A 57,671-nucleotide genomic window follows, 5' to 3' on the forward strand; every position below is an offset into this window, starting at 1 on the left:
GGTAACCGCAGCTGTTGACCACATTGCTGGCCTGTCCACTCCTTGTGCTGACACCAAGTCTATCGCTCAGGTAGGTACTATCTCCGCTAACAGCGACGAGAGCGTTGGTACCATCATCGCTGAAGCCATGGAAAAAGTTGGCAAAGAAGGCGTTATCACTGTTGAAGAAGGTTCTGGCCTGGAAAACGAGCTGGACGTAGTAGAAGGTATGCAGTTCGATCGCGGCTACCTGTCTCCTTACTTCATCACCAACCAAGAGAACATGACTGCCGAGCTGGACAGCCCGTTCATCCTGCTGGTAGACAAGAAAATCTCCAACATCCGCGACCTGCTGCCCCTGCTGGAGCAAGTAGCTAAAGCTTCCAAGCCGCTGCTGATTATCGCTGAAGACGTAGAAGGCGAAGCGCTGGCAACTCTGGTTGTAAACAGCATGCGCGGCATTGTTAAAGTTGCTGCTGTTAAAGCACCTGGTTTCGGCGACCGTCGTAAAGCCATGCTACAGGACATCGCTATCCTGACTGGCGGCACCGTGATTTCTGAAGAAGTTGGCCTGGAGCTGGAAGGTACCACTCTGGAGCACCTGGGTACTGCTAAGCGCGTAACCCTGTCCAAAGAAAACACTGTAATCGTTGACGGCGCTGGCAATGTTAAAGACATCGAAGCTCGCGTTAGCCAGATCCGTGCACAGATCGAAGAGTCCTCTTCCGACTACGACAAAGAGAAGCTGCAAGAGCGCGTAGCCAAGCTGGCTGGCGGTGTTGCGGTAATCAAAGTAGGCGCCGCTACTGAAGTGGAAATGAAAGAGAAGAAAGCCCGCGTTGAAGACGCGCTGCACGCTACCCGCGCCGCAGTAGAGGAAGGCGTAGTACCTGGCGGTGGTACCGCTCTGGTTCGCGCTACCCAGGTTATTTCTGTAACTGGCGACAACGAAGACCAGAACCACGGCATCGCAGCAGCCCTGCGCGCTATGGAAATGCCTCTGCGTCAAATCGTTTCCAACGCTGGCGACGAAGCTTCCGTAGTTGTTGACAAGATCAAGCAAGGCGAAGGCAACTTCGGTTACAACGCTGCTACTGGTGAGTACGGCGATATGCTGGAAATGGGTATCCTGGACCCAGCTAAAGTAACCCGCTCTGCTCTGCAAGCGGCAGCCTCTATCGCTGGCCTGATGATCACCACCGAAGCCATGGTTGCAGAGATTCCGGAAGACAAGCCGGCTGCTCCTGACATGAGCGGTATGGGTGGCATGGGCGGTATGGGCGGCATGATGTAAGCCGGCCTTAAAGCCTATCTAAAAAGCCCCGCAATTGCGGGGCTTTTTTTTGCCTTGTGGGAAGTGGGTTACTGGGGACTGACTATGTGATTAAAGCTTGCAGTTTGAGAGGTGTCCACAGGCTCTTAAATCGATATGTATAAATTGGGTAAGTATAAAACAGCTTCTCAGGGCTTCGCTGCAACACGCTCTGAGTTAGACGAGTTGTCAGTTTTTTAGAGAAACTTAATTGGATTACTAAAACTCAATTATAAAATAGCACCCTAATATTTCGTCAATTTATCTCCGAATTCTTAGAGGTGCCTTGTAGGGATTTCGGCGTGCTTAAAGATATATTATGCAGGTGTTGTGTAAGGTTGAGGGAAGAAGTTATCACAACTAATCATATCAGCTTTACTTGCGCTCTTATAAATCTCGTAGCCAACTGCTATATCTAATATTCCCATTCCAAATGGTGAGTATATTCTTGGCTTCCTATAGTCAATTTCTACCGAATGGTCTATTAAGTCTACAATATCTCCAGAAATAAAAAGCCTATTCCCTATTAATTGTTCAGCTAAATGTAATGAAGTGTTTGCCTTAACTGCATGATCTGTATTGTCTGTGAAGTTTTGACTTTTGCATATTATGCTAGGACTTATGTCGCGTAATGACATATGCAAAATTGTTGGATTCATTGAAAAAAGCTCCATATCATCTACATACGGGTTAATAGCTGAGGTAGTAAATACAATCATATCTGATTCAACTATCGTAGATATATCTGTGCTCACTGTGGTCTTATGATTTGAAAATTTCTTTTCAAAATGTTTTGCTCTACCCTTTGATAAGTCTACTATGTTTAGCTTTTCAATTTTCCAGTCTAAGGAGTGAAACAAGGATACAATTGTCTTAGCTATGAGGCCGGCTCCCACAATGGATAGATTCTTTATATGGCCTTTTGTTGGATGAAGATAGGTGGCGCCTAAAATTGCGGATGCAGCCGTACGAGATGCTGAGATTAGTGAGCCTTCCAGGCAGGCAATGGGGTATCCTGTATTGCCACAGTTAAGAGTAATAGTGGCAGATGCCCTGTCTAACTCGTTGTTGACGTTTTCTGGGTAACTTGCAATCCACTTAATTCCTGAAACTTTATCCTCATCTTGAATGGAGGCTGGCAAGGCAATAATTCTATTTTCCGGTGAAGAGGGAAACTTTAAAAAGTAGCTGTCAGGGCAAATAGTATTACCATTTTTGAATGATTTATATGTTCTTTTTACAGTTTCTATAATTTCTTGGTTGTGAGTGCCTAGCCATTTTTGAATGGTGTCTGCACCTAATATTTTAAAACTTCTTGTCATCATGGTATTTCTCTTTTTAGGATGCCGCTTTAACTTTTTCTAGCCAAAAATCATCGGATATATAAAAATTAGATTTTACCCATTGAGGGTTATACAGCGTATTGATATATCGCTCACCGAAGTCAGGAGATATAGCGACAATATTTGCATCGTTAGGAATTTTATCTTTACAGCTCTCTATTCCGGCTAAAACGGTGCCAGAAGACCCACCGAGTAAAATGCCTTTTCTAGCCATTCTGTGGCACATCTCTATTGTGTTTTTTTCAGGAACTCTAACTAATTTATCATATATTGATCTTTCGCTAATTGGAGGCTCCACACTTGTACCTAGGCCAGGAATATACCGTTTCCCAGGGCTGCCCCCAAATGTAACAGAACCTTCGGAGTCTATTGCTATAATCTTCACATTTGGTATATATTCAGATATGTATTGACTAACCCCCCTAAAGTTCCGGTGGTTCCCGCTCCAATAAACAAATAATCCAAATTGGGAAAGTGCGTTGCTATGCTACGCGCTGTATTTAAATAATGGGCTTCAATGTTATCAGTATTTTGATATTGATTTACCCATACAAGAGAGTTGTCCTCATTGCACATTTCTTGAATTTTATCAATTCTTGATTTCAAATAACCGCCGTTAGAATCTTTTTTAGTGACTTTTATTATTTCTCCTCCATAAGCTTTAATTAGATTCTCAGAAGTTGGTAAAATGTTCGGGTCAGCAACACATATAAAAGGGTAACCTCTTATTGCGCAAACAATGCTAAGTGCAATTCCTAGATTGCCTGATGAGCTTTCTATAATGGTTGAGTTTGTGCTCAGCTTCCCTTCTAGTTTAAGGCGTGTCATCATTTTTAAAGCAGGTTTGATTTTTATAGATCCGCCTAGTGAAAATCCCTCTAATTTTAGGTAAAGATTTGCATGTTGAATAATATCTGAGTTTTTTAGAAAAATATCATCAAAGACTAATTCTGAGGCGCTGTTATATATCATAAAACTTCCTTTTTACATAATTACACAAAAATTTAGTTCCCTCTCAAGCGCTGTGTTTATATTTTTCTTATAATTTAGCTGCTAAAATCATACATGATTTCTCTTTGGTTCTACTGCTGTGATATGGCAGTGGTATATATTGTTTGGGTTAATAAGTTTAGGTTTTTCTCGTTGTTTTATGGCTTCACATAAATGGGCTTTACTTTGGGGTGGCTAAATAAGTCCTCATTATCTTATTGATTTATGTAATTTTTAACGTTTCATAGTGGGCTTGTATGTTATGCAATATAAATTAGTGTTGATTGCAGATGCATCAATATTGGCGCTTGTATGAGGATGTGTAATTTATCTCGATATTGGTCCTTTTGGAGCGAAGCTTTCAAGGTTCTTCGTAGCTATTTCTGTCTTATGGTTCTCTATGGATATAATTTAACATTTAAGGGGTGCGGTAAATTGCCTATTGCCTAGACATAATTCTGTTAGTTTTCTCAGTTCTGGTTAGGTTGACCTGTGCGGATAAATCACAGGATAGAATAAGATTTTAATCTTTCTTTCAGCTCCCCCTGTTGTTTATAAACTATTTGCCGCTCCCAATGAGTGTTTATATAACGTTTATTGGGTGATTTCTCTAGTGGGGGCTTCTCGCATTAATTGACTGTTTGAGCATCTTCGTCGCTTAGTTAACAATAAAGCTTTACGCTGATAGTTTTAAATACCGACCTATCTAGTAGGTTGGGTATAATCTTTAATCTACTGCTGCCGACAAATAATGTGAGGGGCAGCCTTTTTTAGAGCCTAAATCTTATACATCTTCTGACTCCTTAAGCGCAAATAACTTTATGCTTTTTTTGCAAAAGTAATTTTTGTCAGTTGTACTATCTAATAATTTTGCTGAGCACCTTATGAGTTAAATTTGTTAAATAAAAAATTTATCGAGCTCCGACAATCAGCTCTCATGTAAGTGAATGAGTGATTGCAATTAAAGTCCTTCAACTATATCTCTAATAACGTTCTTTTGAGTTCTCTTCATTACAGGAGGTCTATATGGTAGATCGAAATCAATTATTCAGGATATCCTATATGGCTGGTAGTCGTCTCTAAAAAGCCATGTATATGCCTACGCCGATTAAAAGATAACCTGGTACACTTTGAGTGAAGCTGCTTTGACTTGTGGATACCTTAACTAAAGAGCTAAGAAAGCAATAGAGAAAATTAAAGAATGTTGCTCCTGCACAAAACAGTGCACCTAGTATCAGAATGCTTATTTCACTGTCTGGTGACTCCGGTATGAACTGGGGTATAAATGCGAGAAAAAAATACCTACTTTGGGGTTTAATACACTCGTTAAAAGACCTTGTGTTAAATATTTCCATTTCTCCGTAGAGGCGACCGGATTTTTTCGAGCAATCCCCTTTTTTGAGTTAAAGGCATCAAGCACTATACTTCCGCCCAACCAAATAAGGTATATGCACCCCAAATATTTAAGAGCGTTAAACAATAAAGGGGTGCTTGCAATAATAGCTGAAACACCTATGTAAGTTATAATCACATGGAAAAGATAACCCAAGGCAAGTCCAACAATACTAAGGGTTGCAGCTATCCAACCTCGATACTTATAATTACTAATAACAAAAACTACATCTGGTCCTGGAATAGCATTTATTATAATGGAAGTTGATATAAAAAGAAGATAATTAATTTCACTCATTACTTATCTCCAGTTCATTGTGCTTTAGCTTTAAGAATCTTTCATTAGAGCGGATAGCTGTTTCTTGAGAATAGTGTTTTGAATAAAATTCTTTCCCAATATTGTCCTGCTTGTACGCATCATTTATACAAAATGAATTATCCTCAAGAGCATACTCAATTAGCAATTTAAATGCGAGAAGGTAACTTTCAGCTTTTATATGGCTTATTGAGGAGTGCGACCAGACCCTATTTAATTTTTTAGTTTTTATTATGTTTCCGGTATCTACACCGCTATCAATGTAGTGGATAGTAGCGCCGGCAGTATTTTCGACTCCTTCGATACTAGATTCAAGGATATACTGCTCAATTGCGTGCATTCCTTTTGCAAAAGGCAGAATAGCAGTATGTGCATTGACTACTCTGCCTGAAAAAATATCTATCCACCAAGGAGATAGGATGCAATCCAAAAATATTCCAGCTCTTTTATCTGAAGTGTCTTTCTCTAATTTTACTCTTAAGTTATCCGAGTTTAAGTCTTGGGATTCTATTATGTGGTTCCCACTTAAGCAGTGTAACTGCGGGATATCGTAAAGTTTTAATAGTTCTCTTTCCGCAGAACTAACACCCTTATAAGCTTTGTTTATAGCTTCAATTTGAGAACTTTTGCAGCTGAAATTTGATCTTTTGTGTGCGTGATCTAAATCTCTTTTTGATAATCCATTTTTATTTCTAATTATAAAAATAAATTTGTCGTATTTACCTGACTTTTCTAGGTTTTCAACCGCTGAGTTGACTAAAAAAGATGTGTGAAATAAAGCTTCTGTAACGATATAGAAATTACTCATTTATTCCCTAAACGATATACATTGTCTACCCTGACATGCGGGAAGAAGTTATATGCGAAATCATTCTTTGTCAAGGGTTAACTGAATAAAAATAACTATAAATGCAAGATTTTCACTTAAAATTGTATGATTAATTGATTTTTTTCGCTGCGGGTTGTTCGCGTGACTATTTTTCGCTCATTACTGTGGATTTCAGACTTAGTACTTTCTGAGTTGTCATAACAACGGACATGCTCGGTATAGAGGAGTGATCCTGCGGACGCTCTCTTAAGCTATCAACTATGCAGAAGAGGTGCCCTATGACACGATAAAGTAAATCAACCAAAACAACTCGAAATCAATACTGGGAGGAGTATAGAAAAGATAAACTAGCACTATGTTGTGGCCAATGCCGGTGTACGCGTTGCCGCTAAATAGCTAAGGCTGCATTCTTCCCAGATTTATGGGTAGTGAAGTGAGGCTAAGTTATATTAGTGTCAAGAAGCTGCCGAAAAAGAGTTAGCTGCAGAGAATGCCGGTCTTAAGCGCCAGTTAGCTGAGCAATCGTAAGAACCGGCAATGTTTAAAAAGGCCGCAGTGTACTTTGCAAAGAGCCTGGAATTAGGTACGCCTTTATACAAAAGTACGGGTAAGCGTTCATATTGAGACGATAGCCAAGGTGTTGGATGTATCTCGTAGCGGGTTTTATGATTGGGTGTGAAGACCGGCTACTCACTCTAAGTGTCAGTAATACCGAATGCAGCGTGATGACTTGGTACAGTAGAGCTTTATAGTCAAAAAGAGTAGCCGAGCGACTCACCTGGCAGGGGGGCAGGGGAATAAATATAATCAAAAAACAGTTGCTATCAGTTTGCGTCGACAGGGGCTATAAGTCAAAGCAGCCAAGAGATTTAAGGCCGCAACCTGCTCAAAACATTATCTACCAGTGGCTCCAGGTTTGTTCGAGTAAAACTTCGATGTTGGTGCGTCAAATCTGAAGTGGGGTGGGGACATCACATAAATACAAATGATCTACTGAGACGTTTCTTCCCGAAAGGTATAAAAATTGGCAAGATACCCAAAAGCCGTATTGATGATGTAGTGTTCCGAATAAACATTCGTCCAAGAAAAGTTCTAAATTACTTGAGCCACTAGGATTTCTAGCGGGCAGGGGGGACACTTATGTTGGCATCTAGGTTTTATTTTTTTTCAGAATAACCAGTTTACACCGAGTTGTAAACGCTTCTGCCGCAGCTTTTTAGTGGGCTTGAGTTGAGACAAAAGAGCCAAGTGGGGAAATATGGATATCTACGAAATGGTAGAGTCAGGAGATCTGACAGTACCTGAGTGTGCGAAAACTCTGGGATTTGAGTTAATAAGCTATTCACGTGAAAAAATGGAGATCAAAGCCCGATTTTTTGCCAGTGAGTCATTCTTAAATCCTGCGGGAACAATACAGGGTGGGTTTCTATGTGCAATGCTCGACGACGTAATGGGTCCTGCATTGGTATTTTCACTGAATATTGGTCAGTTTGCTCCGACACTAGAGCTAAAGACTCAATTTGTTCGGCCAGCTAAAGTGGGACCAGTTGAGGGTGTGGGCAGAGTTGTATCTAGAGGTGGAACTGTCTGCTTTCTGGAAGGAGAGCTTCTTCAAGAGGGGAAGCTTATTGCTAGGGCAACCGCTACCGCTTTAATAAAGGGACACAATTTATAAATCCTTGATGAAGGATGTGATGTTTTCTGAGGTAAGAATGAGTTTTGAACATAGCATATATAGCTCCCCGGAAAGTGAGCTTTGCCCGGAGGGGAAGAAGCGGGTTAAGTTGGGGAGCGTTCTTTCTATATTGGGCGCTGTTCTTCAAACCCCGATTATTGTCTTCTTTCATTTGGGGATGTTGAGTTTTTGGGAAACTTTTCAGATCGCCCAATCACTTGATACATCCCCTGAAGTAATGGCAGGCATGATGAGTCAATCCCTCTCTAATTTTGCTATAGGAGGCCTATTGTCTGGTCCAGGCTTGTTGATTTCCTGTACTGCTTTGTTTTTATCGTCTTTTCGAGCTAAGTGGTTGTTCTGGTATTCTTTAATACTATCACTGATTTGGATTAGCTTTTTTCCGTTTGGGACACTATTTGGTTTGATATATCTGTTTATAATTTTGATTAAACGAAAATCGTAAATGCAGATCTGATCCAATTTTTCCTGATTTGTAAAGTGAGGTGAAATAAATGCTAGACACTATTTGGGATTAATTTCAGCAGCGAGAAATCGATGATGCGAGATATCGAGCTCAAAATGCAAAGCAGATGGCCGCTAACCTGGAACTGGAAGTCGGTGATATTCAGGGACGTATAGATACATTAGTGTTGGCGAATCAGGTAATGTGGGAGCTTCTATCGGAAAAGTTAGGGGTAACCGAGGCCGAACTTATTGAAAAAATGGGGCAGATTGATCTGCGAGATGGTAAGCGCGATGGAAAAATATCCACTGGTAACCTGAAAGAGTGCCCTTCTTGTGGCCATAAGGTGAGAAAACAAAGGGCCAACTGCTATTGGTGTGGAAAAGATTTGCTAGTATCTAGCCACTTTGGTGGTTGATAGAGGCGAGAAGGTTTTTAGATTAGAGTTTTTTAAGTTCTTTACTGAACTACAAACCTAGCTTTCTGGTTTTTTTAAAAGCAGGACTTACGGATGTCGGCTATGGATGGGTTTCGAAAAAAGATTTTGTGGGGCTGCATGGGTTTTCTTGTGATTACAGGTATTGCTCTTGGTGGTTCTCCACTTTTCTTATCCTTGTTTCCAAACTCAGTAGCAGATAGGGAATATTTTTTATATATAGATCTTGATGATATTAGAGAAGATAGCATGATCTCCCTAGATTGGTCGTGGTATCGTTTAATTATTGTTAAGCCAAGAGATGAAGTTCTAGAGCAACTTGATGTTTTAGTTGAACCTGAAAAATATGGAAAGCAGCCACCTAAAGCTCAGGAGCGACTAGATCATGAAATAAAAGTGTTTATGCTTCAAGTGAACTCTGAGGATGGTGTACCTAGGCTAGCCGAGCGTGATTACTATCGCTCGATAATCCCATGTTCTGAATTTACGTATTTGTCAGAGGGTGTTTCTATTGAGGGGCAGGACTTAGCTGGGGCGCTACAGTGTGTTGAGAGTGAGTGGGAGGGTTGGGAGAAGTATATGATCTTTGACCTCAATGGTAGGAGTCAATCCTGGTACATTGCTGACTTAGATGTTCCCAGCTACTTCATCGAAGACAATACCTTAGTTATTGGTAAGAGGAAGTAGTGATAAAACCTCTTTCTTTTAAATAATCTGACTCTAAGACCGACGCTCTACTAATCAATAATGTCACGATTGGATAGTCACTTGGCATCATCGGATTCTTAGTTGGCGCCTTCTGATCATATACTGATTTCAAGATTAACGCTTGGGAGACAGATAGATGGAAACGGCACTTATTACTGGGGCCTCTGGTGGCATAGGCCTTGAGCTGGCCAGGATACATGCATCTAAGGGTGGCAACTTGGTTCTGGTTGCCCGGTCTGAAGGGAAGCTTTCAGCACTCAAACAGCAGCTGGAGAAGGAGTTTGGTATCCAGGCAATGGTTATTGCCGAGGACCTTTCTGACCCCATGTCCGCGCAGAGAATTTTTGAACGAACCCAAAGTGAGGGTGTGGAGATTGGCACTCTAATTAACAATGCGGGTTTTGGTGGTCATGGTCTTTTCCATCAGAGGGATTTGGAAGCTGAGCAGGGTATGATGCAGGTGAATATGGTTTCCCTTACCAATCTCACCCACCTGTATTTAAAGGGGATGGTTGGCAGCAATAGTGGACATATTCTTAATGTTTCATCTACAGCCTCTTTTATTCCCGGCCCTTTACAGGCGGTTTACTACGCAACTAAAGCCTATGTAACTTCATTTAGCCAGGCACTGGCGGAAGAGTTGAAAGGCACAGGTGTAACAGTAACGGCTTTGTGCCCCGGTGCTGTTGCAACAGGGTTTGTGGCCGCTGGTGATCTTCAGGGTGTCGATATTTGGAAAAATGCCCGTTCGGCTGAGTCTGTTGCCAGATGTGGCTATCAGGCAATGGAGCGGGGAGATCTGGTTGCTTTTAATGAGGCACGGCTCAAGTTGTTTCTGAATTGGATAATGCCTTTACTGCCCCGTAAAATGGTACTGAAGTTTTCCCGTCAGACGATGGAAAAGTCTTAATTGCAGGCAGGTCCGGTAATGATCAAACGTGCAGCGAAATTCCTGGTACCTCCCAGCTGGAAGTTGATATTACACGATATGAATATCGATACAGCGCTGGCTCTTGCCTATGCCGGGTTACCTGCGGATTTGTTACAGCGGGAGACTGTGACACTCACTCCGGTGGAATATTTCCGTTTTTGGTGTGGTATTGATCGGGCCTCTAAGGATCGGCCACTACCACTTTTACTGGCGGAGCACCTTTCGGCTGAGTCGTTTGACCCTCCCATATTTGCGAGCCTGTGCAGTGCAAATCTGAATCAAGCTCTACTGCGGATACAGCAATACAAACCACTGATCGGTCCCATGGAATTGCACTTGGATATTACTGATGAGTACACCAAGCTCAATTTAGAGTGCTATGGAAGTGATGGAAATATTCCTGAAGCTTTGGGCCTGAGCGAATTAATTTTCTATATCCGCCTGGCTCGGTTGGGAACCCGGGAGGAAATTCAACCATTGGAATTGGCACTACCGCAGCTGCCTGAAGATCAAACGCCTTATCGGAAGTTTTTTGGTTGTTCAATTAAGCAGTCAGACCGGGTGAGAATTTGTTTCTCAGCGCAAGATGCACAAAAGCCATTTCTGACCGCCAATGCCCCTATGTGGGATTTCTTTGAAGGTAAATTGAGTCAACAGCTCAAGGATCTGGATAGCGAAGCCACAATGGGAGAGCGGGTAGGTTCAGTATTGATGGAGTTACTACCGGCCGGTAAGAGTTCTGTCGAAGCAGTGTCTGAACGCTTGGCTATCAGTAAAAGGACTTTACAGCGGAAACTGGGGGAGGAAAATCAATCCTTCCAGACAGTATTGCAGGGAGTTAGATCAAGTTTGGCTGATCACTACCTCGCGAAATCCAGCCTTCATCTGGGGGAGATTTCTTTTATGCTAGGATTTAAAGAGCCCAATTCATTTATTCGGGCCTACCGGGGCTGGAAAGGAATGACACCATTGCAATACCGGGACTCTATTCACTGAATAGATCCCTTAGTTTAAAACCAATGTTTGCATATCACTGTAAATTTTTGTGACCAGTTTGGACTTAGAGGTTTAGTTTTAACATTTAAACAGCGATTAATTGGCTGGTCGGTCAGCAATAATTATTCCGTTGTCCGGATTCACTTCCAGGGCCCTCAATTCTCCTCCGTAGACCGCCTGGATTTTCCATCTTCCGCCCACAAATTCGATATGCGTGATGGGGTTGAACCCTAGACCATGCAGTTTCGCTTTAATAGTGGATAAGTCCAAGGCAATGACCGAAGGTTCTGCTCCGTAAAGGTCGGGGCTGTCGTAGATGGGGGCGGGTTTATTGGGATCGAGGCCGGGGGGATTGGGTTAGTGAGATTGCCAACCAAAGCTATGGCGGTAAGAAAAATCATCTACGGCTCCATACTGCTAACAAGCCATAGTATTAGTTTGGACTAGGGATTATCGCAGTGCCAGCGGGCTGTAGTGATTTCGATCTTACCTGAGCGCGATTATAGCAGTGAATGGCCCGGCAACAGATATTGCCGGACCTAGGGAGCCTAGCGTGTAAGCTTTAGCATAAAATCGATAACACGGGTTGAGAGTTTGCCATAGGGAGGCCGCAGTAATTTTAATAGATCGATTGGGCCCTGATAGAAGATGGGACGAAGTTTAGAGAAGGTCAAAAATCCCTCGTAGCCATGGTAGTGGCCCATACCGCTTTCACCAACGCCGCCAAATGGAATATCGTGCTGGCCAACGTGCAGTACACAATTATTTACCGACACGCCCCCAGACATTACTTTGTTGATATATAAATCTTGTAAGGTTTTGTCGTGAGTGTAAGGGTAAATCGCCAGGGGTCTGGGGCGAGCATTAATATAATCAATAACTTCCTCTGGCTTGGAGTAAGTGATAATCGGCAATAGAGGGCCAAAAATCTCACGCTGCATTGCCAGCATCTCGCCGTCTACGTTGGTCAGGATATGCGGAGGGAATTTTCGCAGTTTATTGTCCCTATCCAATTTGACAGCACTTAAATCTATGGCATTAGCACCCTTAGCCTTGGCATCATCCAGGGTTGCCCAGATTCGCTGGTAAGATGTGTCGTCGATAATAGAAGTGTAATCCTGGCCATCCAAGTCGGGGTAGCGCTTCTGAACATAATGTTTTGCGTGTTCGATAAACTCTTCGAGATGCTCCTCCGGCAAGAAAAGATAATCCACGTTGACACAGATCTGCCCGGCGTTTACCAGCTTCCAGTAAATTAGTTGCTCGGCGGCTTTCTTAACCGGGTAATCCGGGCCAACAATTGCCGGTGATTTACCACCAAGTTCCAATGTGACTGGAGTTAGGTTTTCTGCGGCGGAGCGCATTACTGCACGACCGGTATTACTGGAGCCGGTAAAGATTAAGTGATCGAATTTAAGGCTGGAAAATACCGGGCCTATTTCATCGGCATCGGGAATAAAAACCAGCTTTTCTTCCGGGAAGTATTGTTCACAGACTTTACTGAGTAATTCTGCAAGGTGCTTGGAGTTGGTGGACATCTTGACCATCGCCTGATTGCCTGCGGCGAAAATATTGGTCAGTGGTGAAAAGCTTAAGTTTATTGGGAAGTTCCACGGCACTATGACGCCAATTACCCCCAGAGGTTGTGGGACCACACGATTTTTAGAGAGGGGATAGGATTTAAAATCTGTATGGCGCCCCCTGGGTTTCATCCACTTCTTTAGGCGCTTGATAGTCTCTTTAATGCCGGAGAGCGCTGGGTAGATATCGTAGAGCAGTATCTCTTCCCTGGCTCGATTGCCGTAGTCGTTACTGATCGCCTGGATAATGGATTCCTGCTGTTCACGCAGGAGCTGGGCAAGGGTTCTAAGATCCTGCACACGTTGCTGATAGCTGGGAGCCGGGTTGGCCAGGTAGGCACTGCGCTGTTTGTCCAGATAATTTTGCAGTACCGCTTTGTCTGCATCCTGCCGGGTCAGGGTTTGTGTTGTCATTTTATTATCCTGTGGCGTTGATCTCAGAAAGACTAAACGAAATTGAATCGGAGTGATTGACCAATCCGGTAAATTCCTTTGATGATCGGAGAACAAATTTTATCCGGGGTATGGCCAAGTTTGTTTTGCCATCGCAATTTATGGCGCGGATTACATCGCAATGTTCAAGCAGAATAGGTTAGGGCCGGCTTTGGCGGCCGGCCCTGGCAGGATAGTTCGGAATGAGGACAGTAACCCTTAATCGTTGTCCGGTTTTTCCGACAAAACTTCCGCAGAGTTGGGGTCTACGTGCAAGTCGTACTTCTGGTCACCCTTATAGGCTTCAATCTTCCACTTGCCCTTGTCCAGATCGACCTCAACTATTGGGGTGTAGCCCTGCTGTTCCAATTTGGTCAATACGGTGGAAAGGGCCATAGCTCCGGGTGGGGGCTTTTCTTTGGCGAGTGCATAGGGTAGTGCTGTTGCGGCGATAAAGGCCAGCAACAACTTGCTGATAGGCTGCATGGTGCTATTACCTCGCTGTCTATTTGCTAAATCGCAGTATCCTATGAATCAAATCTTCCCTTAACCGAGCGATCGGTATTTCCAAACTGTAAAATAAAAACTGATGCGTCTGCGTTTGGTCTCCAGGCACTTATAAAGGGGTTTGTGGACTGCCCTCGGTAAGATGCTTCTGGATAGCCTCGCACCACTCCATGCCTCCGGGTTTGAGACCGTTGGTATTGGCTCCGCTGAGCCGGGTGATGGCTGTGAACCACTCCTCACTACCGGTAGTCGGCATACCGGATGGGTATAGTTTCGCCATATCGCCATTTTGCTGGGCAAGCACTTGCTGTTGAACCCAGGCAAACCATTCCGGGGTGCATATAGCTGCAGCTTTCTTTTCCGCTTCCGCTCCATTGCCCGGTGGGGCAATGGGCTCCTTCATGGCGCTGGTAGCCGACTCATCTGCAGGAGGGGCTGCAGGTGACTTGGAGTCCTTCGGGCCCCCACAGCTGCAGAGGACAAAGATCAGTGCTATTAAAGGGCCAAAGCGGTACATGGGACCTCTATGGGTGGCGGTATCAAGCCTAAGCATAGGAGGAAATTGACGACTTTGCCTTATCGCCTTAGGTCATATGTATTTTTATTGACATTGCCATTAAATCAAATGAGAATGTTTCTCGTTTAATCCAAGGGTGATCTACGATAATGTCTACCAGAGCTCTATTTCAAAAAGTGCTGGCTGTAGCCGGCTTGTTGGGTGCTGTGGGTGCCAGTGCGGCCGAGCAGGTAAATATCTACTCCTACCGACAGCCTTTCCTTATAGAGCCGATCTTAAAGGAGTTCACCGAAAAAACCGGTATTGAGGCCAAAGTGGTCTACGCCAGCAAAGGCTTGAACGAGCGTTTGCAAAGGGAAGGGCGCAATAGCCCCGCTGACCTGGTCCTGACTTCCAATACCAGCAGCCTGATGGATCTGCTTAATAAGCAGCTGACCCAACCGGTAAGCAGTGAAATCCTGGAAGACAATATCCCATCACAATTTCGCGATAAGGCTGGCAACTGGTTCGGCCTGACCACCCGGGCGCGTTTGATCTACGCCTCCAAAGACCGCGTTAAGCCCGGTGAAATTACTCGCTACGAAGAGTTGGTAGACCCTAAGTGGAAGGGCCGAATCTGTACTCGTAGCGGCAAGCATCCCTATACCCTGTCCCTGATCGCCTCCATGATCGCCCATCACGGTGAAGCAGAAACCAAAGAGTGGCTGCAAGGTGTGAAAGCGAATCTGGCGCGCAAGCCCCAGGGTAATGACCGCGCTCAGGTTAAAGCTATTAGCGAAGGTGTCTGCGACCTTTCCCTGGGTAACAGCTACTACTTCGGTAAAATGATTACCAATAAGGAGCAGCCGGAGCAGGTTGATTGGGCCAAGTCTGTAAACCTGGTCTTCCCTAACCAGAAAGATCGCGGTACCCATATGTTTATTTCCGGTGCGGCGCTGACCAAGCACGCCCCCAACCGTGAAAATGCCGTTAAGCTGCTGGAATTCCTCAGCGGCGCCGATGCTCAATACTCTTACGCTGAGAAAAACTTTGAGTTCCCGGTACGCCCTGGCACTGCCCGCTCTGAGTTGATTAAGGAGTATATGGGTGAGTTTAAGGAAGACGATCTGAGTCTCACGGAGATCGGTTCCTACGTTCCAGCGGCTTCCCGTATGGTTGATGAAGTACGCTTTGACTTTTAGAATGGTTAACTGAATGGGAATTGCTGCAGAATAAACTGGCAGCACTATCTCAGCCTTATTCGAACGGCCCTGTCGAGAGACCAGGGCCGTTCTTTTATAATGAGCTTTTGATTCCTTAATCCATGCTAAACCGAGCCAACTTATCAGCTTCCCGCTGGCTGCTACTGGTAGCTACTATTTCCCTACTGGTAGCTCTGCCAGTGCTATCCATTTTTTGGTTGGCATTTTTCCCTGAAGAAAATATTTGGCCGCACCTGGTGGACACGGTGTTGTTTCACTATGTGTCCTCCACATTGATTCTGGCTGGCGGTGTCGGTTTGGTAACACTGATAACAGGCGTGGGCAGTGCCTGGCTGGTGAGCATGTGCCAGTTCCCCGGGCGTCGTTTGTTTGAGTGGGGGCTGTTATTGCCGTTTGCTGTTCCCGCCTATGTGATTGCCTACGTTTACACGGACTTGCTGGAATATGCGGGCCCTGTGCAAAAGTCCCTGCGCGCCTGGTTTGGTTGGCAGACAGCCAGGGATTACTGGTTCCCGGAGATCCGCAGCATGGGTGGGGCGATTGCCATGCTGTCACTGGTGCTCTTCCCCTATGTCTATATGCTCGCGCGAGCGGCCTTTATCGAGCAGTGCGGCAGTATACGTGCCGCGAGCCGGTCATTGGGCTGTACGCCTTGGCAGAGCTTCTTGCGCGTTTCCCTGCCAATGGCACGCCCGGCAATTGCGGTGGGTTTATCACTGGTGTTGATGGAAACCCTGAATGATTTCGGAACTGTGGACTTCTTTGCTGTGCGCACCTTGAGTGTCGGGATTTACGATACCTGGTTGAGCCACGGTAATTTAGGAGGCGCGGCACAAATTGCCTGTAGCACTCTGATTTTTGTTGTTCTGTTAATTACGCTGGAGCGAATGGGGCGGGCGAGACAGAAGCACTTTGTACAATCGCCAAATTCCCAGCGTGAACGCTATATATTGCGCGGCTGGCGATCCGGTGTAGCCCTGTTGTTCTGCGGGTTACTGTTGGTGGCTGGTTTTATTATTCCCCTGCTGGTTCTGGGAAGTTATGCATTCAGTAATTTCTCCAGTTACTGGAGCGAAGATTTTATACAGATCGCCAGCAATAGCTTGTTACTGTCAATCGCAGCGGCACTGGTCTCTGTACTGCTGGGCCTGCTGTTGGCTTACGGTAAGCGACTGCAACCCAAAAGATCCGTACGAGTCTTGGTCGGCTTTTCCAAGCTGGGTTATGCAATGCCTGGGGCAGTACTGGCGATTGGTGTCCTGATTCCCCTGGCCGCTTTTGATAATGCGGTGGATGGTTTTTTACGTGAACACTTTGATATCTCCATAGGGCTGCTGTTAAGCGGCAGTATTTTCGCCATTATTTTTGCCTACACGGTGCGCTTCCTGGCAGTGTCCACAGGGGCCATAGAATCCAGCCTGGAGAAAGTAACCCCTTCAATGGATCGCGCTGCCCGCTCACTGGGACGCAATAGCTGGCAAACCCTGTGGGCTGTACATCTACCTTTGGTGCGTACAGGTCTACTAACGGGTGGCTTGGTGGTCTTTGTGGATTGTATGAAAGAACTGCCGGCGACTTTGTTACTGCGCCCCTTTGGCTTTGACACCCTGGCGACTTATGTTTACCAGTTTGCTTCCGATGAGATGCTGGAACGCTCGGCCCTGGGGGCTTTATTGATTGTCCTGGTGGGATTGATACCGGTGATTTTACTAAGCCGTTCCATTGGTTGGCGCAGAGGTGAGGAGCGCACAGCCGTGGCGGACTCAGAAGCGCCCGCCCTGTCCTGATAGCTTTTATTGGGCCTGGTCAAACACCAGAGCAGAGGAAAGGTGCAGGGGAAGTTTATCTCCGGGAGCCGCTTGAACATCTGCATTCAAAGCGGCCTCGACAGTTTCCCCTGCGGCTAGCTGAAAGCGATAGCTCACCTGGTTGCCGAGAAAATTCTTTTCCACAACCTGAGCCATCACAGCACCGGGATGTTCGCCTGCGGCAATATCCTCACTGCGCACAAACAGTTCGAGCTGATCTCCACTTTCGTATGCAGCTGTCGGCACCTTCACTTCCCCCAGAGGGGTACTGATCAGGCCATTGCCCACAACAGTACCGGAAATGATATTCCCTTCACTGACAATCCTTGCTACTGCCAAATTTCTAGGTGTTTGATAAGTGTCCTGTGGGCTGTCCCACTGCTGTAATTGGCCTTGGCTGAGCACTCCCAGCTTATCTCCGGCAATAAAGGCCTCGTGGCGGTCGTGGGTAACAATAATCGCTGGGATCTTCTCTTCGCGCAGTATATGGCGGACTTCGGCGGCGAGACTGCGGCGCAGCTCGGTGTCCAGGTTGGAGAAGGGTTCATCCAGGAGTAACAGCTTGGGGCGCGGTGCCAGTGCCCGAGCCAGAGCGACACGCTGCTGCTGACCGCCAGAGAGCTGATGTGGGTACTGTTGCCCGAAGCCTTCCAGACGCACTAACTTTAGCAAAGACTGGGTGCGGGATTGCCGCTTGCTTTTCGGCATTGACTGGATACCGAAGGCAATATTCTGTTCAACGGTAAGGTGTGGGAAGAGGGCGTAGTCCTGAAATACCACCCCAATATTCCGTTGCTCTGCGGGAATCTGTTTCTCACGGGAGGAAATCACTTCCCCGGATAGCTGGATACTCCCCGCCGCGACCGGTTGAAAACCAGCGATGGCGTGCAACAGTGTTGTCTTGCCACAGCCGCTGGGGCCCAACAAACAGGCAATTTCCCCGGCCTGTAAAGCAAAGGAGACCGATTCGATAACTACCTGCTCACCGTAGCGGCACTGTAGATTTTCTATAGAGAGTATGGGGTGCACGGGATTTCCGGTAGTTTGCTTTCTCGATACTTCAAATAAGCTTCAGAGCTAAAGATGGAATCGGTAAGCAGATAATATCTAAATTTAGCTATCAGAAGCTAATTTTAACAGCGCCTGAGGGAAAGATATAGCTAAGGAGCCTCTGAATAACTCTGCAAACCCCGAAGGGCAAAACAGCTGCGTTGCCGCCTTCAGGGCTCGCAGAGCCATTACGGAGTTGCTCAGAGTCTCCGTCAATATTCATTGTAAATTTACAATGCTTAATCCTTATGCTGAATTCCCATAGGATTTTCAGTCTTACTTAATTCTATTTTATGTAAATATTGCTTCAATTGTGGCTGAAGCTTGAGTTTGTATGATTCTACGGTATGGCCTTGCATCATTTTCACTATGTTGCTGCAAAATACCTCGGGATTCTTATCCTTAATTTGAACCAGCATATTCTCGCCAAGTTTAGATATCATTTCCCTGGTTTGTAAGGCTTGGCTTTCGGGGATGCTAGGTTTTTTTAGTTCATCAGAATTAAAATGTTCTTCTTCCATGAGTAGTAATATCGCTTCCCTGGAAATTTTAGAGAAGTGCGAAAAAGAAGATTCAATCTCAACCTTCTTATCTGGAACGTTTTCTTTGCAGTAGTCAAATATTGGTTTTGTTTGCTCTATCTGAATCATTGAAAACATATCAATGCCACTTACTAGCTTTTCCTCCTCAGCTCGAGCAAAAGTTGATAATAGAATAAGTACAGGTAAGAGTATCAGTTTTTTCATGTGTTTCTCTTGGCTGTTAAGTTAATATTGATATGGGCTTAATGCCCCCGCAACGATATTTGTAGAACTTAAATTTAATTGTGAAAGTGGTGAACCAAAATAAGGTCTGGAATAAGTATAAATTTACAGTTTTTTGGTCTCTATGTAATGTGCTCACCATGCTTCCCAATACTTGAAAATTTTCACAGCTTTACTGTTTTTATCCAAAATAGAGTTTTAGGCTAACTTGTGAAAACCATGTTAATACCTGTTAAATCTAGACACTTAACTTAAGCTGTTTCATCGTTACGCCTTGAGAATAGTATGTATTGTGGTGCATATTAACAAACTATGGGTGGGATTAAAATCTTGGTTTCGGATATTAAGCACAATTGATAAGGGCTAAGTTGGTAGGGAGCCTCTCCCGGCCAAGAGAAAGGCACTGATGAACTACTACCAGCTGAGCGAGAATGAACGATTCCAGACGGAGGACACTCTCAAAAAGCAATAGCAAAAGTGTAAGAGATACACCCCTTAACAATCGGCCGAGAGCTGCGACAGAATATAGGCATGCGATGATATCTAAGCATATAAGCTCTCGGAGCTAAGACGCCAGAAAGCATATAACGCGTAAAAAGTAACCGATGCTGTGTAGCAACCAATAGATATCCAAACTCGGAAAGAATTAAGTCTCAGCAGACTGTAAGCTATTTAAAAAATATATGGGTGTATCACTCCATGATGATACGATCTACAAAATAATTTATTTAGATCAGGCAAATGGTGGAGGCTTATACAAGCACTTTAGGAATGCATCAAAGCCCCGCAGTAAGCGCTACAGTAAGTATGATTGACGCGGAAAGATTAAAAATAGAGTGAGCAAAGATAAAATCATAAAAATTACTATTCGATAATGGTCTTGAATTCGCTGATCATGAAACGATCGTAAAAGGTTTAGAGGCTGATATTTTTTACACATCTATATTCATCCTGCGAGAGTGACTAATTTAAATGGTAACGGCCACATTCGAAAGTATTTCCCAGGGGATACCGACCGTAATAAAATAATAGACGAGCAAATTCAATTTTTAATGGATTGGCTGAATAGTAGACCAAGAGCGAGTCGAGGTGGAAAGTCACCGAATGAGTTTTTCATGGGGCTGTAAAATGATCTGCTTGCAGTGTAAAAGGGTTGCGCTTAATGCTTGAAGCTAGGGGAGATGTGCACCTGCTTTTAAATGTACACGTCGTATTCAATATTAAGGCCGTATTTTACTAACTTTTCCATCTGTTCTGTATCTAATTTTGGCCCACCGTGCCCACTTTTGGAACGCCAGTAGCAGCTGATATATACGTTATCAACCAACTTGGTGACTTGGTTTAAAGGGCTTTCTTTTCCGTCTATTAGCCTGAATAGCCAGTGAAGGTGTGCTCGAGAATCTAGTGAATCAACTTTACCCTCACTTGTTAGAAACCAACCGTTTAAAATTGCAGGTCTTTTACGGCCATTTACAGTTTTTCCCTTGTAGATTTTATCTGATGCTTTAATACCAAGTATTTCTGTTACCACGTCAGGTGATATTTCTCCGCAGTATATTCTTAGAGTTATATAAGTTTCGTCGCATGTTGGATAATCGTCTACAAATTTCATAATCAACTTAGTAGCTTAGCTTATGCTCTGGGGTAGTTGGGCTTAAATGGTTGTGTGAGAAGGTAGGCAAAACTAGATTTCTCTTACAAAGTATTGTTACTCATATTTGTGGAATATAGTTTTTCCGAGAAGATATACAGGAATGACATAGAAATAGCCTATAATAATTGAACATAGCATAAAGAATATCGTTACTGCGATTGCTTCAAAAGCCATGTCTATATACGGCCCATTCTTATAAATAGTTGCTCCAAATGAGAAGGTAAGACAAATGCTGCCCGTGAAAAATGAGAACTTCAACGGTGCTCTAAGCATATACCTCTCAATTTCGTTACTGGTTTTATTTCTTGTTGAATAGAGAAAGTAGACTGCAAAAAGAAGAAAAAATGGTGCTCCAAGTAATGTATACATCGCAATGGAAATAGACCAATAACTGTCAACCAATAAGAATAAAAAAGGGGCAGTCAGAGGCGCTAGTGTACAAATTCTATAAAAGTTACATTTTTTCATTCGGAAAATGCCAAGAGCACTTGTAGCAGAATCAATGCTACGTAGAGGTTTTGATATGCTTTTTTAGAAGAGGGTATCTGCCAATGCGTTAACAATAGGCATGGTATGTAAATACACCGGCACACATAAAGCTCCTATGAAAATGTACATACTGCGAGCGGTCTTCCGAGGTGACACCAGCTCATAGGGTGAAAAACACAATTGTTATACAATTCTCTCTACTCTCCAAGGCGGATCTAGACGATTCTTACCGGCCCAATATAGTTTGATTTTGTTGCCGGAAGGGTCGTGAATTATTGCTTCTCTCCAGAGGTACTGCATATCCATTGGTTCTTGATCGAATTCGAAACCCTTTTCTTTTAGATCAGATACTAGCTTGTCAAGTTGATTGCTTTCGAAGTATATGACACAACCATTTATGTATTTTCCTTCTTCAAGTGATAGGGAAAAGCTAGCTTCCCCGTCAGGGTACTCAAATCGCGAATAATGAGGCGTGTCTACTATTTGTAAGAACCCCATACGTCTATAAAAATCTGTCGCTACTTCCATATTTGATACGGGTAAAGTTACCTGATTTAATTTCATTATTCTATCCTTAAGTTTATATAAAATTTAACGAATGGGCTGTAATGCAAAGGCGAAGCTGAGAAATGGAAGTCCAGCCAGAACTTCTCTCAAGACTGAGCTAGATCGATAAATGGGATGAATACTAAGAAAAACGATAGAACGTTCTTCATGGTATGTTTGTGCATAACGTCCACAGGATGGACGAAGAGTATAGCCATGAGTCCAGTCCATAGGGCATGCATAGCTACATTTACTGAGTGTCTCGCATGTATTCACTGAATGACCTCCACTTTACTGCAGGCTCCAAATTACCTTCGTAGTAGTGCCACACTGCTGGGTTTTCGTTTCCATCACATACAAAATACATGAATTGATAACCTTGATGCATCAGAAATACAAAGCTTTTTTGCGGTAGTTTAAAATTAGAATTATCTTCTTCTAATAACTCCTGAGCCCATACTTGTAATTCAGATAATCTAGGAAAATCTACGTCGGTTCCGATGAGGCTTTTAACTTTATGGCCTCCGTGCTTGTACCATTCAACGTACTTCCTTGGAAGCACAATATCATACTTCTTTTCCAGATTCCTGAGAGTACCCATATCCAACACACCTGACGAGGTTTTAGAGAAGTTTACCCCATATTTTAATCGTATTTCGAAGTGAAAAATAGCACACTCATCAGTGAAAACTAAACCAGGATTCACTTGGAATCATCATTTATGATAAAGATTTGATCATTTCTGAGGAGGCAAAGATACACATTGGTCTTTTGCTACTTGAACACCATGAGAAGCGGCCGTATTGTTGCAGCAGAGCTATGGTCTGAAGGCCCAATCCATGTAGAGGATGATGTTGCTTTTCGGTACCAAGACTGATTCTCTAATTGTATCTTATAATTGTCCTATTTATAGTGAGTAAGCTGAACCAATTGCCCTTAATATCCACCCAACTTATATCTTGGTATGGGCAAAGTATTGCTTCTACAGAGTGACGCGCATTTTGGTTGCCCGGCGGAGGCCACTTGTGGCCGGAGCGTAGTTAAGAATTTTGTTCCGTATACTCTCTACGCATCTAATAAATACAGGTACTATCTCTGTTTGAAAAAATTATATAAGAATTTACTTTTCCGAAGGGTTAAGTCGCAAAGTCCCCATCTTCATTGTGTCGCTTCTTCTAAATAATCATATATGTCGCTGTATATAGTAGTATCTAATTGAAATGACATTTTCGATTTTTGACTCATGATATAATTGGCTCCCGATTAACTTGCCATATTCACCTAGCTTCGCATGAAGCTGCAAAGAAGACTCTTGATCTGTGAATCTGATACATATGTTTATAAAGGGGAATTCTTGGGAAGCACAAAGGGCATTAAGTTTCCTTGATTCTTAATCTATGGCAGGCGCAAAATAGTTAATATCACCCCTATCTTTATAATCAAATTAATTTTCCTCTCAGAGTTATGAGACTTGTTTTCTTGTCTTTGATTTGTGATTGTTTATTATTAGAAAATAAATCCATAAAGTCGATATCGCAGCAAAGAAACACCAAGTTGATACCCATGTTTCCTTCTGAGTGAAGAAGGTGATAAGTCCGAATAGCATGACAAGCGCCCAAAACTTTCTAAATAGACAGTCGCTGGACAATAAGAATAAAACACCGAGTGAGGCATAAATAATATCTCGTGCTATAACGGATAATAAGCCGCCACCGGATACTTTATAGCAAAGGCTATGTCCACATACATCTGTTTGTATTAGGTGCCTTGGTCCTGTTTCTAGTAGAACTGGTATCCAGAGATATAAGCCGAAAACAAAGCCTATAATTATCAATGCGATAAAAAAAACTCTTTTCCATGTTTTTGTTTCTAGGCTATAGGCTACGATTGGTATCCAGGTAAGCCAAAAAAAGAAGGCAAAAAATAAAAACAAAATGGAAGATAATGCTGTCAATGTGAATAAATTCTCATTGTGCCCAATCCATACAACGCCTTCAGTCGCTTGTTGCAGGGCAAAAAGGATAGGAGTGATCGCGAGTAATAAATAAGTTTTATCATTTTTTATCGCATGTGCTGTACATAAAGCTCCGCCGACAAGAAGCAGTGTTGCTGATCCGAATGAAGCTGTGGCTGAAAAACACATTGTGATTTTCTCTATATATAAAATATCGTGATTTTAGCCAGAGTCTTATAACTTAATGCACTGTATAACAATAGCCATAATCTAAATAATCAGTTGAATCTCGCTGATCTGGACTAAGTGTTTGATTTAGTCTTTGATGACTATTTTAGCTCAATACTGCCAATTTACCTTATGAGTGAAGCCGAAAATATCCATAAAGATAGATCTAGTTTGTCTGTGATGTAGGTAAAGCCTATCCCGAATGGTAATAACAGGCCAGTGTGGCACCGCTGGGCCAATCGCTGCTTTCTATTCAGCTATCATTGTTGGCCATTGTTGTTGCTATAGACTGAGGATTGACCGTTATGTGTTGGAGTAATAATTCTCTCACGAAGTTATCAGTACTCTCTGGTCATCTATATCACGCGTATCAAGTGGTATTCAGCAATGATCTAGTGATAACGGAGTTGTTGGGAGTGACCAAGGGGGTTAACAGTGGCTGAGCTTATCTCGTCAAAATTGGCCGAAAAATGAGTTAAAGAATGATTGCAATAAAATTTATTGGAGAGGTATCGCTCTCTATTAATGAATCTTAAGGTTTCAGACCTGGACGTCGTGAATAAATTCAATTGCGGTAAATAAGAGTCAGCGATCAAAGGTTATAAATTCATTAAAATTGCATGCTTTTATCATGTTATAGATAGCGAGTCGCCCGTTGCTGACTTCTAGCACGGATAGTATTAGTGTTGGCGTGAAGCCGATAGCTAGAAACTACCGGCTAACCTAATTAGAGCGAATTTTCTAATGACAAAGCGACCTTTTGAATACCATGAGGTGGAGTCCATCGTTTAAATTCAACAAAACCATATTTTTCATATAAATTAATTGCGGGATCATTTTTAGTTGCTGTTTCTACAATTGCTTCTGAAAATTCAATTTCATCTAGAATGTAGCTCAGCAATTTGCCTGCTATTCCTTTTCTAAAATGATTTGGATCAACAGTTAAGCTGTTAATTTCTAACCGCTTACCTTCTATAGTAATTTCAATAATTGCGGCTAGACACTTCTTGTCAATAAATCCGTAAAATAATGATTTAGAATTTTTTATATCTTGAGCGCTGCGAGATAGTGGCGGAAAGTCAGTAACGCCTATTAGTTGAGCTTCAACCTTATAGGAGCGTTGAAATATTATGAAAACCTGGTTTGCTATTTCTTCATTTAAAATATCAAGATTTATTATCATACTGATCATAGTCTCTGAATTTGTGGGGGCTCTAATGCTCACCGCAGCCACATTTATTTCTGGTGCTTGGTACGCCCAGCATAGGCATGCTTTAATAGGGTGAACATCTCTTGTAGGGTGATTATGGGCTCCATTAAATGCGATCTACTGACGAATCGCAACTGCAAAGCCGTTTACTCTTGAGGGAGTGAGGCGGTTAGCAAAAACTGATGAGCAGAAACATCAAATCAGGCTTGGGCTGAAGGTAAGGTGCCCTGTGATACGGAAGGCATATGAACCATGGATAAGGGGTAAATTATATAGTTATATAGTGAAAGTTCATGCCCGTGTCTAAGCTAATCTGTTTAGCTTGCCAACTCATAATTAGGCCCAACTCGTTAGTTGCTATCGCGGGGATTGAAAAAGTGATGGTACATTAGTGATCGTTGGGTGGGGGTTTATTAGGACTACGGAGTCACGTATTACAGACCTGTACGATGGATGGTGTGGGGGTAGAAACTACTGGCTGCTCGATTTAGCTGTTTGCTTCTCGATCTCAGCCAAGTACAGTCTGGTTTGTAGCTATTCTTTTGTGATTTAAAAGAACAATCAGAAAGTGCCTTGCCAGAAACTAAACAGAGCAGTGTTAAAGTCAGTATTTTTTCATGGTTACACTTATGTCACTATAAAGGATTGGAACTGCTACGACTGCTTTGTGCTATTAGGCTCAAAATGAGCGTTGCAGCGGAGGTCCAGCCAGTTTGCTGACGATTTCTGATAGCTTTGCTATACACGTTTAAATTACTCGTATTCACATATGCTTGATTGATAATTAAAACGACCACCATCATCGAGGCATGAGTCTATATCTGTATTTTTAGATACCCAATCCGTAACTAGCATTACTGAGATTAGTATTACTACCCAAGCAATAAGCCCCAAAACAATACAGAAAGCATCATCTATATTTACTTTCTTAAAGGGGCGGCAAATTAGATATCCTAGACCTTTTATTAACACTTCAATAATGACTTCGAATAATACCCACCCAAGAAACCTAAATATTGCTCCGAAAATACCTACCCCAATTTCTTCAATCAGCATTTTTATCCCTTATTGCATAACGCCTTTCTTACAGGCGAGCCGCGCAGTGGCGGTTTCGGCGCAGCTCTGCTGTACGATTGTACGGTAACTTGGCACGCCCGGTATGGGTGTGGACTAATGAGCTGAAAGTCCCCTGTAGGAAGATCACCATTTAATGAGTCCCATTAAATGCTAACTACTAGCGAATGGCAACTGAAACAGCACAAGGTCTTATGGAGAGGAGGCCGTTAGCAAAACTATATGGGGATGTATAGAAATATCCTTTAAGGCTTAGCCTGGAGTCGAGGTGGCCAAGGACACCGAAGCCGCGTGATCTAGCGGGTAGGGTAATGATGCAGCTGTGTTTTATACACATCATTTAAGCCCATTTAAAGCCTCTGCTGCTTCAATATAATGGAGCAGTTTGGTATATCCCTGCCAAACAGTTTTAACCCCTGGTTCGCCATCACCTTTACGTCCTAGAAATCCCCCTAGGCCTGCCAACATACGCGTTATATCTCTCATGCTTGGAGGTATATTCGGTGGGCAACTTTTATCTCGCATCATCCATACCATGCGCCATTCTTTTTCAGAGTAAGCACTCGTACATGGTTCATCAGGAAGACTTCTTGCTTGTGTAGTTATCGAATGTAGTCGCCATCCAATAATCATATAGATCGCAATACAATTCAACATTCGCTGCTCTGTTCTAAAACGATTACTTTCTATCTGGCATCCGCCTTTTACTACCCGAAAATAGGTTTCAATTTCCCACCGGCTTCGATACCACTCAATGATAACTCTCGCCTGCTTAAAGTCTTCAACTGGAAGATCAGTTAACAGCATCCACTCAATGCCTTTTTCACCCTCTGGTGGGTTTAATTCTTTGGCCAATACAGCATAGAGAGAAAGTGGTCGTTTAGATTTTCCTTTCCCAAGTAGCCGTATCTCAGTAGTGGATACACTGACTTTGGCTTTTCTTCCAGGTTCTCCATTCCGTTTGGGAATGTCTACCGTGTATAGACCAACAGATTTCTGCTCATTCATATGATCCCAAAGCAAAACCGTTTCTTCTCCATCGAGCTCTAAAGTGCGATTGGCCTTAGCTCGAACGATATAGCTCGCCCGCCGCTGTTCACTTTGATCTTCAGCCCGTTGAAACCACTCATGAATATCACCTTCTCTATCAGCAATACTCACAATTGTGCTTTCAGGGCAGAGCTCCTGTATCTGACAAGCCGCTTCGTAATGGTCTAGCCAGCGTCGACTCTCCTTATCCTTTATCGACTTGGTATAGCGAGAATTAGAGCTTGATTCCTTGTCTCTCTGCCACATACTACCCTCAACAACACCCAAGTTACTAGCGGGGCAGAAATAATCAGTACACCTGGTAATATAAACTGCATGAAATACGATGCCAGAAAACTTAGTACTGAGGAGCAGCACCTCATACGTAAAATTGCTGTTCAGCGAGTATTTGATGGAGAATCTGCGGCGGACGTTAGTCGTAGCTTAGGGCTGGGGAGCAGAACTATTTTCCCATGGTTAAGGACTGCTCGGGAGAAAGGTATTGAAGCGCTATCTCCAAAAATTAGACCTGGACGCGGTAGAAAACTGTCAGCTATTGAAGAAGAGGAAGTCAAACGATGGATTATTGGTGGCGATCCAAGGCAATATGGCTTTGATTTCGGATTGTGGACACGTCAGATCGTATCGGATTTGATTTTTGAGAGATTCAAAATTGAACTTAGCGTTTCTAGTGTCGGCACACTTCTACATCGACTGGGCCTGACGCCACAAAAGCCTCTACGAAGAGCTTACGAGAGAGATGAGAAGGCGGTGAATAAATGGGTAAAGGAAGTCTATCCAAAGATTAAATCTTATGCGAAAAAACTGGTGCAGAAATGTTTTGGCTGGACGAGGCTAGTATCAGATCAGACGATCCACTCCAAAGGACATGGGGAGAAAAAGGAAAAACTCCAGTGGTAAAAACGAGTGGTCAAAGACAGTCAATCAATGCGATCTCAGCTTTATCGAATAGAGGTGGCTTCTGGTATCATATTTATAGTGGAAAGTTCACGGCAGAAAAGTGCGTAGAATGCTTCAAAAATTTCCAGAGAAGTCAGAAAAGACCAGTGATTCTCATTGTTGATGGGCACCCAGTACACAAATCGAAAAAGGTATTGGAGTATGTCGATTCACAGGATGGAAAGCTTGAAATGGTGTTCTTACCGCCATATGCACCAGACCTAAATCCAGATGAGCTGGTCTGGAATCATATGAGAAATATAGGGACTTCAAAGAGGCCGCTGAAAAAAGGTGAGACACTACTGAGTCGTGCAAATGCAGATTTGCAGAGCATCAAGAAAAATAGAAAACTTGTGAAATCATTTTTTCAAGAGTCGACTGTATTCTTTGCTGCTGCCTAGGTAGTAACTCTTGATGGCGTTATAGCGATTGAGGTGTGCAAAAGTTGCTGATTGGTCTCTTTCCGTCGAAGAGTTCCCATCTCTTTACTTTCTAGGTTAGTGGCAAAATTTAAAAAGGTAGTATCTTGAGGAATAAGAACAACGGGCTGCGCTTTGATTCTCTCAAGAGTTGCTGATTTATGGCCGCTCATAATAGAGTCAAAGTTGACTTTATCATTTTCGATAAAGCGATAAGCCGCAAACGTTTCTGCCCAAGTTTTGTTTGCGCAGGGGATACTATTCTTTGGGTCGGAACTTAAATTACTGAGAATATTAGACAGGCGCTTATTCAAGCGTGTATCACCCATAACCTGATTTTTTATTTCGTCCATGACCCAGTCCTGCATAATTATCCAGCCAAATCTATAGTTCTTACTGGGTTAAACTGTAACTTATTGATTTATAAAATAAAACTGAAAAAACTTATGTATAAAACTTAGTGATGCAGTTATGTAGTAAATTTTCACGATCATACCTCGGGAGATCTGTTTAACTTGCTGCAATGAAGCTGTCAGGATGGCCACTGGCTCATAAATGAAATGGACTCAGGCCTATAGTTGCTATTGATAATTTCCCATTGTTTAGTTAACTATTTTAGCTAGCGCAAGGCTATCAAAAAGTGTATTGATATTGACTGCTGGACCCGGCACGACTAAATATGAGCTATTGAAAATAGCTGGCAAGGAGTGAGAACAAAAGTTCGAAATATATTATGGAAGGGCAATAATTGAATTGCTAGCAATTATCTGTAGTTCACCCGGTGAAAATTATTGAAGAAGGGAAAGATCTGATAGCATACATATTGCACTAAATACTGAGTTTGATATCTGATCGCTGGGGGAATTTATTTGGGGTGAAAACCTTCTATTGTAGACTCGTACGCAGGGCTGTATGGGGCCGATAGCGGGAAGCTACCGGCTACTTGGTTTGTGTGAACTACCCAATAAATACAGACGATATATTTATGTAGTTTCCCTGGCAGTCATAGTAACTTATTTGTACTGGCTTACCTGCCATGTAAGCAGAAAGAAGGAATGATAACCTCCCTTCATAATTATCAGTATCTTTCAGCATTACAAAAGTATTGTTATCGGGGCAATCCAAATTGCTTATACTGGGATCATTTCTAAATCCACTTAATTTTACAAATACACCATTTGTAGCAGCTTTCAGGCTCTGAATCTCATAAGTTTCAGTAAATACAGCATTACCTGAAAGTGGAAATAAAAGAGCAGTGATTGCCAGGCAGTTCTTAAAAAGGGACATACTTTTTCCTTTACTATATTAACGATTGTATAACAAGGTTGTAGAAAACAGCTCTTGACGAACCTTTTATTCTTGGAGATTCTCTGGGTGCAAACATTAGATGAAGTTAAACTATATCACCAAATTTCGACCAATAGAATAGCTCTATTTGTTTCCTGGCTTACTATCAAGCCTCTGGTTTACTTGAAATATGGCTTCCATGTGTATAATTATTAAGAATGTCCCAAGTATAATATTTAATGCCGGATATTGTATCAGCCCAGTCTCTAATTACCTTAATAGTTTTTACTATATTGCTAATGCTGATAATCTTTAGATCAATACTGGCTTCCCTCGTCAGTACGCACGATAGCGTTCGTGGGTTTTTTGCATCGCCATAGAGCCATTAGAAGGGCTTCACAGGCTAATATAAACGTCATGGCTTTCGATGTTGATCAATCAATAACGGGTCGATTTTATGGGTTAATCAATATAACCAACCCTCTTCAACACCTAGGCAAGTGATACTCCCGATCCATTTTTGATTTGGCTCCTAAGTATTGAAATTCTGTTCGAGCAGATTATGGAGCATAAAGCCCTAGTATTATACAGGCGTCATACTTTTATCGGCTTAACATACAAAAACCAACTACCGCTCACTAGCTGGCTTTTGCTTATCGATCAGCATTTGTTGATACTTTTGAAGTGCAACTGCTTCTTTTTTTGTTATGCTGGCTGAAAAGTATGCAGTAGAGATAATTGATAGAACCCCAAGTGCAACCCTATAGATTCTTCTAGAGTTATTAACTTCAAAAACAAGCCATAAAAAAATACTTATAAATGGAACCACTAAAAAAGTAATAGATATAAAAATAGCCAAGGTGAGCACCAATTAAAATACAATACTTGCAGCAACGGTCGCAATGTAGCAGCGAAGGGGCGATGTTAGCTGCTCTTGGTTCGCCCAGCATGGGCGTGAGCCAAAGGGGTGAAAGCCCTCTATAGGGGGATCACCGTTTAATAGGCTCCATTAAATGCTAACTGCTAGCGAATGGCAAATGCAACATCGAGAGGTCTTGTGGGGAGGAGGCTGTCAGCAAAAAATTGTGAGCTGACAAATAGAAACATCTTATAAGGCTTATTTTGGAGGTGAAGTGGCTAGGGGCACTGGAGCACTGTGACCCAATGGGTAGATATTTATTACGGATAGGGATCGTTCATTGCAGACTGACACGTTGATTGGTGTGGGGTCAGTAGCTAGAAGTAACCGGCTACCTGATTGAGGTGCAAATTGCACGACACTTTGGGAATTGACTGCAACCCCAAAACTCGTTGCCTGCATTGCCCCCTTTTTTTGATGCTCGTTGAACCATTGCACTACCGCATTTAGGGCAGCTTTTCTCTGACTCTTTATTGGCTACAATTTGTTTTACATGCTGCACATGATCTCTGTTGGTTTTGAGAGTTCGCTTGAGCCGTCCTGACTCAATTCTTTGAATCAATTCTTCTTTCTCCGTGGGAGAGATTATAAGTTCATTTATAGATTTGATGTAACGGATTAGGCCTCTAGCATTGGTGACATTTTGGGGTATCTCTGTTTTAAATTCACTGTCGCCAACAAAAACAATGACTGAAAAAATATGTGAATCTGAAATTCCAAGGCACGCTGCTAACGTTTTTACATGCTTATAATTTTGATGTAGTGGATTTTGGAATTTGTTGGTGTGGTTGAATATTTTTTGTGTCCATTGTTTCTGTTTTTCAGTACCAAAAATCCATCCTTTCATGTTCTTTGTTTCAATGACAAAAATTCCTCTTTCTGAAACTAGAATATGATCAATTTGTGTGGTGCCATTTTCTGTGGGTAGAGTAACATTTTTGATGAGATGATAGCTGCTTTTATCAAGCTTGATCCTTATTGCAAGGTTCACTATTGCCTCTCCAATAACGCCCTTAAACCAAGGAGATTTGAAGATTCCAGCGAAAATTAGCAGTGGTATGAAGTACCAGAATGTTGATATGACGTTCATTATTATTGGTGTGGGATCTATCATGTTGACTCGATAATGGTTTTCACCTAACGCCACTAACACGGTCTGCAATGTAGCTGCGAAAAAGTGAAATGAAGGTCCATCCAGCTTTATTGGCGGCCATATTTGGCCTTGGTACGCCCAGCATGGACGTGGACTAATGGGGTGAAAGTCCCCTATAGGGAGATCACCGTTTAATAGGCTCCATTAAATGCTAACTACTAGCGAATGGCAACTGCAATATCGAGAGGTCTTGTGGAGAGGAAGCCGCTAGAAAAACTGCGAGCCAACAAATAGAAACGTCATATAAGGTTTTGCCTAGAGGTGAGGCGGCCAAGGATATCGAAGCCATGTGATCTACCAGCTAGGGTAAATGAATCAGTTGTGCAGTGAAAGTTTACATCCTTATTTGGGGTACATCTGTTTAGCTTGCTGTTGCGAAACTGTCAGTGGGGCCGCTGACTTGTAAGTAGGCCAAATCCGCTAGCCATCATTGTGGGGATAGAAAAAAGGTGTAGCGAAGTAGCGTCTAGGTCAGTAATTATCAAGGTGATTAAATGGAAGTCAGCCGACAGCATAGTAGCCTATCACCAAGCTTAATATCTTGGGCATAGCGAAAGCCTGAATCCAAACTCTATGCGTAAAAAGATAGGGCTAATCTAGCGACATATTATCCAGTTGGATAAAGTTGAGGTGGTGCATTACTATGCCACTCAACTCAAATGAAGAGCTGTTCGACACTATCTTTGGGTAGAGAGATTCATTACGGATAGTGAATAGCTCTTTCTGGCTCCGTAGGATGACTGGTATGACGCCGGTAACTAAAATGAATGACCTATATAGTTTTTATTCATTTAGCGTGGAGGCGTACTACAAACCACGATAGTTTCAAGTAAATAATCTTTACCGATGTCAAGATTATAAATTTGGGTTCTCTCACCGCAATGATTATAGTCACCCGATCGATCACCAGGTGAACAGGCAAGGAGTTTTGATTTGCTGTCGTTCAAATACCAGATGACATTCTTTGGTGGTTCTAGATCTATTCTCTCAAAAAACGGATTTATCGCCTTGGAAGCTCTTTCCAACTTGATCCACTCTTCATTATCAGGTAACTGACATTCATAATTATAATCAATATTTGCACAGCCGGCTTGGAGAGCCAACAATAAAAGACAAACATATTTTTTCATAGTGCATAACGCTCGTAGAACGAACAAAATTGAAGCACAGCGCAAACTTTGTCGGTGTACCTACGTTTGGTGCGCCCAGAATGGATGTAGACTAATGGGGTGAAGGTCCGCTGTAGGAAAATCACCATTTAATAAGGTCCCATTAAATGCTAACTACTGGCGAATGGCAACTGCATCATCGATAGGTCTTGTCGAAAGGAAGCCACCAGCAAAATACTGTGAGCTGACGAGCAGATATCTCCTATAAGATTTAGCTCAGAGGTAAGATGACTGGGGCATCGAAGCCATGTGATCCAATGGATAGATATTCATTACGGGTAGGAAACTGCCCATTGCGGACCCGCCTGATGGATGGTGTGGGGCTGGTATCTAGAAACTATCGACCCGGTTTATGAAATTTCCTCTGGATTAAAAATAAGACGAATTTTACTAATGCGGCCTACTTTAAAATGAAACGTTTGAACTATTAATGTACTTCTACAATTTTTAGTGAATTTATATATGTAACATATTGAATTCGGATTGCGAAACTCTTCTACCATTTCATACGATACATTAACTGGAGGCGAAGCTTTCAAAGATTCTATATATTCTTTGGCCGACTTACATTTAAACAATGGCCCTTCAAAATCAAGCTTTTCATCTAGTATTAAGTCTAATGAATCAAAGTCCTTCGTTTCAAAGAATATGTCCATATATTTTCGGGCAAGCTCTATTTCGTTCATATCGATTTCACATAACGTTTGCTCAGCCACCACAGAGATGGCCCCGGCTTGTGCTAGCTTACAAGTCTGTTTCTGAACACCTATCAAAGGTAGAGCTTAAGGCGTCACTGCCATTGACACAATACGGAAACCAACAATACCCCATCACCCGCCTCGCCGCTCACAGATCTCGCTTGGTGCGACTCCAAACTATCACAGTGTCTCCTGCTGTGTACCCAGAGCATTCCTTTGTGGAAGAGGGGAGGGATTATGAGCACCGGCGCCAGTGGATTGAGACTGTAATGTAAAAGCTGGCTATTATCTTTGCGCTGGATATCGCCGCCTATGCGGTAATAAGTAATCACTATCATATGGTGCTTTATATCGATGCTAAAACGGCCAATAGTTGGTCTGATACTGAGGCTATTCTCCGCTAGCAGGAATTATTTAAATCCTCTAATTTAGCTCAGCGAGTCATTCAGGGCACCGTACTTGACAGCAGTGAAGAGAGCAAACTTAAAGAGCTGAGCGAGCTATGGCGAGAGCGATTATTGGATATCAGCTGGTTTACACGCTGCCTAAACGAGTCTATTGTCCGCCACGCCAACACAGAATATCACTGTACTGACTGCTTCAAGGGGTGGCGCTTCTAGTCTCAGGCGTTATTGGGTGAAAGAACCTTAGCCGCCTGCATACCTTATATCGATCTCATTCCTATCCGTGCCGATATTGCGAAAACCGCAGAGGGCTCCGATCACATATCCATTCAACTGCGTATTCGCACTGAGCCCCCAGGTGAGCAGCCCAAGGACTTACTCACATTTGTGGGCTGTGAACACCTCAATATTCCGAAAGGGTTGCCCTTTCAGCTGGATCGCGTTGCCATTTCTCAAAAAATGCCCTCTATCCTCGAACGGTTTAGCATCTCAGCAAAACACGGTCTCTATCTCAATCAGAACTTTGAAAGCCGCTATTAAAGCCTTGCGGGATCAGCAGAGGCTGTACGGTAAACCTGTAATTAGCTCAATAAACGCTGGGTGCATAGCATAGGTGACTGCCAACGTTTCCTGGTGGTAACACCTCACTAATTCCCTCACAGACTTTCGATGCTACTTCTTCCGATTTGGCCAAAATCGTGTAATTTTCAAACCGAAAGCATATTTTTTCAGCACTTTACTTTGTCCGAAGCATACCCGGAGAAATGGCCGTTAAGGTGGAAAGCCTGTACTATTTCGGATGTCATCTTTCAGTCTGTGGGTGTCCTAGTGTGCACTCTCAATCAGAAGCGAATATTCGTTTTTTTCAACCTTCTGATTGGTGTTTCAATGATTACGGCTGACGTTAAGTAGTGTTTTTGGTTTCTAATAGGAGTATTTGTCTGCCTTGGTTCCGAAAGGTAATCGTATAGCCGTAAATTCTGGCTATAGTATCCAGTTTCGGGGAGTACTAATCTTTTGTCCAACCATCGACAATCATTAATAATCTCCCCGGTCTCGATTGATTTATAAAGAGCATGTTATGTCCAGAAAAATATTATCCTTAAAGGTAAAGAGAAATACGGAGCCTAAGAAGGCTGATAAAAAGCAAGAGGATACTTCTGATCCAAAGAAACGGTTCTTAAATGGAGTAGCTATTAACCCATCTGAGCCTATTCGCCTTGAGTCAGGTTCTCAGCAACTTACGGTAAGGGCGATGGATTTGATTACGCCAATTGGTAAGGGGCAACGAGGCTTGATTGTGGCTCCACCGGGCTGTGGCAAAACCACTATCCTGAAACATATCTGCCAAGCAGTGGGGAAGGCTTACCCCGAAATAAAGCTGTACGCTTTACTTATTGATGAAAGGCCAGAGGAGGTTACTGACTTTAAGCGAAGTGTACCGGCCGAAGTTTATGCGTCCTCTTCTGATCATAGCTATGAAGAGCATGTGAGAGTAGCTAATGAACTCCATGATAGGGCCTGTAAGGAAGCCGGTGAAGGCCTGGATGTAATGATCGTGGTTGACTCGTTGACAAGGCTTTCACGGGTACACAATGCGCAGCGGAGTGGTAGGGGACGTACGATGTCTGGCGGGATAGATGCAAGGGCTATGGAGATACCCAGAAAGCTCTTTGGCGCTGCTAGGAAGATTGAAGGTGGTGGCTCACTTACGATTCTGGCAACGATACTCGTGGATACTGGAAGCCGAATGGACCAGGTGATATTTGAGGAGTTTAAGGGCACGGGAAATATGGAGGTAGTATTGTCAAAGGAAGTTGCGAGACAGCGAATTTTCCCTGCCTTGGATATTGCTAAAAGCAGTACTCGCCGAGAGGAAATCCTGTTCAACTCGAAAGATATTGCAACGATAAGAGCTTTACGAAGAACGCTTGCCAGCCTAAAGCCTGTAGATGGCACTAAAAAACTTATTGAACTCCTTGAAAAGTACCCGACTAATGCGGAGTTACTTGACCATTAACTTTTAGTTAAGTTTAAGGGGAATATTTAGTCGCTTAGCATTTTTGGAGTTAGTTGCTTAGCGACCGAGTCCTTATTAGGACAGCTGTTATTCAGTTAAGGGCTTTACACCTCAATCCTCTGGTGTGTTTTTACAGGATACCGCCCAATGAGGAGCTTAGTGGAAAAGTGGCCTTAATATGCCGAAAGGGTTGCCCTTTCAGCTGGATCACTATTTGGCGTTAGTAGACAATGGTTGGCATTTAGCCCCCCAAAAGCGAGGTGCCATTTCTCAAAAGGCGCCCCCTATCTTGAGCGGCTGGACATCTCAGCAAAACACTGGCTCTATCTCAGCTAGAACTTTGAAAGCCGCTTTAAAGGTTTGGTGGGATCAGTTGAGAGGGTAAAGCAAGCTTGTATCCAACTCGATAAACGCTGGGTACACGGAATAGGGATTGCCGGCGTTTCCTCTCAGCCACACCATGCTAACCTACTCCCACCCCAAATACTCTATAACACGATTACCATTATTTTATCCAAAATAGCATTTCCAAAAATCTGCATATCAATTCTCAGAACTTAATCTATCTTACCTATAAATCAAAGGGTAAGAGCCCCCAGAAAGAGAGCTTGCTCTACAGTTCACAACATCCTCCAGCCTTTGGGTGTCCTAATGTGTGTGTGCACTAATTTGCGTAATAGGGCAATAAACAATACCCGTAGCAACCAATAAGGTTACTATACCGGGTGCTTTCACCTAAATTTATGTATCTTCTGAAGATTCACGTATGCGCTCTTTTCGTTCCAGTTCCTCTTGCATCACCGCTTTGATTTCTTCTAGCACGGCGTCGACATCGGCGCTGTCATCGTCATCATCAAACTTGCCGCTGAGCGTTGAGCTAGTCGTTAAGTTACCCTCTTCAAACAGTGCCCACATTTCCTTGGCGTATTGAGTCTGTAATAAAGAGGGGGCAAATCTGCCATAATAACGACGCATATTGTCGACGTCGCGAGTGAACATTTCTTGTGCACTGTTATTGGCAGCGGCATTAACAGCTTGGGGTAAATCGATAATCACAGGGCCGGAATCATCCACTAGGACGTTAAATTCGGATAAATCACCATGTACAATTCCCTCGTGAAGCATGAGCATGATGTAATGAATCATTAATGCATGATCTTGAATTGCTTGCTCTTCTGACATTGTCACATCGCCAAGCCGTGGTGCGACATTGCCTGCTTCGTCAGTGATTAACTCCATCAATAATACACCGTCAACACAACCAAAAGTCTTGGGAACTCGTACATGAGCGCGTGCTAAACGGGATAAAGCATCAACTTCGGCATTTTGCCAAATCTCTTCCTGCTGTTGGCGGCCATAATTTGACCGTTTTTGCATGGCACGTGCTTGACGACCACTGCGAACTTTACGCCCTTCTTGGTACTGTGCGGCCTTTTTAAAACTACGCTTAGTTGCGTCTTTATAGACTTTGGCGCAACGAATTTGGTCACGACAACGGACAATAAATATATCGGCTTCTTTACCGCTCATTAGGCGGCTGATAACTTCATCGATTAAGCCATCATCGATGAGAGGCTGTAGACGTTTGGGAGTTTTCACTAGATACCAGCTTCGAGTGTTCGGCAATTAATCATATATGCTATTGACATATTTCCATGTGTATTTGAGGCAAGAAATCTAATCCTGCTTATGGATAAAGAGCGATTATGGGGCCCTATAATGCCCGCGTAAAGGATGGGAGCAATAAGAATCGCACTTGACATGTTATGAACAATGCGGTGAAAGCCCCCAGTAGGAAGATCACCGTTTAATGACCTCTAACTGCCAGCGAATAGCTATACCATAAGGTTTTGTGGGGAGGAAGCCGCGAGTAAAACTATGAGTTAGCGAACAGAAACATCCTATATGGCTTAGTCTGGAGGCCAAGGGTGCCGAAGCCACGTGATCTAATGGGTAGGGTTAATGATGTAGCTGATTTGTGAAATTTTATACTCTTACCTTGGGAAATCTGTGTAATTTGTTTCAGTTATTCTGTCGGCGTGGCTACTGGCTGTTAAGTAGGTCCAACCGGTTAGCATTCATGACCCGCATGATGGGTGGTGTGGTGGCCGGTAGTTAGAAACTACCGGCCACCCGATTTATATTTCTTCTTGTTGAGGAACAAAAGCCTCTTTACTGCCAACGAGAACCACAATAAGAAGTATTATATCGATGACAATGCTAGAGATTGAGCCAGGTATTTGAGCCATCAAGAACCCACTATTTGACTGCGAGCTAATTACTGCTTGAATAATGGCCCAAATAACAGACGCAGCGATAGCTATATAGAAAAGTTTTATCGCGAAATCTTTAGTCATCATTAGAAATATTCCAGATATAAGATACAGACCTGCTACGACCATAGATACTATACCAAAAACAATTGACCAAGATTCATACCACTCTGGGACCTTAAACTGTTCTTGCATAGACTCCATCATTTGAGAAAACTCAATTCGTTTGGGTTCACCTTCCTCTTCAATTTCTAGCATCAATTGGGGCATATCCTTTCCATCAGGAGTCTTCCCTTTACTGAATTCAGCCATCATTTCTTTCTGCATTTCGAGCATCGAGGGCATGGCTATTTCCTGAGCGCCACCAAGAACCCCAAATATCCCGAAGATAATTGCCAACACTCCAACTATTGTCGCCCATGTAGGTCTTTTCATTTCCTACTCCATAGTTCAGTAAAAATATAACGCCTTTGTAATGGGCAGCTTTGTAGCAAAGCCACGTTTAAAGCTGTCCAGCCCGAAGGGCGATCGTTGACAAACTTGGTACGCCCAGCATGGGCGTGAACTAATGGGGTGAAAGTCCCCTGTATGAAGATCACCGTTTAATGAGCTCCATTAAATGCTAACTACTAGCGAATGGCAACTGCAACACCGTGAGGTCTTGTGGGGAGGAAGTCGCTAGCAAAACTAGGAGCTGACGAACAGAAACATCCTGTAAGGCTTAGCCTGGAGGCGAGGTGCCCAAGGACACCGAAGCCATGTGATCTGACGGGTAGAGTAAATGGTGCAGTTGTGTAGTGAAAGTTCATGTTCTTATCTGGGGAGATCGGTTTAGCTTCCTGCTGTGAGGCTGTCAGCGTGGCCGCTGACTCATAAGTAGGCCCAGCCCGCTAGCCACCATCGCGGGGGTAAAAAAAGTGGTGGAACACAGCAGCGCTTTGCTCAGTAATGAGTAGGGTGATTAAACAGAATTCAGCAGACGGCATAGTAGCCAAATGCCAAGATTAATACCTTGGACAGGGTGAAGGCCTGAGCCTAAATCCACGAGTTGAAAGACAGGGCTAGCCTACTGATATGTTTCCAGTCGGTTAAAGTTGATGTAGCGCACTGCCATGACACTCAACTCAAATGAAGATCTGCTCGACACTATCGTTGGGTTGAGATTTATTACGGATAGGAGCCGCCCATTGCGGACCCGCGCGATGGGTGGTGTGGGGTCCTGTAATTAGAAACTACCGACTACCCGATTTAAGCATTAGTTTTTAGGGCCTCTTTGGTTGTGTCCACAGCTTGCTGTAGATCCTTGGAGTAACTTTTTAGTTTCTTTAAATCACCTTTGATAAGAGCTTCTTTAACTTCCGTTACCAAGTTTTTTGTGTTTTCAGTAGTATCCACAATTATGCCTGAAATCCTTGAGGCATCATTTAATCCCCATTCTTTGGCTTTATCTCCAACCAGGGGAAGACCTTCAATAATAGGGCATGCAACCTCTAAAGTATTATGTATTTTACTCAGGTTTTTAAAGCTGTACGCTTGAATAACAGATGTCAATTCTGTGACCTGTAAAGAAACATCTTGTACGGCATCAATCAGAGGCTTATTTTCATTGATTTCAGCAAGTGCTTTTCGTGCTCCTTGGAAATGGGTATACACGAAAAATAAAAAGCACCCGATAGTCAATATCGCTCCAACAACAAATAACTCAGACGGTAAAGTTAGTCCAGGTATGTTAGCCAATACCATAGATAAAATGCCAGCAAACCCAAAGGCTAATGCGAACCCCCCAGTCTTATATAGTTTATCCATTCCCTTAGAAAGACTATCTGATATGCGAACTACATCCTGCGTTGCTATTTGGTTCATATAGACATACCTATTGTTTGGTGGAGAGATTGATGCATAACGCACCTCTGTCAAAACCATAGGGAAGTGAAGGTTTTGGCGTCGAGTGCCTTAACTTGATACGCCCAGCATGGACGTGAACTAATGGGGTGAAAGTCCCCTGTAGGAGGATCACCATTTAATGGATTCCATTAAATGCTAACTACTAGCGAATGGCAACTGCAATACCGCGAGGTCTTGTGGGGAGGAAGTCGCTAGCAAAACTACTAGCTGACGGACAGAAACATCCTATAAGGCTTAGCCTGAAAGTGAGGCGGCCAAGGACACCGAAGCCGGGTGATCTAACGGGTAAAGTAAATGATGCAGTTGTGTAGTGAAAGTTCACGTTCTTATCTGGGGAGATCTGTTTAGCTTGCTGCTGTGAAACTGTCAGCGTGGCCGCTGACTCATAAGTAGGTCCAACCCACTAGCCACCATCGAAGGGTAGACAAGAGTGGTGGAACACAGCGGTGCCTCGGCCAGTAATGGCCAAGGTGATTGAATAGAAGTCAGCAGACGGCATAGTAGCCAAATGCCAAGATTAATACCTTGGACAGGGTGAAGGCCTGAATCCAAAATCCACGAGTTAAAAGACAGGGATAGCCTGCGGATATGTTTCCAGTCCGATAAAGTTGAGGTATCGCACTGCCATGACACTCAGCTCAAATGAAGAGCTGCTCGACGCAATCGTTGAATAGAGATTCATTACGGATAGGGAACCACCCATTGCGGACCCGCACGATGGGTGGTGTGGGGGCCGGTAGCTAGAAACTACCGTCTACCTGATTTATGAGCCTCACTGCTCGTAGACCTGAATAGTAATCGCACGTCTGTCGCCACGCACTCTGAGGATTGTCAAAAGACCATATTGTTTGAAGTACATGATTTTTTCCCATTCTGGAAAGCTACTACTGCCCGGAAGACTAGATTTAGGCTGAAGCTTCCAGGAGCCACCCTCCTCAACGATTTTCATAAATGAAGCATGATCATGCTCTGACATCTCTATATAGAAAATTTCGTTATAGTCTCCGAAATACTTTGCAATATCAGAAGCCTTCTCCTGCGCGACAATTACGAAATCCTCTTTAGGCTTGAAGCCGATAGCTTCATTGACTATTAACGAAAGATCATATTGCTTCGTACAACTGACAACTGACAACTAAAAATAGAAAAAAAACAAATGTGGCCCGAGTCTTCATCGTTCATAACGCCCGCATTTACGGCTGGTTTGGAGCACAGCGGAAAACTAGTCCGACAACATGTGCTAGCTAGGCCTTGACAGCATGATAAAAGACTCCCAGCCCCTCGGGATCATAAAACTCCCAGCTAGCATTTTCATACCTAACGAATACCTCATTGGCCTGTAGAGCACCCCACCAACTATTCAATGCTTCGAAAAAGATCGATGTAGTAAAATCACTGCAAAGATCGTTTGGAAAATACGATATTTCAACAGCTATTTTTTCACCTTCAGACCAATCGAGAAACAGATGAACCTGGCTTACAAAGCTATCTCTAGATTTCAGCTGTCCATGAATACAACCTTCTTCACGTTGTGTGATGTAAGACACTACACTTTCCGAAGACATTTCAACTACTTCACCGTCTTGATCTAGGAGCTCGCCATCGCTGAATTCCTCGAGAAATAGTTCAATGAACTTTCCGACACAAGCCAAAGTGGTTGGAGTAAACGTAATATCCCTAGTACTACCATCACTGTCGGTTAAATATTCAAGTACTTCAGCTTCATTCATATGAGAGCCTAACACCTTTAGCAACGGCCGAAATGTAGCGGCAAAGCCGCGTAATGTAGGTCCAGCCACGCAGTGGAGATGTTGCCTAAATTTATTAGGTGACGCCTTACTGTCACTATCTATCCTTAATTGCACATTGGGTAAAGGGAGATAAGCTATTACACACAATTTCGACTTTATGAACTGGCCCACTGTCTACAAGTGCATATGTCTTGTCCTGCGCGATAATAACCCATGAGTCGTTGCTAAGGGCGCAAACAGACCAGGGAAAGAAGCTGTGCGCCATAATGACTGACATAAAATTAAATTTCTCAATAGGCGCTAAGTGAAACGCACCAAGCTTGTCAGTTTTACCATCGGAGCTCCTACCTTCACATTGCTCGACTCCAATCCCGGCTACAACGCGTACGGGCAGGTTTTTCTTAGGTGATCCTGATTCACTAATAACACCTGATATTTCAGGAGTAAGATTACTGTAATGCGGGATTGGGACACACCCAGTCAAACCAAGAAGCAATAGTAATGTTAAAACTCGCACTCTAGTCACCTAACTTTTATTTAACTAAGTTGGTCATAGAACAATTCTTTGTCTTTCCAAGGATCCTGATAGGCATCTAGAATATGCTCAATAACTGGAATAGCTCTAAAGTCAGGGATACTCTGTGCCTCTCTTAACTGTTTTTCTAAATGAGCTTTGTACCTCTTTAGCCTAAGGTGATACATGCAAACCTGCGCCAGCTCCCAGGTACACTCTTTGAAAATATCGAAATCCTCGATAAATGTCTCTTCAAAATCCTCTTTGACAGTATCTTTGAGTTTATAGAGCTCCAGTATCTGTTCACAGAAAGGGACTAAGTCTGGATTTCCCAAAGATTCTGGTGCAGCAAAAACGACTTCAGACTTTCTGAAGATTTCTCTTAGCTTTGACCTAATACCTGAATCCATATTCACAGTTAACGCCTTTAGCACCGGCAGCCTGCGCGAAGCGCGTTGTTAGGCAGTCCAGCCACGAAGTGGCGAGGGTGCCTAAATTTGGTACGCCCAGCATGGGCGTGAAACAATGGGGTAAACGAGGCCGTTTCTGGACACCCATCAAAGGAAGAGCTTAAGGCGTCACAGCTATTGACACAATACTGAAAGCACAATAAAAATACTGGATATTAAAACAGTTAAATCCATACCCGATGACTCAGCCTCGCCGCTCACAGATCTCACTTGATGCGACTCCGTACTATCACTGCGTCTCCCGCTGTGTACGCAGGGCGTTCCTTTGTGGAAGAGATGATCAATTGGGGAGGGATTATGAACACCGGCGCCAGTGGATTGAGACTGGGATGCAAAAGCTAGCTGCTATCTTTGCGCTGGATATCGCTGCTTATGCGGTAATGAGTAATCACTACCATGTGGTGCTCTATATTGATGCTAAAACGGCCAGAACTTGGTCTGATACTGAGGTCATTTTCCGCTGGCAGGAATTATTTAAAGCTTCTAATTTGGCTCAGCACTTCATTCAGGGCACTGCACTGGATTGCAGTGAAAAGAACAAGCTTAAGGAGCTGATCGAGCTGTGGCGAGAGCGATTAATGGATATCAGTTGGTTTATGCGCTGCATAAACGAATCTATTGTTCGCCAAGCCAATGCAGAAGATCGCTGTACTAGCCGCTTCTGGGAGGGCGGTTTCAAGTCTCAGGGGCTATTGGATGAAAGAGCCTTGGCTGCCTGCATGGCCTATGTTGATCTCAATCCTATCCGTGCCGATATTGCAAAAAAACCGGAGGACTCGGATCACACGTCCATTCAACAGCGTGTTCGCGCTGTGATCTCAGGTGAGCAGCCTAAAGAGCTGCTACCGTTTGTGGGCGGCGAGCGCCTTAATATGCCGAAAGGGTTGCCCTTTCAATTGGATCACTATTTGGCGTTAGTAAACTGGAGTGGCCGGCATTTAGGCCCCAAAAAGCGCGGTGCCATTTCTCAAAAGACGGCCCCTATCCTTGAGTGGCTGGGCATCTCGGCAAAACACTGGCTCTATCTTAATCGGAACTTTGAAAGCCGCTTTAAAGGATTGGTGGGATCAGCAGAGGTTGTACGGCAAGCCTGTATTCAGCTCAATAAACGCTGGGCATAGGGCATAGGGCATAGGGTATAGGCGACTGCCAACGTTTCCTATCTGCAATGCCCCACTAACTCCCTCCCAACCTTTCGATGCTATTCCTTTCGGGTTGGCTAAAATCACGTAATCTTTAAACCTCAAGCATAATTTATAAAATTTCATCTTGCCCTACACCAGGCCAGGAGAAATGGCAGTCAAGGTGGAAGGCCTGTACTATTTCCGGTGTTATCTTTCAATCTGTAGGTGTCCTAGTGTTTAACACTACATTGCAGCGGCACGTTCCAGCTGGCGCCAACCCCCTTATCATATGGAATGCTTGATCATTTAGCTTATTCTTCTCTTTTTGTCACTAACTCACTTGTAAATAATTACTGCATTTATCATAAGTGAAATTAAAGTATAAAGCTTATTGAAAATGATATCGTAGTAGTCCATTCAATCATGGTATGTTCCCGTAGGTTTTAATTATCTCGTGAATAACTCCTCAATACCTGCACAGCTTTGCCGCATCCGATGACGTAGGCGCGAAATTAATTGATTTGTTATGGTCTAATCCATGCTATAAAACGAGAAATTAAACTTGGGGAGTTGTGATCTATCTCTGATTTTTTTTTAAATTCAGCGGGAGTAATTGTCACACCATGAACCAGTTGCTCTTGATTGTTTAGATGGAGAAATAGGCGACCAATAACAGTCCGATGATTCCCTGAGGAAATGTAATATTTATCATCAATTTGATAGAAAGACCAGTGTGTCTTTTCATTATCATCAAAATAGTAACTAGGATTTTTCTCTAATGCTTTAACATTTACAATAGCTCTCTTGAGTCCCTGTAATGCAACCTCTCTATTGTTCATGAAATCACCATCGGAAGTTCCTGGAATTGGCTTCAATTGACCCCACGTCTTGCCGCAGTAATCAGGGTGAGTTGTTCCAACAACTTTAGATAAATCTACACTTCCCCTTTTGGGCTCTCCTACATTGATTTTGCCTCTCTCCAGAAACAACAGAACATCGTTTGAAAATGGTATGTTTTCAAGACTTATCTCTTCAATAAAGGTATTCCATGCCACTTATACAATCTCCGTTTAGTACATAACATATTTAGCATCCACGTCGTAGGCGTCTGGTGCCTAAACTTGGTACGCCCAGCATGGGCGTGAACTAATAGGGTAAAAGTCCCCTGTAGGAAGATCACCATTAAATGCTAACTACTAACGAATGGCAACTGTAACACTGTAAGGTCTTGTGGTGAGGGGGCCGCTAGTAAAGTACGTGCTGAGGAACAGAACATCCTTGAAGCTGAGGTGGCCAAGAACTCCGAAGCCATGTGATCTATCGGATAGAGTAAATGATTCGGGGGTATAGTGAAAGTTCACGTTCTTATCTGGGGAAATCTGTTTAGCTTGCTGCTGTAAAGCTGACAGCGGGACTCATAAGTGAGCTCCACTGCGGAGAAAGAAAAAATAGATAGTAGAGCACAGCATTGTCTAGGTCACTAATGGCCAAGATGATTAAAGAGAAATTAGTCGATGGAATAGTGGTCTAATGCCATGACTATTGTCTTTTATATGATGTAGAGTTACACGAGACTATCGTTGGGTATAAATTCAATTTCTTAGGCGATGAATGGTACGGTAGCCGGTAGCAAGGAACTACCGACTACTCGATTTATGCTGAAGCCTTGGCCTCGAAAGAAACACCGTTGAAATTATTAGCTTGAATCAGGTCTTTTAGGTATGAATTACAGAATATTGTTGAAAAATTATCTTCTTTAATTTTGAAAGCTAGAATTTGCTCAGGCAAATCTTTTTTAAATACAGGGCGCGATACACTCCCATAACGATTAAAAGATGATTGGCCATGATCTAGAGCATCTAATGATTGTGTAACATTCCATAACCAAAAAGTTTTATTGTTATATGTTATGGTTAATAGCTGTCCAAACTTTTCCAGTTCTTCGCCTATTATAACTTTCACATTATTCGATATTACTAATGATCCAGATTGAATGAATGAAAAATCTTTTATCTCGCATTCATCCTCTAACGATACTTCAAGAGAATGAGGCCACTCTAACTCTTTCCCTTTAGATAGTAGAGAACCATGGGTTTCTATGGATCTAACTTCATCTTTTGGAGTGAACGTACAATTGTTGTCATCAGATAGTTCAATTGTATAAATTGTCATAAATGGCCGTTTCGGGACACCCATAAAGGGTAGAGCTTAAGGTGTCTCAGTCATTGACACAATACGGAAATCACAATAAAAATAATGGATACTAAAATAGTTAAACCAATTCCCCATGACCCAGCCTCGCCGCTCATAGATCTCTCTTGATACGACTCTGTACTATCACTGCGTCTCCCACTGTGTACACAGAGTATTCCTTTGTGGAAGAGGGGAGGGATTATGAGCACCGGCGCCAGTGGATTGAGGCTGGGATGCAAAAGCTAGCTGCTATCTTTGCGCTGGATATCGCTGCTTATGCGGTAATGAGTAATCACTACCATGTGGTGCTCTATATCAATGCTAAAACGGCCAGAACTTGGTCTGATACTGAGGTCATTTTCCGCTGGCAGAAGCTATTTAAAGCTTCTAATTTGGCTCAGCGCTTCATTCAGGGCGCCGCACTGGATTGCAGTGAAAAGAACAATCTTAAAGATCTAATCGAGCTATGGCGAGAGCGATTAATGGGTATCAGTTGGTTTATGCGCTGCCTAAACGAATCTATTGCTCGCCAAGCCAATGCAGAAGACCGCTGTACAGGCAGCTTCTGGGAGGGCCGTTTCTAATCTCAGGCGCTATTGGATGAAAGAGCCTTGGCTGCCTGTATGGCCTATGTCGATCTCAATCCTATCCGTGCCGATATTGGAAAAACCCCGGAGGACTCCGATTACACGTCCATTCAGCAGCGTGTTCGTGCTGTGATATCAGGTGAGCAGCCTAAAGAGCTGCTACCGTTTGTGGGCGGCGAGCGCCTTAATATGTTGAAAGGGTTCCCTTTCGGCTGGATGACTATTTGGCACTAGTAGACTGGAGTGGCCGACATTTAGACCCCAAAAAGCGCGGTGCCATTTTTCAAAACGCGCCCCCTATCCTTGAGCGGCTGGGCATCTCAGCAAAACACTGGCTCTATCTCAACCGGAACTTTGAAAGCCGCTTTAAAGGCCTGGTGGGATCAGCAGAGGCTGTACGGCAAGTCTGTATTCAGCTCAATAAACGCTGGGTACATGGCATAGGCGACTGCCAACGTTTTCTTTCGGCAAGCCCTTCCTAATTCCCACCCTGCCTTTCGATACTATTCCTTCCGATTTGGCCAAAATCACGCAATTTTCATACCTAAAGCATAATTTTTTAGTATTTAACTTTGCCCTATACCAGACCAGGAGAAATGCCCGTCAAGGTGGAAGGCCTGTACTTTTTCCTGTGTCATATTTCAATCTGTGGGTGTCTTAGTGTTTTTAGTGTTTCTTATACCGTGAGGTGTTGTGGGGAGGAAGCTGCTAGCAAAACTATGAGCTTACGAACAGAAATATCCTATAAGGTTTAGCATGAAGGTGAGGTAGCCAGGGACACTGAAGCCAAGTAATCTGTGGTGTGGTAGCCGGCAGTTAGAAACTACCGGCTACCCGATTTATGACATGCTAATTCAAATCCTGTTAATTCTTAGGTCTTCAGTTAGCTGACAATAATTGACATAAATTCTTTGTACAGAGTCTACCCTAAGCGCCGATTTATAACATCGAGTGAGCGCTAGTAGAGTTGGAGCTTATTGTTTGGTGAATTTACCACTACCCGCCGCAGTACCCGATGCAATATTTGGCCCACCACCAACGAAACTTCCTACTCCTCCGAATTCTAAAATAGTGCCTACTAAGGTGGTCTGAAATAGAAAATGCATATCCCCTTTAGTGATAAGTTGAGCAGGAGATAAACTGGATACGCCCCCACCATAACTAACACCACCTGCACCAATGATTAATCCACCTCCATTACCTTCGAATCTAAGTACTTCACCAGATTCAAATGTGAGAGTCATAACCACGTGTGTATACCCAATTCCACTTACTATAATTGCCAAATCTCCAGAGAAGGCATACTCTGCTGACGCAATCGAGAATTCTTTTTGCACATCTTCCGGTAGATTTTCAAGGTTTGTACGTAGATTTTTTCTTTGCTCTCTTGCTAGTTCAATAAAATTGGTTTCGGTAGTCATTTTAAGCCTCCAAGCTTATAAGTTAATATATGAAATTCAACTAAAATTACTGCCATCCGAACATAGATATTTATCGGTGAAATAAATATCACAGGATATTATAGTCATAACATTTATATGGTGATCATTTTTGCCGCTATTATTATGACTGATCTCGCAGAATTGATTTCTACGCCAAAGCGAAAACTTTTATTTGAAATCATAGGATTAAAGCATTCTGACACGTTCGTGCAGGCTGCAAGAATTATCACTTTGGCCACTATCCCGATTTTAACGTTAGCCCGTAATCCATTGATTTAACAATTTTTTGGTGTGTCTTCTTGCTCCCCTATTTAACAGTCAATATGATCATGAATCCCTAAGCTGGCACTCACCAAATTTCATAAGTCGGTAATAGTTTAGGGAGTTGTTGAGGTATCGGGGTAGGGTGGGGTACAGGTTCTAAGAGTGGATTAGTGTGGGTTGCTTAAGAGGTGTTTCTCATAATGGACGCTCTGGATCAGATTGGTCTCTTTACGCCTAAGTGTTCCCATCTCTTTACTTTCTAGGTCAGTGGCAAAATTTAGAAAGGTTGTATCCTGAGGGATAAGAACAACGGGCTGCGCTTTGATCCTTTCAAGAGTTGCCGATTTATGGCCACTCATAATAGAGTCAAAGTTGACTTTACCATTTTCGATAAAGCCATAAGCCGCAAACGTTTCTGCCCAAGTTTTGTTTGCGCAGGGAATACTGTTCTTTGGATCGGATCTTAAACTACTAAGAATATTGGACAAGTGTTTATTCAAGCGTGTATCACCCATATCTTGATTTTTTCTTTGTCCATGACCCAGTCCCGCATAATAATCTGATCAAGTCTGAAATTCTTACCAGATTAAACTGTAACTTATTGATTTTCTTGGTGAAACTGGAAAAACTTGTGTATAAAACTTAGCGCCAAAACGGAGGTCCCAGCCGCGTAGCAACGCCATGATTTGTTTGGTACGCTCAGCATGGGCGTGAACTAATGGGGTGAAAGTCCCTTGTAGGAAGATCACCGTTTAATGGACTTCATTGAATGCTAACTACTAGCGAATGGCAACTACAATACCGCGAGGTCTTGTGGAGAGGAAGCCGCTACCAAAACTACGAGCTGACGAACATATCCTATAAGGCTTAGCCTGGAGGTGAGGTGGAAAAGGATACCGAGGCCATGTGATCTAACGGGTAGAGTAAATGGGGCCGTTTCTGGATACCCATCAAAAATAGAGCTTAAGGCGTTACAGTTATTGACACAATATGGAAAGCACACAAAAACATTGGATATTAAAATAATAAAACCCATGCCCCATGATCTAGCCCTGCAGCTTACAGATCTCTCTTGATACGACTGTACCCGAAGCATTCCTTTGTGGAAGAGGGGAGGGATTATACGCACCGGCGCCAGTGGATTGAGCCTGGATTGCAGTGAAAAGAACAAGCTTAAGGAGCTTATCGAGCTATGGCGAGAGCGATTAATGGATATCAGTTGGTTTATGCGCTGCCTAAACAAATCTATTGCTCGCCAAGCCTATGCAGAAGACCAGTTGTACTGGCCGCTTCTGGGAGGGCCGTTTTGAATCTCAGGCGCTGTTGGATGAAAGAGCTTTGGCTGCCTGCATGGCCTATGTCGATCTCAATCCTATTCGTACCGATATTGCAAAAACCCCGGAGGACTCCGATCACACGTCCATTCAGCAGCGTGTTCGCGCTGTGATCTCAGGTGAGCAGCCTAAAGAGCTGCTACCGTTTGTGGGCGGCGAGCGCCTTAATATGCCGAAAGGGTTGCCCTTTCAATTGGATCACTATTTGCCGTTAGTAGACTGGAGTGGCCGGCATTTAGACCCCAAAAAGCGCAGTGCCATTTCTCAAAACACGCCCCCTATCCTTGAGCGGCTGGGCATCTCAGCAAAACACTGGCTCTATCTTAATTGGAACTTTGAAGCCGCTTTAAAGGCCTGGTGGGATCAGCAGAGGCTGTACGGCAAGCCTGTATTCAGCTCGATAAACGCTGGGTACATGGCATAGGCGATTGCCAATGTTTCCTTTCGAAGCTATTCCTTCCGGTTGGCCAAAATCACGCAACTTTCAAACCTAAAGCATAATTTTTCAGTATTGCACTTTGCCCTATACCTGATCAGGAGAAATGGCCTTCAAGGTGGAAGGCCTGTATTTTTTCCTATGTTATATTTCAATCTGTGGGTGTCCTAGTGTTGCCGTTACGGATAGGGAAGCGCCCATTGCGGACCCGCATGATGGGTGGTGTGGGGGCCGGTAGTTAGAAACTACCGGCTACCCGATTTAGCATTGAGACTCGTCCCCCGTAGCAAATCTTACGTACCAGTAGTCTCGATTCTTTCCTATTTCTAAACTTGTTTCTTTATACAATCTGTTCCAACAAAACACTTTTTCCCCTTTTTTCCTGCGTGAATAAGGATTTGGTGGATTGTTGGCAATTTCGGTTAGGAACGCATCTGGAGAACCTAGCGCTTCTACCGAAACGTTGTATATTTTTTCAAATAGTATTTTTGCTCTTTCAAATTCAACCTCCATTGTAAAGAAAACCACATCGTAAAGCCCGGCATCTTTAAAACATTGAATCTTTAAATGCCCCTCTTTCCCGAAATACTCTTTACCAATAAATATTTCACCATCATTTTTTAGAACCGGATCGAAACCCTCTTCCTTTAATCCCCTTAGGAGGCTTTCACAGGAGTCTCCCATTCCTGCTTCTACCAAGGTGAGTGCAAAAGAACAAGAAGAAAACAATAATAATGTCGTAAATAATAGTTTTTTCATGATTGCATGCTAACGCGGGTGTAGAAAAACTCACCCCACTTTTCATATTATGGTTGTACGTAAAAAATTGAGTTTTTGTCAGTGAAAACTCAGCCAGATTTCACGCAGGAATACGATTTTTGTTCGATATTTAATCAATCTCAATCTCTCACAAGTATAATTTATTTTTTCTACAGTCTGAACGCCTCAAACAGCGGCAGTTTTGGAGCGGCGAAGCCGCAGAAAAGCTGTCTAGCGCACGAAGTGCAGCGTTGCTGCTTTGACTTGGTACGCCCAGTATGGGCGTGAACTAATGGGGTGAAAGCCCCCTGTAGGGAGATCACCATTTAATGGATTCCATTAAATGCTAACTACTAAGGAATGGCAACTACACACCATGGGGCCTTGTGGGGGAAGCCGCTAGTAAAACTGCAAGCTGACAAACAGAAGCATCATATAAGGCTTAGCCTGGAGGCGAGATGACTAAGGATACCGCTGCTATGTGGCTAATGGGCTGAGCTAATGATGTAGTCGTGTATTGAGAGTTTACGTTCTTATTTGGAGAGATCTGTTTAGCTTGCTGCTATCCGCGTGACCAATAAGTCACAATAAGGTCCAACCCACTAGCCTCGATTCAGGAAGCCCACGTTATAGCCTATGTAGAGCAGCCGATCGGTGCCATTTCTCAAAAGACGCCGCCTATCCTTGAGCGACTGGGAATCTCAGCAAAACACTGGCTTTATCTTAATCGGAACTTTGAAAGCCACTTTAAAGGCCTGATGGGATCAGCAGAGGCTGTGCGGCAAGCCTGTATTCAGCTCAATAAACGTTGGGCATATGGTATAGGCGACTGCCAACGTTTCCTTTCTACAACGCCCCACTAATTCCTTCCCAACCTTTCGATACTATTCCTTCCGGTTTGGCCAAAATCACTAAGTTATAAACCTCAAACATAATTTTCCTGTATTTAACCTCTTCCAGCTCCAGACAGGAAAAATGGCCGTTAAAGTGGAAGGCCCGTACTACTTCCGGTGTCGTCTTTCAATCTGTGGGTCCCCTGGTGTTGCTTGTGAATTTTTCCAAAAGATGGGGTTGATCTCGTTACGTGGTTGTTGGATGAAAATTCATAACAGGTAGCGCACCACCCATTGCGGAGCCGCACGATGAGTGGTGTGAGGCCGGTAGTTAGAAACTACCGACTACCCGATGTATGGTTACACATCTGGATTATCCGATATTTTTTCGAGGATAATGCTATATAATGCGAAGTCATTTGAGATTTCGACTGCATCATCACTTTCAGGGTCTAGGATACTCTTTCTTTTTTTATATTTTCCATTGTTTGTTTTACAGAGTAGCGTATAAGCCTTAATTCTTGTATTCCAAACATTACATAGCTCCTCGATTTCCATATTCTTTAATATGGATGGCATTTTTCTCTGCCCAATTTAGCAATATTTTTTTCCATTCATCTAATTTAATGGGCTTTAACGAACGGATCGTATAGTGTCCTTTAAATACACCATTTGTTAAATCTTTTGAGACTGTAACCCTGGAGGCAACTCAGTTTTGGGTGGGATGACCCACCAATCAGGACTGAAGTCCATTTTCGGCTTGTCGAAAAGACTGACACCGCCAGATGTGTGATCAACTACCCCAGTTTCAGAGTTGATTTTTATATCGTATGTTTGATCCCCTGTTCTTGGGGGCATTGTACGAATATAGTCAAAATTTGATTTAGTTGGTGTTCCTGCCCGATATAGTTCAACAGGAGTCTTTAAATAGAACTCTATAGGTGTATGCACTATTTTCTCCTTAGGTTAGTTAGTATTTTCCATAACGCTTTAATGACGTGCCCCATTGATTAACTTGGTACGCTTAGCATGGGCGTGAATTAATGGGGTGAAAGTCCCCTGTAGGAAGATCACCATTTAATGGGTTCTATTAAATGCTAACTATTAGCGAATGGCAACTGCAACACCGTAAGGTCCTATGGGGAGGAAGTCACCACCAAAACTACGAACTGATGAACAGAAATATCATATAAGGCTTAGCCTGGAGGTGAGGTGGAGAAGGATACCGAAGCCATGTGATCTAACGGGTAGAGTCAAGGATGCAGTTGTGTAGTCAAAGTTCACGTTCTTATCTGGGGAGATCAGTCATAACTTGCTGTTATGAAGCTGTCAGCGTGGCCGCTGATTCATAAATAGGCCCACCACCATTGCGGGGATAGAAAAAAGTGGTGGGAGACAGCAGCGCTTCGGTCAGCAATGATCAAGACGATTAAAACTGAAGTGAGCCGATGGCATAGTAGTTCTTATTAGATTTTGCTACCAAGTTTTTTGCCTAACTTAATATCTAATTGGTACAAAATCCTATCCGCATCCTCAAAAGGAAGAGTGTCTGAAGATATTTCATGAATTCTATCTATATAATTGAAATAGATGTTAATTGATTTATTTAAATACCCTTCAGTAATCTTTAGCGGCTTTGTTGGATATTTCGGATCGCCCGGAAAGAGAACGCGATATGCTCTGTCATCAATTATTTGGAATGCTCTAGGATTCAGGAATCTCAATACGGTACTTGCCATTGGAAGAGCTATACCAGAGGTTTTTAACAGGCTTCTTATAATTTCTCTAGCTTGCTCATGTTGACCGGGCTCTATATTAGAGACCTCTTTGAGAGTATTAATGAGATCGCCTGATATATATGGAAACCTATTCAATTTCCAGAGGACGATCTTGAAGAATGTTTCATTATTGAGGCATTCAGGATCTAAGTTATCAAGTTCTTCAGTTAGTACAGGGTTATAATTATACTCATCCATTAATACTGAGGGATTTTCGCCCCAGACTTCACTGTATTCTTCTATAAAACTACTCATGATTTTTCCTTAAACATAATGAAAGCGGGGAAATTCACCCCATATTTTCTTAGCAAAACACTGGCTCTATCTCAAACGGAACTTTGAAAGCTTCTTCATAAGATTGGTGGGGTCAGCATAGGCGACTGCCAGTGTATCCTTTCTACAGCGCCCCACCTAATTCTCTCCCAACCTTTCGATACTATTCCTTCCGGTTTGGACAAAATCACGCAATTTTCAAACCTCAAGCATAATTTTTCAGTATTTCACCTTGCCGTACACCCGATCAGGAGAAATGGCCGTCAAGGTGAGAGGCCTGTACTATTTCCGGTGTTATCTTTGAATCTGTGGGTGTCCTATTGTTGTTGCCTAGGAGCTACTGACTACTCGATTTATGCTGAAGCCTCAGCCTCGAAAGAAACACCACTGAAATTATTAGTTTCAATTAGGTCTTTAAGGTATGAGTTACAGAATATGGTTGAAAAATTATCTTCTTTAATCTTGAAAGCTAGAATTTGCTCAGGCAAATCTTTTTTAAATACAGGGCGCGATACACCACCATAACGATTAAAAGATGATTGGCCATGATCTAGAGCATCTAATGATTGTGTAACATTCCATAACCAAAAAGTTTTATTGTTATATGTTATGGTTAATAGCTGTCCAAACTTTTCCAGTTCTTCGCCTATTATAACTTTCACATTATTCGATATTACTAATGATCCAGATTGAATGAATGAAAAATCTTTTATCTCGCATTCATCCTCTAACGATACTTCAAGAGAATGAGGCCACTCTAACTCTTTCCCTTTAGATAGTAGAGAACCATGGGGTTCTATGGATCTAGCTTCATCTTTTGGAGTGAACGTACAATTGTTGTCATCAGATAGTTCAATTGTATAAATTGTCATAAATGGCCGTTTCGGGACACCCATAAAAGATAGAGCTTAAGGTGTCTCAGTCATTGACACAATACGGAAATCACAATAAAAATAATGGATACTAAAATAGTTAAACCAATTCCCCATGACCCAGCCTCGCCGCTCATAGATCTCTCTTGATACGACTCTGTACTATCACTGCGTCTCCCACTGTGTACACAGGGTATTCCTTTGTGGAAGAGGGGAGGGAGTATGAGCGCCGGCGCCAGTGGATTGAGACTGGGATACAAAAGCTAGCTGCTATTTTTGCGCTGGATATCACTGCTTATGCGGTAATGAGTAATCACTACCATGTGGTACTCTATATCGATGCTAAAACGGCCAAAACTTGGTCTGATACTGAGGTCATTCTCCGCTGGCAGGAACTATTTAAAGCTTCTAATTTGGCTCAACGCTTTATTCAGGGTGCCTCTCTGGCTTGCAGTGAAAAGAACAAGCTTAAGGAGTTGATTGAGCTGTGGCGAGAGCGATTAATGGATATTAGTTGGTTTATGCGCTGCCTAAACGAATCTATTGCTCGCCAAGCCAACGCAGAAGACTGCTGTAATGGCCGCTTCTGGTAGGGCCGTTTCAAATCTCAGGCGCTATTGGATGAAAGAGCCTTGGCTGCCTGCATGGCCTATGTCGATCTCAATCCTATCCGTGCCGATATTACAAAAACCTCGGAGGACTCCGATCACACGTCCATTCAGCAGCGTGTTCGCGCTGTGATTTCAGGTGAGCAGCCTAAAGAGCTACTACCTTTTGTGGGCGGCGAGCGCCTTAATATGCCGAAAGGGTTGCCCTTTCAATTGGATCACTATTTGGCGTTAGTAGACTGGAGTGGCCGGCATTTAGATCCCAAAAAGCGCGGTGCCATTTCTCAAAAGACACCTCCTATCCTTGAGCGGCTGGGCATCTCAGCAAAACACTGGCTCTATCTTAATCGGAATTTTGAAAGCCGCTTTAAAGGCCTGGTGGGATCAGCAGAGGCTGTAAGGCAAGTCTGTATTCAGCACAATAAACGCTGGGTACATGGTATAGGTGACTGCCAACGTTTCCTATCTGCAGTGCCCCACTAATTCCCTCCCAACCCTTCGATACTATTCCTTCTGGTTTGGCCAAAATCGCGCAATTTTCAAACCTAAAGCATAATTTTTCAGTATTTCACCTCGCCCTAAACCAGACTAGGAGAAATGGCAGTTAAGGTGGACGCCCCGTACTATTTCCGGAGTCATATTTCAATCAGTGGGTGTCCTAGTGTTGCTATTGCTACACACGAACTATCTGGTTATATATTATTCATCTCCATCCCACTCAGGCCAGTCACCTCTAAATTTTTTCACCATACCTTGCATGGAAACATAGCCTACGACCTGATAGTTGTTAGGTATACGCTCTTCATGATACAAAGATGTCCACTCTCCACGCCAATTGTACAAATCTATTTCACCCAAACCATTGGGGTATCGAACAGCGACTAAATAAAGGCCTTCAAATTTTGGTAATCCTTTCTGCCACTCTAAACTATTGTTCATCTAAAGAACCTTCTAAATTTATCTGCTCTTTGTGCTAACTCTCTCATTGTATCGTAATTGTTAGCTAATTATTTTTTGTGTCATCTTTCAATGTGTGGGTGTCCTATTGTTGTGTTGGACATGGTGAAGGCCTGGAGCCAAACTCTAAGAGTTAAAAGGCAGGGCTAGCCTACCGATATGTTTCCAGCCAGGTAAAGTTGCGGTAGCGTGCTGCCATAATACTCAGTTCAACTGAAGATCTACTCAAGACTATCATTGAATAGAAAATCAGTACGGATAGGGAGCCGTCAATTGCGGGCCCATACGATGGGTAGTGTAGGGGCCGGTAGCTAGAAATTACCGGCTACCCGATCTAGAATTCAACTCTCCAGTTGGACTGAAGAAACTAAATCTTCATAACTAGGATAGTTACAGTTATCGCTCCACTTATGTTTATACAACTCCGCAAGTGCTGTCGAAAGAGATAATAGTTGCATGGAATGCTCTCCACTGGCATCCACTTCCTCTTCTGTTGAAGAGGGATTATCTATTATCAACTTCATTCGATATATTTCTGACTGAGTTAGCTCGATCATGAGTGACAAATGTGAAAGGCTTAGTTCCATAATTAATTCTCGAATACTATTTCTTTAGTAAGTTCATCTAAGAGTATACAAAACTTAGCGACTGGCATATCCCAATCAGGCCGGATTGAGTAATGTGTAGCCTCATAACTTCGATTATATGAATCCTTCGTTATAACTAGGCCATGAGGGATTACAATGTTTGGTGATAGCCTATAATAATCCCAACGAGAAACCGGTACCCCCAGCACATCAAATAATGAAACACCCCCTGAAGTACAGTCTACCCACCACTCACCATTGCTCC

Annotated in this window: 58 protein-coding genes and 2 pseudogenes (2 of these 60 cut by a window edge); 20 read left to right on the top strand and 40 right to left on the bottom strand. The window is 43.1% G+C overall.

The window, feature by feature from the left end; translation table 11 throughout:
* Positions 1-1,273 carry the 3' portion of a chaperonin GroEL gene (groL, locus tag P0078_RS19665; RefSeq protein ID WP_282931589.1) on the top strand. 368 nt of this gene lie to the left of the window's left edge, so 1,273 of the gene's 1,641 nt are visible here — the last part of the coding sequence; its start codon lies beyond the left edge, outside the window; its stop codon occupies positions 1,271-1,273.
* Positions 1,274-1,608: 335 nt separating this feature from the next.
* Here groL and sbnB read toward each other — a convergent pair whose 3' ends face one another.
* The 4 genes and pseudogenes from sbnB to P0078_RS19690 all read right to left on the bottom strand — a co-directional run bounded on the left by sbnB (position 1,609) and on the right by P0078_RS19690 (position 6,140).
* Positions 1,609-2,616 (bottom strand): 2,3-diaminopropionate biosynthesis protein SbnB, encoded by a 1,008-nt coding sequence (gene sbnB, locus P0078_RS19670; RefSeq protein WP_282931590.1) that lies wholly within the window; start codon positions 2,614-2,616, stop codon positions 1,609-1,611.
* Between the two features lie 13 nt (positions 2,617-2,629).
* A pseudogene (sbnA, locus tag P0078_RS24675) lies at positions 2,630-3,606 on the bottom strand (2,3-diaminopropionate biosynthesis protein SbnA).
* Positions 3,607-4,867: 1,261 nt separating this feature from the next.
* Positions 4,868-5,314, bottom strand: coding sequence for a LysE family translocator (locus P0078_RS19685; protein ID WP_282931592.1), 447 nt, complete (start codon positions 5,312-5,314; stop codon positions 4,868-4,870).
* Complete coding sequence (locus P0078_RS19690; protein ID WP_282931593.1) at positions 5,307-6,140, bottom strand: formyltransferase family protein; 834 nt, start codon at positions 6,138-6,140, stop codon at positions 5,307-5,309. The genes P0078_RS19685 and P0078_RS19690 overlap by 8 nt, the downstream gene beginning before the upstream one ends.
* Before the next feature lie 1,279 nt (positions 6,141-7,419).
* Between P0078_RS19690 and P0078_RS19695 the strand changes: the two genes are divergently transcribed.
* The 6 genes from P0078_RS19695 (at position 7,420) to P0078_RS19720 (ending at position 11,373) form a co-directional block, all read left to right on the top strand.
* Positions 7,420-7,836, top strand: coding sequence for a PaaI family thioesterase (locus tag P0078_RS19695; protein WP_282931594.1), 417 nt, complete (start codon positions 7,420-7,422; stop codon positions 7,834-7,836).
* 37 nt (positions 7,837-7,873) lie between these two features.
* The gene (locus tag P0078_RS19700) at positions 7,874-8,302 is read left to right on the top strand and encodes a hypothetical protein (protein ID WP_282931595.1); all 429 of its coding nucleotides are present in this window, start codon (positions 7,874-7,876) and stop codon (positions 8,300-8,302) included.
* Between the two features lie 127 nt (positions 8,303-8,429).
* Complete coding sequence (locus P0078_RS19705; RefSeq protein ID WP_282931596.1) at positions 8,430-8,720, top strand: zinc ribbon domain-containing protein; 291 nt, start codon at positions 8,430-8,432, stop codon at positions 8,718-8,720.
* Between the two features lie 102 nt (positions 8,721-8,822).
* On the top strand, positions 8,823-9,425 hold the full coding sequence (locus tag P0078_RS19710; protein WP_282931597.1) for a hypothetical protein: 603 nt from the start codon (positions 8,823-8,825) through the stop codon (positions 9,423-9,425).
* Between the two features lie 157 nt (positions 9,426-9,582).
* Complete coding sequence (locus P0078_RS19715; protein WP_282931598.1) at positions 9,583-10,356, top strand: SDR family NAD(P)-dependent oxidoreductase; 774 nt, start codon at positions 9,583-9,585, stop codon at positions 10,354-10,356.
* Positions 10,357-10,374: 18 nt separating this feature from the next.
* On the top strand, positions 10,375-11,373 hold the full coding sequence (locus P0078_RS19720; protein WP_282931599.1) for an AraC family transcriptional regulator: 999 nt from the start codon (positions 10,375-10,377) through the stop codon (positions 11,371-11,373).
* Positions 11,374-11,921: 548 nt separating this feature from the next.
* Here the strand turns inward: P0078_RS19720 and P0078_RS19725 are convergent.
* The 3 genes from P0078_RS19725 to P0078_RS19735 form a co-directional block, all read right to left on the bottom strand.
* On the bottom strand, positions 11,922-13,367 hold the full coding sequence (locus P0078_RS19725) for a coniferyl aldehyde dehydrogenase (protein WP_282931600.1): 1,446 nt from the start codon (positions 13,365-13,367) through the stop codon (positions 11,922-11,924).
* Between the two features lie 237 nt (positions 13,368-13,604).
* Entirely contained in the window at positions 13,605-13,871 is a 267-nt protein-coding gene (locus P0078_RS19730) for a PepSY domain-containing protein (protein WP_282931601.1), read from the bottom strand.
* Positions 13,872-14,001: 130 nt separating this feature from the next.
* Positions 14,002-14,409, bottom strand: coding sequence for a hypothetical protein (locus P0078_RS19735; RefSeq protein WP_282931602.1), 408 nt, complete (start codon positions 14,407-14,409; stop codon positions 14,002-14,004).
* Between the two features lie 149 nt (positions 14,410-14,558).
* On the opposite strand from P0078_RS19735, the gene P0078_RS19740 reads away from it, so the two are divergent.
* Both P0078_RS19740 and P0078_RS19745 read left to right on the top strand, forming a co-directional pair.
* Complete coding sequence (locus P0078_RS19740; protein ID WP_282931603.1) at positions 14,559-15,590, top strand: Fe(3+) ABC transporter substrate-binding protein; 1,032 nt, start codon at positions 14,559-14,561, stop codon at positions 15,588-15,590.
* Positions 15,591-15,712: 122 nt separating this feature from the next.
* Positions 15,713-17,398, top strand: coding sequence for an ABC transporter permease (locus P0078_RS19745; RefSeq protein WP_282931604.1), 1,686 nt, complete (start codon positions 15,713-15,715; stop codon positions 17,396-17,398).
* 6 nt (positions 17,399-17,404) lie between these two features.
* On the opposite strand, the gene P0078_RS19750 is transcribed toward P0078_RS19745, so the two are convergent.
* The 9 genes from P0078_RS19750 to P0078_RS19790 all read right to left on the bottom strand — a co-directional run bounded on the left by P0078_RS19750 (position 17,405) and on the right by P0078_RS19790 (position 27,795).
* A complete protein-coding gene (locus tag P0078_RS19750; RefSeq protein WP_282931605.1) occupies positions 17,405-18,448 on the bottom strand; it encodes an ABC transporter ATP-binding protein in 1,044 nt (347 codons plus the stop codon).
* 260 nt (positions 18,449-18,708) lie between these two features.
* On the bottom strand, positions 18,709-19,215 hold the full coding sequence (locus P0078_RS19755; RefSeq protein ID WP_282931606.1) for a hypothetical protein: 507 nt from the start codon (positions 19,213-19,215) through the stop codon (positions 18,709-18,711).
* Positions 19,216-20,428: 1,213 nt separating this feature from the next.
* Positions 20,429-20,845: a DUF4279 domain-containing protein gene (locus tag P0078_RS19760; RefSeq protein ID WP_282931607.1), complete on the bottom strand. Its 417-nt coding sequence runs from the start codon at positions 20,843-20,845 to the stop codon at positions 20,429-20,431.
* Between the two features lie 714 nt (positions 20,846-21,559).
* Positions 21,560-21,940: a VOC family protein gene (locus P0078_RS19765; RefSeq protein WP_282931608.1), complete on the bottom strand. Its 381-nt coding sequence runs from the start codon at positions 21,938-21,940 to the stop codon at positions 21,560-21,562.
* A 232-nt stretch (positions 21,941-22,172) separates the two neighbouring features.
* The gene (locus P0078_RS19770) at positions 22,173-22,523 is read right to left on the bottom strand and encodes an SMI1/KNR4 family protein (RefSeq protein WP_282931609.1); all 351 of its coding nucleotides are present in this window, start codon (positions 22,521-22,523) and stop codon (positions 22,173-22,175) included.
* A gap of 861 nt (positions 22,524-23,384) precedes the next feature.
* Positions 23,385-24,065: a DUF6629 family protein gene (locus P0078_RS19775; RefSeq protein ID WP_282931610.1), complete on the bottom strand. Its 681-nt coding sequence runs from the start codon at positions 24,063-24,065 to the stop codon at positions 23,385-23,387.
* Between the two features lie 766 nt (positions 24,066-24,831).
* Complete coding sequence (locus tag P0078_RS19780) at positions 24,832-25,338, bottom strand: GNAT family N-acetyltransferase (RefSeq protein WP_282931611.1); 507 nt, start codon at positions 25,336-25,338, stop codon at positions 24,832-24,834.
* A 729-nt stretch (positions 25,339-26,067) separates the two neighbouring features.
* The gene (locus tag P0078_RS19785) at positions 26,068-26,370 is read right to left on the bottom strand and encodes a hypothetical protein (protein WP_282931612.1); all 303 of its coding nucleotides are present in this window, start codon (positions 26,368-26,370) and stop codon (positions 26,068-26,070) included.
* A gap of 354 nt (positions 26,371-26,724) precedes the next feature.
* Entirely contained in the window at positions 26,725-27,795 is a 1,071-nt protein-coding gene (locus P0078_RS19790) for an IS4 family transposase (RefSeq protein ID WP_282931613.1), read from the bottom strand.
* Between P0078_RS19790 and P0078_RS19795 the strand changes: the two genes are divergently transcribed.
* Together P0078_RS19795 and P0078_RS19800 are read left to right on the top strand one after the other, a co-directional pair.
* A complete protein-coding gene (locus P0078_RS19795) occupies positions 27,754-28,338 on the top strand; it encodes an IS630 family transposase (protein WP_282931614.1) in 585 nt (194 codons plus the stop codon). The genes P0078_RS19790 and P0078_RS19795 overlap by 42 nt on opposite strands.
* The gene (locus P0078_RS19800; RefSeq protein WP_282931615.1) at positions 28,254-28,778 is read left to right on the top strand and encodes an IS630 family transposase; all 525 of its coding nucleotides are present in this window, start codon (positions 28,254-28,256) and stop codon (positions 28,776-28,778) included. The genes P0078_RS19795 and P0078_RS19800 overlap by 85 nt, the downstream gene beginning before the upstream one ends.
* On the opposite strand, the gene P0078_RS19805 is transcribed toward P0078_RS19800, so the two are convergent.
* The 6 genes from P0078_RS19805 to P0078_RS19830 all read right to left on the bottom strand — a co-directional run bounded on the left by P0078_RS19805 (position 28,775) and on the right by P0078_RS19830 (position 34,040).
* On the bottom strand, positions 28,775-29,164 hold the full coding sequence (locus tag P0078_RS19805; protein WP_502867284.1) for an IS4/Tn5 family transposase DNA-binding protein: 390 nt from the start codon (positions 29,162-29,164) through the stop codon (positions 28,775-28,777). The genes P0078_RS19800 and P0078_RS19805 overlap by 4 nt on opposite strands.
* A 589-nt stretch (positions 29,165-29,753) precedes the next feature.
* Entirely contained in the window at positions 29,754-30,083 is a 330-nt protein-coding gene (locus P0078_RS19810) for a hypothetical protein (protein WP_282931617.1), read from the bottom strand.
* Between the two features lie 628 nt (positions 30,084-30,711).
* Positions 30,712-30,942 carry a hypothetical protein gene (locus tag P0078_RS19815; protein ID WP_282931618.1) on the bottom strand — a complete coding sequence of 77 codons (231 nt, stop codon included), beginning with the start codon at positions 30,940-30,942 and terminating at the stop codon, positions 30,712-30,714.
* A 391-nt stretch (positions 30,943-31,333) separates the two neighbouring features.
* A complete protein-coding gene (locus tag P0078_RS19820; protein ID WP_282931619.1) occupies positions 31,334-32,116 on the bottom strand; it encodes a nuclease-related domain-containing protein in 783 nt (260 codons plus the stop codon).
* Between the two features lie 830 nt (positions 32,117-32,946).
* Positions 32,947-33,285 carry a hypothetical protein gene (locus P0078_RS19825; protein ID WP_282931620.1) on the bottom strand — a complete coding sequence of 113 codons (339 nt, stop codon included), beginning with the start codon at positions 33,283-33,285 and terminating at the stop codon, positions 32,947-32,949.
* 389 nt (positions 33,286-33,674) lie between these two features.
* Entirely contained in the window at positions 33,675-34,040 is a 366-nt protein-coding gene (locus P0078_RS19830; protein ID WP_282931621.1) for a hypothetical protein, read from the bottom strand.
* Positions 34,041-34,654: 614 nt separating this feature from the next.
* On the opposite strand from P0078_RS19830, the gene P0078_RS19835 reads away from it, so the two are divergent.
* Entirely contained in the window at positions 34,655-34,966 is a 312-nt protein-coding gene (locus P0078_RS19835) for a hypothetical protein (RefSeq protein WP_282931622.1), read from the top strand.
* A 541-nt stretch (positions 34,967-35,507) separates the two neighbouring features.
* Positions 35,508-36,446, top strand: a complete 939-nt coding sequence (gene rho, locus P0078_RS19840) for a transcription termination factor Rho (protein WP_282931623.1) — start codon at positions 35,508-35,510, stop codon at positions 36,444-36,446.
* Between the two features lie 741 nt (positions 36,447-37,187).
* On the opposite strand, the gene P0078_RS19845 is transcribed toward rho, so the two are convergent.
* The 6 genes from P0078_RS19845 to P0078_RS19870 form a co-directional block, all read right to left on the bottom strand.
* Positions 37,188-38,045, bottom strand: a complete 858-nt coding sequence (locus P0078_RS19845; protein WP_282931624.1) for a PA4780 family RIO1-like protein kinase — start codon at positions 38,043-38,045, stop codon at positions 37,188-37,190.
* A gap of 539 nt (positions 38,046-38,584) precedes the next feature.
* Entirely contained in the window at positions 38,585-39,154 is a 570-nt protein-coding gene (locus P0078_RS19850; protein WP_282931625.1) for a hypothetical protein, read from the bottom strand.
* A gap of 813 nt (positions 39,155-39,967) precedes the next feature.
* Entirely contained in the window at positions 39,968-40,582 is a 615-nt protein-coding gene (locus P0078_RS19855) for a hypothetical protein (RefSeq protein ID WP_282931626.1), read from the bottom strand.
* A gap of 814 nt (positions 40,583-41,396) precedes the next feature.
* Positions 41,397-41,759 carry a hypothetical protein gene (locus P0078_RS19860; protein ID WP_282931627.1) on the bottom strand — a complete coding sequence of 121 codons (363 nt, stop codon included), beginning with the start codon at positions 41,757-41,759 and terminating at the stop codon, positions 41,397-41,399.
* A 109-nt stretch (positions 41,760-41,868) separates the two neighbouring features.
* A complete protein-coding gene (locus P0078_RS19865; RefSeq protein WP_282931628.1) occupies positions 41,869-42,354 on the bottom strand; it encodes a hypothetical protein in 486 nt (161 codons plus the stop codon).
* Positions 42,355-42,912: 558 nt separating this feature from the next.
* Positions 42,913-43,305 carry a hypothetical protein gene (locus tag P0078_RS19870; RefSeq protein ID WP_282931629.1) on the bottom strand — a complete coding sequence of 131 codons (393 nt, stop codon included), beginning with the start codon at positions 43,303-43,305 and terminating at the stop codon, positions 42,913-42,915.
* Between the two features lie 383 nt (positions 43,306-43,688).
* Here P0078_RS19870 and P0078_RS19875 point away from each other — a divergent pair, with 383 nt between their 5' ends.
* Entirely contained in the window at positions 43,689-44,480 is a 792-nt protein-coding gene (locus P0078_RS19875; RefSeq protein WP_282931630.1) for a transposase, read from the top strand.
* 527 nt (positions 44,481-45,007) lie between these two features.
* Here the strand turns inward: P0078_RS19875 and P0078_RS19880 are convergent.
* Both P0078_RS19880 and P0078_RS19885 read right to left on the bottom strand, forming a co-directional pair.
* Complete coding sequence (locus P0078_RS19880; RefSeq protein ID WP_282931631.1) at positions 45,008-45,538, bottom strand: hypothetical protein; 531 nt, start codon at positions 45,536-45,538, stop codon at positions 45,008-45,010.
* A gap of 598 nt (positions 45,539-46,136) precedes the next feature.
* Positions 46,137-46,655, bottom strand: a complete 519-nt coding sequence (locus tag P0078_RS19885) for an imm11 family protein (RefSeq protein ID WP_282931632.1) — start codon at positions 46,653-46,655, stop codon at positions 46,137-46,139.
* A gap of 203 nt (positions 46,656-46,858) precedes the next feature.
* Here P0078_RS19885 and P0078_RS19890 point away from each other — a divergent pair, with 203 nt between their 5' ends.
* Genes P0078_RS19890 through P0078_RS19900 form a run of 3 tightly spaced genes read left to right on the top strand, consistent with a single transcriptional unit; the run spans position 46,859 to position 47,745 of the window.
* Positions 46,859-47,260, top strand: a complete 402-nt coding sequence (locus P0078_RS19890; protein WP_282931633.1) for a hypothetical protein — start codon at positions 46,859-46,861, stop codon at positions 47,258-47,260.
* 12 nt (positions 47,261-47,272) lie between these two features.
* The gene (locus tag P0078_RS19895) at positions 47,273-47,497 is read left to right on the top strand and encodes a hypothetical protein (protein WP_282931634.1); all 225 of its coding nucleotides are present in this window, start codon (positions 47,273-47,275) and stop codon (positions 47,495-47,497) included.
* Positions 47,488-47,745, top strand: a complete 258-nt coding sequence (locus P0078_RS19900) for a hypothetical protein (protein WP_282931635.1) — start codon at positions 47,488-47,490, stop codon at positions 47,743-47,745. Before P0078_RS19895 ends, P0078_RS19900 begins: the two co-directional genes overlap by 10 nt.
* A 492-nt stretch (positions 47,746-48,237) precedes the next feature.
* Here P0078_RS19900 and P0078_RS19905 read toward each other — a convergent pair whose 3' ends face one another.
* A complete protein-coding gene (locus tag P0078_RS19905; RefSeq protein ID WP_282931636.1) occupies positions 48,238-48,684 on the bottom strand; it encodes a VapA/VapB family virulence-associated protein in 447 nt (148 codons plus the stop codon).
* A gap of 452 nt (positions 48,685-49,136) precedes the next feature.
* Positions 49,137-49,484 (bottom strand): IS4/Tn5 family transposase DNA-binding protein, encoded by a 348-nt coding sequence (locus tag P0078_RS19910; RefSeq protein WP_282931637.1) that lies wholly within the window; start codon positions 49,482-49,484, stop codon positions 49,137-49,139.
* A 748-nt stretch (positions 49,485-50,232) separates the two neighbouring features.
* On the opposite strand from P0078_RS19910, the gene P0078_RS19915 reads away from it, so the two are divergent.
* Positions 50,233-50,727: a hypothetical protein gene (locus P0078_RS19915; protein ID WP_282931638.1), complete on the top strand. Its 495-nt coding sequence runs from the start codon at positions 50,233-50,235 to the stop codon at positions 50,725-50,727.
* A gap of 273 nt (positions 50,728-51,000) precedes the next feature.
* Here the strand turns inward: P0078_RS19915 and P0078_RS19920 are convergent, their stop codons facing one another.
* The 5 genes from P0078_RS19920 to P0078_RS19940 all read right to left on the bottom strand — a co-directional run bounded on the left by P0078_RS19920 (position 51,001) and on the right by P0078_RS19940 (position 55,254).
* Positions 51,001-51,498 carry a hypothetical protein gene (locus P0078_RS19920; protein ID WP_282931639.1) on the bottom strand — a complete coding sequence of 166 codons (498 nt, stop codon included), beginning with the start codon at positions 51,496-51,498 and terminating at the stop codon, positions 51,001-51,003.
* 1,193 nt (positions 51,499-52,691) lie between these two features.
* Positions 52,692-52,910, bottom strand: a complete 219-nt coding sequence (locus tag P0078_RS19925) for a hypothetical protein (protein WP_282931640.1) — start codon at positions 52,908-52,910, stop codon at positions 52,692-52,694.
* A 96-nt stretch (positions 52,911-53,006) separates the two neighbouring features.
* A complete protein-coding gene (locus tag P0078_RS19930) occupies positions 53,007-53,282 on the bottom strand; it encodes a hypothetical protein (RefSeq protein WP_282931641.1) in 276 nt (91 codons plus the stop codon).
* Between the two features lie 515 nt (positions 53,283-53,797).
* Entirely contained in the window at positions 53,798-54,364 is a 567-nt protein-coding gene (locus P0078_RS19935; protein ID WP_282931642.1) for a hypothetical protein, read from the bottom strand.
* A 371-nt stretch (positions 54,365-54,735) separates the two neighbouring features.
* Positions 54,736-55,254 (bottom strand): imm11 family protein, encoded by a 519-nt coding sequence (locus P0078_RS19940; RefSeq protein ID WP_282931643.1) that lies wholly within the window; start codon positions 55,252-55,254, stop codon positions 54,736-54,738.
* A 203-nt stretch (positions 55,255-55,457) separates the two neighbouring features.
* Between P0078_RS19940 and P0078_RS19945 the strand changes: the two genes are divergently transcribed.
* Together P0078_RS19945 and P0078_RS19950 are read left to right on the top strand one after the other, a co-directional pair.
* Entirely contained in the window at positions 55,458-55,847 is a 390-nt protein-coding gene (locus P0078_RS19945; protein WP_282931644.1) for a hypothetical protein, read from the top strand.
* A gap of 24 nt (positions 55,848-55,871) precedes the next feature.
* Positions 55,872-56,345, top strand: a complete 474-nt coding sequence (locus P0078_RS19950; protein WP_282931645.1) for a hypothetical protein — start codon at positions 55,872-55,874, stop codon at positions 56,343-56,345.
* Positions 56,346-56,561: 216 nt separating this feature from the next.
* Here the strand turns inward: P0078_RS19950 and P0078_RS19955 are convergent, their stop codons facing one another.
* The 3 genes and pseudogenes from P0078_RS19955 to P0078_RS24680 all read right to left on the bottom strand — a co-directional run.
* Positions 56,562-56,801 (bottom strand): hypothetical protein, encoded by a 240-nt coding sequence (locus P0078_RS19955; RefSeq protein WP_282931646.1) that lies wholly within the window; start codon positions 56,799-56,801, stop codon positions 56,562-56,564.
* A 359-nt stretch (positions 56,802-57,160) separates the two neighbouring features.
* Positions 57,161-57,406: a hypothetical protein gene (locus P0078_RS19960; RefSeq protein WP_282931647.1), complete on the bottom strand. Its 246-nt coding sequence runs from the start codon at positions 57,404-57,406 to the stop codon at positions 57,161-57,163.
* A gap of 2 nt (positions 57,407-57,408) precedes the next feature.
* Positions 57,409-57,671, bottom strand: a pseudogene (locus P0078_RS24680) (Tse2 family ADP-ribosyltransferase toxin); its annotated part runs 133 nt beyond the window's last position; the annotation flags it as partial.

Origin of the sequence: Microbulbifer sp. VAAF005 (assembly GCF_030012985.1) — a bacterium.
GTDB lineage: Bacteria > Pseudomonadota > Gammaproteobacteria > Pseudomonadales > Cellvibrionaceae > Microbulbifer.

Coding starts and splice junctions, on each gene's coding strand:
- P0078_RS19810 (WP_282931617.1), bottom strand. CDS start 30,083: ATGTCCCTTTTTAAGAACTGCCTGGCAATCACTGCTCTTTTATTTCCA.
- P0078_RS19785 (WP_282931612.1), bottom strand. CDS start 26,370: ATGCTGATTGAAGAAATTGGGGTAGGTATTTTCGGAGCAATATTTAGG.
- P0078_RS19695 (WP_282931594.1), top strand. CDS start 7,420: ATGGATATCTACGAAATGGTAGAGTCAGGAGATCTGACAGTACCTGAG.
- P0078_RS19935 (WP_282931642.1), bottom strand. CDS start 54,364: ATGAGTAGTTTTATAGAAGAATACAGTGAAGTCTGGGGCGAAAATCCC.
- P0078_RS19730 (WP_282931601.1), bottom strand. CDS start 13,871: ATGCAGCCTATCAGCAAGTTGTTGCTGGCCTTTATCGCCGCAACAGCA.
- P0078_RS19960 (WP_282931647.1), bottom strand. CDS start 57,406: ATGGAACTAAGCCTTTCACATTTGTCACTCATGATCGAGCTAACTCAG.
- P0078_RS19875 (WP_282931630.1), top strand. CDS start 43,689: ATGCAAAAGCTAGCTGCTATCTTTGCGCTGGATATCGCTGCTTATGCG.
- P0078_RS19805 (WP_502867284.1), bottom strand. CDS start 29,164: ATGCAGGACTGGGTCATGGACGAAATAAAAAATCAGGTTATGGGTGAT.
- P0078_RS19735 (WP_282931602.1), bottom strand. CDS start 14,409: ATGTACCGCTTTGGCCCTTTAATAGCACTGATCTTTGTCCTCTGCAGC.
- P0078_RS19770 (WP_282931609.1), bottom strand. CDS start 22,523: ATGGGTACTCTCAGGAATCTGGAAAAGAAGTATGATATTGTGCTTCCA.
- P0078_RS19820 (WP_282931619.1), bottom strand. CDS start 32,116: ATGATAGATCCCACACCAATAATAATGAACGTCATATCAACATTCTGG.
- P0078_RS19910 (WP_282931637.1), bottom strand. CDS start 49,484: ATGGGTGATACACGCTTGAATAAACACTTGTCCAATATTCTTAGTAGT.
- P0078_RS19865 (WP_282931628.1), bottom strand. CDS start 42,354: ATGAATGAAGCTGAAGTACTTGAATATTTAACCGACAGTGATGGTAGT.
- P0078_RS19700 (WP_282931595.1), top strand. CDS start 7,874: ATGAGTTTTGAACATAGCATATATAGCTCCCCGGAAAGTGAGCTTTGC.
- P0078_RS19825 (WP_282931620.1), bottom strand. CDS start 33,285: ATGAAAAAATATGTTTGTCTTTTATTGTTGGCTCTCCAAGCCGGCTGT.
- P0078_RS19685 (WP_282931592.1), bottom strand. CDS start 5,314: ATGAGTGAAATTAATTATCTTCTTTTTATATCAACTTCCATTATAATA.
- P0078_RS19905 (WP_282931636.1), bottom strand. CDS start 48,684: ATGACTACCGAAACCAATTTTATTGAACTAGCAAGAGAGCAAAGAAAA.
- P0078_RS19690 (WP_282931593.1), bottom strand. CDS start 6,140: ATGAGTAATTTCTATATCGTTACAGAAGCTTTATTTCACACATCTTTT.
- P0078_RS19740 (WP_282931603.1), top strand. CDS start 14,559: ATGTCTACCAGAGCTCTATTTCAAAAAGTGCTGGCTGTAGCCGGCTTG.
- P0078_RS19775 (WP_282931610.1), bottom strand. CDS start 24,065: ATGTGTTTTTCAGCCACAGCTTCATTCGGATCAGCAACACTGCTTCTT.
- rho (WP_282931623.1), top strand. CDS start 35,508: ATGTCCAGAAAAATATTATCCTTAAAGGTAAAGAGAAATACGGAGCCT.
- P0078_RS19755 (WP_282931606.1), bottom strand. CDS start 19,215: ATGAAAAAACTGATACTCTTACCTGTACTTATTCTATTATCAACTTTT.
- P0078_RS19925 (WP_282931640.1), bottom strand. CDS start 52,910: ATGCCATCCATATTAAAGAATATGGAAATCGAGGAGCTATGTAATGTT.
- P0078_RS19795 (WP_282931614.1), top strand. CDS start 27,754: ATGAAATACGATGCCAGAAAACTTAGTACTGAGGAGCAGCACCTCATA.
- P0078_RS19715 (WP_282931598.1), top strand. CDS start 9,583: ATGGAAACGGCACTTATTACTGGGGCCTCTGGTGGCATAGGCCTTGAG.
- P0078_RS19720 (WP_282931599.1), top strand. CDS start 10,375: ATGATCAAACGTGCAGCGAAATTCCTGGTACCTCCCAGCTGGAAGTTG.
- sbnB (WP_282931590.1), bottom strand. CDS start 2,616: ATGATGACAAGAAGTTTTAAAATATTAGGTGCAGACACCATTCAAAAA.
- P0078_RS19955 (WP_282931646.1), bottom strand. CDS start 56,801: ATGAACAATAGTTTAGAGTGGCAGAAAGGATTACCAAAATTTGAAGGC.
- P0078_RS19940 (WP_282931643.1), bottom strand. CDS start 55,254: ATGACAATTTATACAATTGAACTATCTGATGACAACAATTGTACGTTC.
- P0078_RS19705 (WP_282931596.1), top strand. CDS start 8,430: ATGGCCGCTAACCTGGAACTGGAAGTCGGTGATATTCAGGGACGTATA.
- P0078_RS19885 (WP_282931632.1), bottom strand. CDS start 46,655: ATGACAATTTATACAATTGAACTATCTGATGACAACAATTGTACGTTC.
- P0078_RS19855 (WP_282931626.1), bottom strand. CDS start 40,582: ATGAACCAAATAGCAACGCAGGATGTAGTTCGCATATCAGATAGTCTT.
- P0078_RS19765 (WP_282931608.1), bottom strand. CDS start 21,940: ATGAAATTAAATCAGGTAACTTTACCCGTATCAAATATGGAAGTAGCG.
- P0078_RS19745 (WP_282931604.1), top strand. CDS start 15,713: ATGCTAAACCGAGCCAACTTATCAGCTTCCCGCTGGCTGCTACTGGTA.
- P0078_RS19850 (WP_282931625.1), bottom strand. CDS start 39,154: ATGAAAAGACCTACATGGGCGACAATAGTTGGAGTGTTGGCAATTATC.
- P0078_RS19800 (WP_282931615.1), top strand. CDS start 28,254: ATGTTTTGGCTGGACGAGGCTAGTATCAGATCAGACGATCCACTCCAA.
- P0078_RS19725 (WP_282931600.1), bottom strand. CDS start 13,367: ATGACAACACAAACCCTGACCCGGCAGGATGCAGACAAAGCGGTACTG.
- P0078_RS19920 (WP_282931639.1), bottom strand. CDS start 51,498: ATGAAAAAACTATTATTTACGACATTATTATTGTTTTCTTCTTGTTCT.
- P0078_RS19760 (WP_282931607.1), bottom strand. CDS start 20,845: ATGAAATTTGTAGACGATTATCCAACATGCGACGAAACTTATATAACT.
- P0078_RS19710 (WP_282931597.1), top strand. CDS start 8,823: ATGGATGGGTTTCGAAAAAAGATTTTGTGGGGCTGCATGGGTTTTCTT.
- P0078_RS19915 (WP_282931638.1), top strand. CDS start 50,233: ATGCAGAAGACCAGTTGTACTGGCCGCTTCTGGGAGGGCCGTTTTGAA.